We start from the raw sequence: 45,672 nt of genomic DNA, 5'->3' as shown, positions 1-45,672 counted from the left end.
CAGGACATCGAGGGCAACGAGTTCTGTCTCGACTGAGAGCCGCGAACGTGTCCTCCCAGATCAACTGAGACGGCACCGGGCAACCGTGCGTCCGGCGGCCGGGCCGCCGCCCCGCCGGGGCGGGTTCCACCAGCCGCCGACGTTGTAGGGGCCCTGCTCGCCCGTCGACACTACGTAACCCGCAGCCCTCCCCGAGGAGTTGAGGGCGTTGACGTACGAGCCCAGGCTCTCGTCGCCGAGCTCGGTCGTCCGCACCCGGCCGTCCCGGTCCGGCTCCCACATCACCGCGGTGAACGGGAACGCGCTCGAGCCGGGGACGGGGCGGATGCCCACGATCCGGCCGCGGTCGTTGACCTCGAAGGCTACCTGGCCGGGAAGTCCGACCGGAGCCGCGTCCGCGCTCGGCCAGTAGACGGCGGTGGGCGCTGTGCCGGGCGCGTTCATCCGCCAGCCGACGACCATCCCGTTCTCGTTGCGGTCGGTGGCGAACGTGTCGCTGCCGCCGCCGGAGGAGAGCGTGTGCGGGACCAGGGTGCCGGGCTCCCACACCGTCGCGGTGTGGTGCCACACCTGTTCGCCGGCCGGGGACACCAGGCCCCCGGCCACCCCGCCGCGCTCGTCGAGCGTGCGTGCGATCGGCACGGGGCCGGTGCCCGCGGGACCGGTCGACGGGAGGGCGGTGTACGTTCGCGCGGCCGGGTCCCACAGGAACGAGCCCACCGGGAGGCCCACGCCCGTGGAGTCCGTGCCGACGACGAGCACCGTGCCCGCGTCGTTGAGGTCCACGGCCTGGGCGCCGGCGGCGCCGGGCGGCAGCGGAAGGACCTCCAGCCCGGTGCGCGGCCGCCAGACGAAGGGCTCCGGCAGCCCGGCACCGGGTACGGAGCCGAGTGTGCCGGCCACCACGCCGAACCGGTTCACCACCTCGGCCCGGGTGCTGCGCCCGTCCGACGGCGTGAGGTCGGTGAGCCGGCCGCCGTCGGGGTCCATGAGGAAGGCGTGGGTCGTCCCCGTGCCCGGCACCGCGCTGGCGCCGACGATCACGCCGCGGTCGTTGATGTCGGTGGCCTCGCTCTGCGTGCCGGGCCCGGCGAGCGAGCCGACACCGTGGAACCGGACGCCGGTCCCGGTCCGCGTGCCGCCGGCCGCCGTGAAGCCGCCGTCGGAGGCCGTGAAGCCGACGGGCAGGACGCCCCCGATGCCGGGGGCGGCCGGGAGGGCTGTCCGGGTCGCCGGCGTGCCGACGAGCGATCCGACGCCGGGCACACAGCCCGTTGTCGCCAGTACCAGCAGCGCGGAGGCCGCCACAAGCCGTGATCTCGTCACCTCGTCACCTCACCGCGTCCGCGTGACCGCGGGCGAGGCGGCGCAGGTTGTAGTGGGCGACGTCGCGGCCGAGGTCGGCGCCGATCTCGTCGGAGAAGCGGAAGTGCACACCGGCCAGGACGCGGGCGTCGACGTTCTCCCGGGTGAGCGTCGTCCAGGCCGTCCCGCGCGGATAGTGCCGGATCACGTCCTTGCCATCGCCGCGGGTCCAGGTGCTGGTGAAGGCCACCGGGCTGTACGGTCCGACGAGCTCCGTGACAACATGCTCGGCGGCGCCGGCGGTGACGGCGTGACCGCTGGGGAACTCTGGATGCGGCGGCGTCGGCAGGTACGAGGACCACGTCGGGTCGGGGGTGGTGCGGGGGTCGCCGTCGGTGTCCGCGAACCGGATGGCCGTGACCGGACGCCAGTGCAGCCGCACGTACTTGGCGTCGAAGCAGGCGATGCTGGAGTCCACGATGGAGGCTCCGAGCGCCGCCAGCACCAGCACCTTGTTCCGGCGGGACCGGGTCCGCTGCCCGAGCAGCGCGCGGAGCGCGGGCACGTAGTGCGACAGGGGGTCCAGCCAGGCGAGGTCGGTCTGCTCCTCGGTCCGCTCGGAGACCTGCCCGCCGAGGCGGCGCACCTCGTCGAGGTCCCGCCGGTAACGGGCCGTGCCCAGCGCCGGCGGCGGTCCCGGCCGGAACCGGTTGCCCCGGCCGAGCAGGAACGGACGCGCCCGGCCGTACCCGGCGCCCACCAGCATCGTCGCCCCCGGCGTGAGCCGGTAGACCCCGGGTGCCTCCGGCGGCAGCTCGAACGGCGCGTTCACCGACGCCATGTCCAGGCCGTCACCGGTCCGCGCCGCGACCGTCGACGCCGCCGCCTCCCGGCCGGCGGCGACGCCCGCGTCCTTGGCCGCGCCGCCGGGCAGCCCGGCCAGCGAGCGGCTCAGTACGTCGTCGAGCCGGACCGCCTGGTCGGGGACCAGCGCCAGCAGCACGTCGTGTACCGCGGTCGCCACGGCGGCGTCCTCGAACACCGCGCGCCGCTGCGGCGCCCGTACCGACGCGGCCCGCCGGGAGCCGAGCGCCGCCCACGCCGCCATCCAGCCCATCGCCCACGTCCGCTCGGGCAGTCCGGCCATCGGCGACGCGGCGAACGCCGCCAGCATCTCGTCGAGCCAGGGGAGGACGAGGTCCGGTGCGGCGTCGGTCCCGGCCGGCGCGGGGGTGGCGGCCCGGGCGGTTGCGGGGAGGGCCATGAGGCCCGCCGTGCCCGCGGCGACGCCGGCGGCGGCGACCAGCAGACGGCGTCGCGAGGTGCCCGCGGTGAAGGGGGACACCGACGATCCAGGAATTCCTGTCGTCATCGTCATGCCTTTCCATCGATTGGTGGGAATGGGAGGACAGGGGCCGGGGAGGGGTGGCGGGGGTGGCCGCGCACCCCTCCCCGCGGGTCACAGCCGCCGCAGCAGAGCGGCCCGGTCGATCTTTCCCGTGCTGGTCAGGGGCAGTTCGTCGAGGGCGACGACGCGCGTGGGGATCATGTACGAGGGCAGGACCGCGCGCAGGGCACGGACGAGCTCGGCCTTCGGCAGCGGCTCGTCCGCCGGCACGTAGAAGGCCGCCAGCGTCCGCCCGCCCGGTCCCGCGGGCGCCACCACCGACGCGGCTTGGACGCCCGGGCACTGGAGGAAGGCGGCTTGCACCTCGCCGAGTTCGATCCGGTAGCCGCGCACCTTGACCTGGTCGTCGAGGCGGCCCAGGAACTCCAGGTCGCCGCTCGGCAGCCAGCGGGCGCGGTCACCCGTGCGGTACATCCGCCCGCCGGGGCGCGAGGCCCCCGGGTCGGGCAGGAACCCGGCGGCGGTGAGGCCGGCGGCCGCGGCGTAGCCCAGGGCCACGCACGTGCCGGCGATGTACAGGTCGCCCTCCTCGCCGAGGGCGCAGGGCCGCAGGTCGCCGTCGAGCACGTAGTAGCGGGCGTTCTGCATCGGGGTGCCGTAGGGGATGCTCGGCCACGCGGGGTCGACCTCGCCCACCCGGTAGTGGTTCGACCAGACGGTACACTCCGTGGCGCCGCCCAGCGCCACCACCTCGGCGTGCGGGAACGCGGACCGGATCTGGTCCGGGAGCGGCACCGGTATCCAGTCGCCGCTGAGGAGGACCAGGCGGAGCGTGTCGCGCCCGGCGCGCTCGCGGGCCTGGACGAAGGGCATGACCATGGCCAAGGCGGCGGGCGCCGAGTCCCAGATGGTGACGGGCTCCTGTTCGAGGAGGTCCACCAAGGCGTCCGGCTCGGCCAGTTCGGCCGCGGACGCGAGCCGTACCGTCGCGCCGGCGGCCAGCACGCCGAAGACGTCGTAGACCGAGAGGTCGAAGCTGAAGGCCGTGACGAACAGGATCCGGTCGGAGGGGCCGATGCCGTGGGTGCGGTTCATCCAGTCGATGAGGTTCACCGCCGACCGGTGGGTGACGACGACCCCCTTGGGGGCGCCGGTCGAGCCGGACGTGAAGATCGTGTAGCAGACGTCCTCGGCCGTCGGGCCGTCGGTGAGGGGGGCAGCTGGGCGGAGGCCGACGTGATGGCCGGTCCACAACGGTTCGCGGCCCCGCGCCGCCCGGTCGCGGCCGGGCGCGACGCGGACGACGGCGTCGTACCGCTCGGCCAGTTCGCCGGTGAACTCCTCGGCCCGGCGGCGGTGGACGTCCGCGCGGGCCACCCCGGGCAGCAGTTCGGGGAGGCGCTCGACGAAGCGGGGCGGCACCCGGAGACCGGAGAAGGCGCTGAGCCCGGGGGCGACGAGGTCGGCGAGGACGATGACGCCGTCCTCGGCGAGCAACCCCAGGAGCGAGTCGAGGACGCCGGTCAGGTGGTCCAGGTCCGGCAGGAACTGCACCGTACTGGCCAGCACGACGACGTCAAACGGGCCGCTCACCCGCTCGGCCGTCTCGTGGGCGAAGCACACCACGCCCTCGGCCTCGCCCCCGGCGTGGACCGCGGCCTCCTGGCTGCGGGCCACGGACACCGGCGAGGGGTCGACGGCGACGTACCGGGACGAGTGCGGCACCAGGGCCTCGACGATCAGGCCGGACCCGCACCCGATCTCCAGGACCGAGGGTCGCTCGGTGGACGCGGCGGCCCGGACGAGCCGCGCCACGTGGTCCTGGTAACCCCGGACGTCGTCCTCGTCGAAGGGCCGTTCCGAGCGGCGCAGGTTGAAGCCGGCGGCTTCGAGCGGATCGGGGGAGCCGACCACGTAGTCGAAGAAGTTCGCGACCCGTTCCCGCCGGAATCCGGCCGACCAGGAGAACTCCTCGGGGATGTCGGGGCACAGCACGTGGCGGAGCGACGGCACCCCCCACCGGAACTCCTGCACGGCGGGCAGGTGGGCGCGGTCGGTCAGCACGGCCGTCACGCCGAGCCGGTCGAGCAGCCCGGCCACCCGGCGGGCGGGCCACGCCGGGTCGAGCGGCACGTAGGAGGCGCCGCACTTGAGCACCGCGAGCAGTCCCACGAGGGCCGACGCACCGCGCTCGCCGTAGAGGCCCACGGCGGAGCCCCAGCCCACTCCCAGCTCGCGCAGCAGCCGGGCCAGCCGGTCGGAGCGGCGGTCCAGTTCGGCGTGGGTGACGACCTCTTTGTCGGAGGTCACGATCGCCGGGCGGTCCGGGTACCGCCGGGCGGCCTCGGCGATCAGCCCGGGGATGGTGACGTCGTCGCGGAAGGGCCGCGCGGTCTCGTTCCACCCGCTCCAGGGGGCGCCCGGGAAGGACGCCGGCGGGGCGCTCACCGGGCCGGCGACCGGAAGGCCCCGTGGGCCGCCAGGGCGCGGGTCAGTTCGTTCACCGTCGGGTGGTCGAAGAAGAGCCGGAGCGACAGGCGTGTGCCTGCCGCCGCCCCGAGTTCGGCCATGATGTCGGCGATCAGCAGGGAGTGCCCGCCGGCCTCGAAGAAGTCGTCGTCGTCACCGAAACGGTCGTGCTCCAGCGCGTCGGCCCACTGGGCCCGCACGTGGGCGCGCACCCGATCGAGTTCCTGGCCGTCGTGGCCGCCGTGGTCCGGGCTCGCCACCCCGGCCGATCCGAAGTCGTTCACCACTCGCTCCTGCGTCTCTCGCGGTGCTCTGCGTCTTCCCTGGCGTCCGCCACGGTCCGTCCCCGGCCACGGCGTGGCCGCCGGCCCCGGCCCCGCCGGGGCCGGAGGCTTCCGGAACGTCCCCGCGCCGCTCGGGTGGCGGAGTCTCGTCGTCTCGAACGGGGGTGCCAGTCTTGCCGCGGCGATCGGCGGTTGTCCGAGGATCTTTCAGAGGTCAGTCAGGGTTGCCGCCCGGGGGCCGCGGCGACTGGCCATCCTCACGGGCATGGGAACGAACACGAAAAGTCGCTGGTTCGTCGGTGCCTCTCGCGAGGGACTCAAGGAGTGCGCGCTGTACGCCTTCCCGCACGCGGGCGCCGGCGTCACCACGGTGCGTCAGCTGTGCGTCGAACTCGGGGACGCCTACGACGCGTTCGGGGTGCGCCTCCCGGGGCGGGAGTCCCGGCTGGAGGACCCGGTGGAGACCGTCATGTCCGAGCTCGCCGACAAGCTCGCCGGTGAACTGACCCGGCACGCCCAGGGACGGCCGGTGGTGCTGTTCGGGCACTGCGCCGGCTCGGCCGTCGCCTACGAGGTGGCACGGCGTCTGAACCCCGGGCGGGTGCGGGCGCTGGTCGTCTCCTCGCACCCGGCGCCCGGGAGCCTCCGCCGGGAGCAGACGTGGGGGCTGCCGCGGCCGGAGTTCCTCCGGCAGGTCGTGACGGACGGGTACCTCCCGTCGCAGCTCCTCGCCAACGAGGAGCTGCTCGACATCGTCGAGCCCGCCCTGCGCGCCGACTACCGGCTCGTCGAGGAGTACGAGCTGGCGCTGTACGAGGCGGGGCACGTCGATCCCGTCGAGGTGCCGACGGTGGCCGTGTTCGGCCGCGACGACCACACTGTCGAGCCCGGCCAGATCGACGCCTGGTCGGCGCTGACCACCGGGCCGTTCCGGGTCGTCTCGCTGCCGGGCGGCCACGACCTGCCGAGCAGCCGCCCGGCGGAACTGGCGGCGGCCGTCCGCGAGGCTCTGGCGGCCTCCTGAGCCCGTCCGCCGGCCCGTCGCGGGGCGAGCGTCCCGGGGCGCGGGCCGGCCGGGTGGCGGCCCGCGCCCCAGGACGCCGTCGCGCTGCTCAGGCCGTCTCCCGGCCCAGCACGTCCGCGACCAGTGCGGCGACGTCGGTGGACACGTGGAAGTGCCCGCCGGGCCGCACCCACAGCCTGAAAGCGCCCGAGGTGACGCCGGCCCACTCGGTGATCCGCTCCTCGTCCACCAGCGGGTCGCCGTCGCCGTGGTAGCAGCTCACCGGGCACGTCAGCGGCCTGGTCCCGGCGCGGGGCCGGTACCGCGCGTGGGCGCGCAGGTCGGAGCGGAGCGTCGGCGTGAACAGCTCGCGCATCTCCGAGTTCTCGGCGATCCCGGGGTCGATGCCCCCCAGCGCGCAGAGCGTCGCCCAGAACTCGTCGTCGGGCGCCAGATGGACGTCCCGGTTCTGCATGTCTCCCGGGGGGAGGCAGGCGGAGGCGCACAGCCGCCGCGGCTCTCCGCCCATGTCCCGCAGCAGCATGGCGGTCTCGTAGGCCACAAGGGCGCCCAGGCTGTGTCCGAACAGCACATGGTCGAGGGACGGCATCCTGAGCAGTTCCGCCACGACGCGGCCGGCCATCTCGGCCACGTCGTCCACGAGCTGCTCGCCGAACCGGTCGCCGCGACCGGGGTACTGGACGCCCACCAGCTCGACGTCGGGCGGCAGCACGGCGGCCCAGGCGTGGAAGGCGGTCGCCGAACCCCCGGAGTGCGGAAAGCACACCAGGCGGACGACCGGGTCCTCGACCGTGGTCAGCGTCCGTGTCCAGCCTCGTTCCCGCATTCGGCCCATCGGTCCGTCCCTCTCGGTAGCCCACCCTTCGAAACTGCATCATTTGTCCTCGCGGCGTCCGTCAGGATTTTCTCGAAAGAGTTCGGTAAGACATAGGCCATCCGATTATCCTTCCAATATTCGACGGGAAATCATATGTGCAGGTTCGTCTGCCCGTTCCGCCGATATCGCGAATGATTTGCCGTGTTGTCGCGGTGATAGGTTGAGCCTATGACTGCCGCCATCGAAGACGCCGCCCGCGCGGTCGACGCCGACAGCGTCATGGGGATGCTCCGGGCCCGGCCGCGGCTGCTCGCCCTGGGGGAGCCCACCCATGGCGAGGACGCTCTCCTGGAGGTACGGAACGACCTGTTCCGGCAGCTTGTCGAACAGGAGGGCTACCGGATCGTCGCGATCGAGAGCGATTGCATGGCGGGCCTGATCGTGGACGATTACGTCACCTCCGGTGCCGGCACCCTCGACGACGTCATGGAGCGCGGATTCAGCCACGGTTTCGGCGGGTCCGCGGCCAATCGCGAACTGGTCCGCTGGATGCGCGCGTACAACGACGGCCGGCCCGCGGCGGAACAGGTGCGATTCGCCGGTTTCGACGGCCCGCTGGAAATGAGTGGCGGCGAGAGTCCCCGCCATGCCCTCACCGCGCTCCACGCCCACCTCGCCGACCGGTGCGACGCCGCGATGCTGCCCTGCACCGCCGAGACGCTCGACCGTCTCCTCGGCGACGACGACCGCTGGACCGAACCCGCGGCGATGATGGACCCCTCCCGGTCCGTCGGCCGGACGCCCGACGCCGAGCGGTTGCGGCTGATCGCCGACGACCTGACCGCCCTGCTCGACGCGCAGGCCCCGGGCCCGGACCAGCCGTCGGCGCGGGACGACCGGGAGCGGGCCCGCCTGTACGCGCGGACCGCTACCGGGCTCCTGCGCTACCACTCCTGGACGGCCGACACCTCACCCGGCCGCCTGGGCTGGCTGCTGACCCTGCGGGACTCCATCATGGCCGCCAACCTGCTGGCCCTCGCCGAACGGGGCCTGGTTCTCGCGCACGGCCACAACGGGCACCTCCAGCGGGAGAGGAGCAGCATGCGGAGGGGTGACCACCGGATGGAGTGGTGGAGCGCCGGAGGGATCGTCAGCGCCCGGCTGGGCGAGGAGTACGCCTTCGTGGCCACGGCCCTCGGCACCATCCGCCACCGCGGCGTGCAGACCCCGCCGCCGGACACCGTCGAAGGATTCCTGTACGCGCTCCCCGAGGACCGGTACGTCGTCGACGTCCGCCGGCTGGCCGCCGCGCTCGGCGACGCGCCGCCCGCCCCCCGCGAGTCGCCCTGGTACGGCTACTCCCCGCTGGACCCGGCCCGCCTGGCGAGCAAGGACGCCCTCGTCTTCGTCAAGGACGCCCCGGAGGGGCCGATGTGGTGGCCCGCCGGCTGACCGCCGACCGGCCCTGACGGACCCGGGACCGCCCGGGTCGTCAGGGCGCGCGCCGCACACCCCCGCCGCTCGGCCGACACCGTACCGGCTCTGCGTCCTCACCCCGCCCCGCCCCAGCTCATGGGGCGGGGCTCTTCGTGTGCGCGCCTTCTCCCGCCCCTTGCCCGCGGGCCGCACCTTCGGGTCTGGCCGACATCTGTCAGACGGTCGGGTGACTCGGGAATCGGTTCCTAGGGTGGGCTCCCGAGCGACGGCGGGTTCCGCCGGCCATGACGGGGAAGCCGCGCACCGCACGACCGAGCAGCACTCCGTCGTGGGCCGGCGACGATCGAGGGCTACTTCTTCCGGGAGTCTGCATGCGTGCTAGCGGCGGTGTTTCTTCGGCGCAGGAAGCGATGTGGCTGGAACAGAATCTCGCACCCGAGGTACCGAACAGCACCACGACGATCTGGGACGTCCGGGGCGAGCTTGACCTGGGCGACCTCCGGGCCGCGCTACGGACGGCCATGGCCGAGGCGAGCGCGCTCCTGGTGAACTTCCGTCAGGACGACGGTGTCCTGCGGCTCGTCCCCCGGGACCCGGAAGCGTTCGAACCGTTCCACACCGACGTGAGCGACGCGGCCGAACCGGCCCACGCAGCCCGGGAGTTCCTCACCGACCAGGTCCGGCGCCCCTTCGACCTCGCCGCCGACGCGCTGTTCCGCGTCGGAACCGTCCGCCTCGGCGAGGAGCGGCACCTCGTGTGCCTGCTCTTCCACCACATCCTGACCGACGCCTTCGGCGTGTTCACCGTGCTGTCCCAGCGCGTCGCGGAGATCTACCGCGCCCTCCGCACCGGCGCCCCGCTGCCCGAACGGCGGGACACCCCACCCGGGCGCGCCGGCGAGAAGGAGGCGGCATACCGCTCGTCCGCACGCTTTGCCGACGCCGAGGAGTTCTGGCGGAGCTACGTCGCGGGTGACGCGACGGCCGCCCGCCTCCCGGCCGGCCTGCGCGCGCGGACCGCGGAGCGCGCCGATGACGCCGCGTTCTGGGACGGCCTCACCGCGCCGCTCGGCGTGTCCAGCCGCACCGCCCGCGTCCCGGCGGGCGAGGTCGCCGCCTGGCAGGCGGCCGCCGACGCCGTCGGCACGAGCGTCCCGGACCTGCTCACCGCCGCCGCGACCGCCTTCCTGCGGCGCCTGTGCGACACGCCAAAGCCCCTGCTGTCGTTCACCGTCAACTACCGCCGTGGCGACATCCGGCACGCGCTCGGCCTGTACTCCAACGCCCTGCCCCTGGCGGTCGAGGTGCCGCCCGCGGCCGACGTCGTCGGCCTCGCCGAGGCGGTGCGCCTGGAACGCCTGCGGGTGCTGCGGCACGCCGAGTACAACGTCGCCCTGATCAAGCGTTCGGCCGGGTACGCGGGCGACGCCCGCAGCCCGTTCGGCCCCGTGGTCAACGTCATTCCCTTCATGGAGGAGCTCGACCTCGCGGGCGCCGTCGGACGGTTCGCGGGCGGCACCTTCGGACTGCCGGACGAGGTCCGGATCTCCACCTACGGTGACGGCGGCGCCGACAGCGACCTGTACGTCCGGTTCGACGCGCCCGGGACGCTCTACACCCACGAGGACGTCGCCGGACTCGTCGAACGGTTCGTGGCCTTCGTCCGGGCCGCCCTCGCCGACCCCCGCGCCCGCGTCGGAGACCTCGCCGCCGTCGGCGACGAGGAACGCGCCGCGCTCCGCCGGCTCGGCACCGGCCCCGTCGCCGAACCCGACGGCGCGACGCTGCCCGCCCTGCTCGACCGGCAGGCCGCCGCCACCCCGGACGCGGTCGCCGTCGTCCACGAGGACACCCCCCTGACCTACCGCGACCTCGTCGCGCGCGCCGACCGCCTCGCCCGCACGCTCGTCAGCCACGGCGCGGGACCGGAACGCGTCGTGGCCGTCGCCGTCCCCCGCTCCGCCGAACGCGTGGTCGCGGTGTGCGCGGTCCTCAAGGCCGGCGCCGTCTGGCTGCCCGTCGACCCCGACTGCCCGTCCGACCGCATGCAGGCCATGCTCGGCGACGCGCGGCCGGTGCTGCTCCTGACGGTCGTCGGCGCCGACGGACTGGCCGTCACCCCGCTCGACGGCCCGCAGCCGCTGTGGGAGGCGAGCGTCGTCGAGCGTGCCGCCGGGCCGCGGGACGCCGCGCCGGCGCCGGACCCCGCGCCGCTCGCCGTCCCTTCCGGCGCGGACGCCGCGTACCTGCGCTACGGCCCGGGGACGTCCGGCCGGACCCGCGGCGTCGTCCTCACCCATGCCGCGCTCGCCGACGGGCTGCGCGGCATGCAGCAGCGCCACCGGCTGGACGCTTCCGACCGGGTGCTGCACAAGGCACCGGCGAGCCTCGGCGCCGCCGCCGTGTGGGAACTGCTCTGGCCGCTGACCACCGGTGCCGCCGTCGTCACGACGGCGCAGGACGTCCACCGGGACGCCGCCGCGCTCGCCGACGCGGTTCGCCGGACCGGCGCCACCACCCTGCACGTCGTCCCGTCCGTGCTCGCCGACCTCGTGCGCGACGAGACCGCCGTCACCGCCTGCAAGGGCCTGCGACGCGTCCTGTGCGGCGGGGAGGCGCTCCCGGCCGGCCTGGCGGCACGGTTCCGCGAACTCTGCGACGTACCGGTCAACCACGTGTACGGGCCGGCGGAAACCGCGTTGGACGTCACCGCGTGGGAACACCGGACCGGGGCGGCCACCGCGCCGATCGGCCGGCCGGTCCGGAACACCGGCGTCCACGTGCTGGACGGCGAACTCCACATGACGCCCGCCGGCGTCGTCGGCGAGGTGTACGTCTCGGGCGCGGCACTGGCCCGGGGCTATCTGCACCGCCCGGCCGAGACCGCGGACCGCTTCGTCCCCTGCCCCTTCGGCCCGCCCGGCACGCGCATGTACCGCACCGGCGACCTGGCTCGTTGGAACGCCGACGGCGAACTGGAGTACGCCGGCCGAGCCGACCGGCGGGTACGGATCCGCGGCCTCTGGGCCGAGCCCGGCGAGATCGAGGCCGTCCTCACCGCCCACCCCGGAGTGGCCCAGGCCGCCGTGACCGCCTGGTCCGACGGACCCGACCGCCCCGACCGGCTCGTCGCCCACGTCGTCCCCGCCACCCCCGGGCGCCTGGGCGCAGCCGGCCTGGACGTGGACTTCAGCGCCGGCCTGGACGTGGCCGAGCTGCGGCGCTTCGCCGGCGTCCGGCTCCCTGAGCACCTCGTACCCGCCGCCTTTGTCGTCCTGGACAGCGTGCCGCTCACGGTGAACGGCACGCTGGACCGCGCCGCCCTGCCCGAACCGCAGGTCGCGCGACGGCCCCACCGGGTGGCGCGGACCCTCGAGGAACGGCTCCTGGTGGACGCCTTCACCGAGGTGCTGGGCACCGCTCGCGTCGGCCTGGACGACGACTTCTTCACCCTGGGAGGCGACAGCATCTCCGCGATGCGGGTGGTGGCGCTCGCCCGCGCCGGCGGCCTCGGGCTCACCGCGCGGACCGTCTTCGAGTGCCGCACCGTCGCCGCGCTGGCGGCCGCGGCGACCCCCGCCGGCGAACCGGCCCCCGCCGACCCGGCCGCGACCGGCCCCGCCGGCCCGGTCCCGCTGCCGCCCATGGCCCGCCTGTTCGCCGAACGCGGACCGGGCCTGGACCGGCTGGCCCAGTGGCTGGTTTTGACCGTGCCGGCGGACATGACGCCCGGCCTGCTCACCGCGAGCATCGGGGCGGTCCTGGACCGGCACGACGTCCTGCGCTCCCGGCTGGCCGGCGACGAACTGCTGATCCAGCCGCCCGGCTCGGTGGACGCGGACCGGCTCGTCCGGCGCGTGCCCTGCCCCGACGACCTGAGCGGGCCGGCCTGGCGGACGCTCCTGGAGGACGAGGCCGCGCGGGCGGTCGGCCGGATCAGCGCCTCGGTCGGGGACATGCTCCGCTTCGTCTGGTTCGAACCGTCCGGCGGCCGGCCCGGCCGGCTGCTCGTCGCCGCCCACCACCTCGTCGTGGACGGCATGTCGTGGCGGGTGCTCGTCCCCGACCTCGCCGAGGCCGCGCAGCAGATCCGGTCCGGCCGGACCCCGGTCCTGCCTCCGGCGGGGACGTCGCTCCAGCGCTGGATGGACGAGCTCACGGACGAGGCGGCCCGGCCCGGGCGCGTGGCCGAACTCGACCTCTGGCGCGGGATCCTCGCCCCCACCGGGAAGCCGCTGGGAGCCCGCCCCCTCGACCCGGGCACCGACCTCACCTCCACCGCCCGGACGCACCGGGCCGAACTTCCCCCGGACCTCGGCAGGGCCCTGCTCACCTCGGTGCCGGCCGCGTTCCTCTGCGGCGTCGACGACGTGCTGCTCACCGCCCTCGTCCTAGCCCTGGCCTACCAGCGCCGCGCCGACACGGCCGACGCCGGGGCCGGCGACGCCGGGATGGTCGTACGGCTCGAAGGGCACGGACGCCAGGAGGAGCTCGTACCGGGCGCCGACCTGACTCGCACGGTCGGCTGGTTCACCACCGTCCACCCGGTCCGCTTCGACCTCACCGGCATCGACGTCGCCGACGCGCTCGTCGGCGGACCGGCCGCCGCGGACGCCCTCCGGCGGGTCAAGGAGAGCCGGCGCGTCCTGCCCGACCAGGGCATCGGCTACACCCTGCTGCGGTACCTCAACGAGACGACCGCCGCCGTCCTCCGGGACCACCCGGCCGACGAGGTGGGCTTCAACTACCTCGGCAGGTTCGCCTTCGACCGGCCCCGCACGGACGGCGAGGCGCCATGGACGCCCGCCCCCGAGTGCGCCGAACTCGTCGCGGCCCCCGACCCGAACATGCCGCTGATCTCCGCGCTCGAACTCAACTCGCTCGTCACCGGCACCGGCGACGCCGAGCGGCTGCACGCGCTGTTCGGCTTCGCCCCCGGGGTTCTCGACGACGACGAGGTCCGCCGCCTCGCCGACACCTGGCAGAAGGCCCTGCGCGGCCTGCACGCCCAGGCGGTCTCCGGCGCGAGCGGGCTGACCCCCTCCGACGTGCCGCTGGTCGACGTGCGGCAGGAGGATCTGGACGGCTGGCAGAGCCGCTACGGCCGCGTCGGCGACGTCTGGCCCCTGACCCCGCTCCAGCACGGCCTGATCTACCACAGCATGCTTGGGGACGGCGCCGCCGCGTCCTACCAGACCCAGTTCGTGTTCCGGATCAGCGGGCCGGTGGACCCCGAGCGACTGCGCACCGCGGCCCAGACCCTGCTCGACCGGTACCCCAACCTGCGGGTCGCCTTTGCGTCCAAGGCCACCGGCGAACCCGTCCAGGTGGTCGTGGACGGCGTCACGATGCCGTTCCGGCACGTCGACCTCGCCGGCCACCCGGAGCCCGGGAAACGTCTGGACCGGATCCTCGCGGACGAACGGGAGGAACTGTTCCAGCCGGACACCGCGCCCCTGCTGCGGTTCAGCCTCGTCACCCTCGCCCCGGACCGGTCCGAACTCGCCCTGACCGCGCACCACGTCCTGTTCGACGGCTGGTCGCTGCCGCTCATCGAGCAGGAGCTGATGCAGCTGTACGCCGACGGGGCCGACGCCCTCGCACCGGCCGCCCACGGCTACCGCGAGTTCCTCCGGTGGCAGACGCGACAGGACACGGACCGGGCCGTGGCGGCCTGGGCCGAAGAACTCTCCAGCGTCACCCAGCCCACCCTCCTGGCCGCCGGACTCACCCGCAACGAAGCGGCGGAGACCGCCACGGACGCTGCGGATCCCGCCGCCGACCGGCCCGGGACCGCCTCCGACGTCGGCCAGGTCGACGTCCCGCTCACCCGCCAGGAAGCGGCCCTCGTGGTCCGGCGGGCCGCCGAGAGCGGCATCACCCCCAACGTCCTCGTACAGGGCCTGTGGGCGGTCGTGCTCGCCCGGCTGACCGGGAGCACCGACGTCGCCCTCGGCAGCTCGGTCACCGTGCGCCCGCCCGAACTGCCCGGCGTGCACACCGCCGTCGGCATGTTCACCAACACCGTCCCGGTGCGGGTGCGGTGCGCCCCCGGCGACAGCCTCGAAAGCCTCCTCCGCTCCGTGCAGGACACCCAGGCCAGGACGCTGGAGCACTACCACGCCGGACTCGGCGACATCCAGCGGGCGACCGGACTCAGCGCGCTCTTCGACACCATCGTGGTCTTCGAGTCGTTCCCCGTGGACCGGGCGGCGCTCTCACGGGCCGGCGCGTCCGCGGAACTCACGGTCACCGGCATCCGGCCCTTCGCGCCGACGCATTACCCGGTGACCGTGCTTGCCGCGGCCGACCCGATGCTCGGCGTGAGCCTCCAGTTCCACCCGGACGTCCTCGACGCGGACACCGTCGAGGTGATCGCCGAACGCTTCGGCCGGGTGCTGCGGCAGTTCGCAGCCGACCCGGGCACCCGCACCGGCGCCGTCGACGTGCTGTCCGACACCGAGCGGCGGCTGGTGCTGCGCGACTGGAACGCCACCGCGCTGGACGTCCCCGCCACGAGCGGGCCGGAACAGTTCGCCCGGCAGGCGCGCACCACGCCGTACACCGTGGCCCTCGAAGCGGACGGCGAGCGCCTCACCTACGCCGAACTGGACGCACGTGCCAACCGGATGGCGCACTGGCTGGCCGCCGAGGGCATCGGGCCGGAGAGCCGCGTCGTGGTGCTGCTGCCCCGCTCCGCGGACCTGGTGGCGGCGCTGCTGGCGGTCTGGAAGGCCGGTGGCTGCTACGTACCCGTGGACCCCGACCACCCGGCCGCACGGATCCGGTCCGTGATCGAGGACTGCGAGGCGTCCCTGGTCCTGGACCGGGCCCTGCTCGACCGGACCGACCTCTCCGCCCACCCGGCCCACGACCCCGGGATCGCCACGCCCCCCGGCCGGGCCGCCTACACCATTTACACCTCCGGATCGACGGGCACGCCCAAGGGCGTGGTCGTCCCGCACGGAGCCCTGACCAACTTCCTGGCCGGCATGCGGCAGACCCTCCGTCTGACGGCCGCCGACCGGCTCGCCGCCGTCACCACGGTCGCCTTCGACATCGCGGCCCTGGAACTGTTCCTGCCGCTCACCACCGGCGCCCGCGTGGTGCTCGCCGGCCGCGACCACGTCGCCGCCCCGCAGGCCCTGCTCGACCTCGTCGAACGGTCCGGCGTCACCGTCATGCAGGCGACCCCGGCCCTGTGGCAGATGCTCGCGCTGCACGACGTGCGCCGCCTCGCCGGCCTCCGCGTCCTCACCGGCGGCGAGGCGCTGCCCCGGCCGCTCGCCGACCAGCTCACCGCCCACGCCGTACAGGTCGTCAACATGTACGGCCCCACCGAGACCACCATCTGGTCGACCCTCGCGGACGTCGCCACCAGCGCACCGCCGTCGATCGGCACGCCCATCGCCAACACCCGGATCCTCGTCCTCGACCCCGCGCTCCGGCCCGTTCCGCCGGGCGTCGCCGGAGACCTCTGGATCGCGGGGGACGGCCTCGCCCGCGGCTACCACCGGCGGCCCGGCATGACCGCCGCCCGGTTCACGGCCGACCCGTACGGCCCGCCCGGCTCGCGGATGTACCGCACCGGGGACCTGGCCCGCTGGTCGCCCACCGGGGAGATCGAGTACCTCGGCCGGGCGGACTTCCAGATCAAGCTCCGCGGCTTCCGCATCGAGCCGGGCGACGTTGAACACGCCCTGAACCGGCACCCGGCGGTCCGCGAGGCCGTCGTGGTCGTCCGCGAGGACCGGCCCGGCGACCGGCGCCTCGTCGGCTACGTGGTCGCCGAGGACGGGACCGAGGCGCCGCCGGCCCACGAACTTCAGCAACTCGTACGGGAGTTGCTGCCCGACTACATGGTCCCGTCGTCCGTGGTCGCCCTTCCCGCCGTCCCGTTGACCGCCAACGGGAAGCTGGACCGCCCCCGACTGCCCCGCCCCGAGGCGAGCGCCGCGCCCTACCGCGCGCCCGAGGACCCCCGCGAGATCGCGTTGTGCGCGCTCTTCGCCGAGATCCTCGGCGTGGCACGGGTCGGCGTCGACGACGACTTCTTCGCCCTCGGCGGACACTCGCTCCTGGCCACCCGGCTCACGGCCCGCGTCCGCTCCGACATGGGCGTCGAGATCCCGATCCGCACCCTCTTCGCCGCACCGACGGTCGCCGAACTCGCCCGGCGGTGGAGCGGCCTGTCGACCTCCGTCCGGAAACCCCTGCGCAGGATGACCGAAAGGTGACAGCAGGTCGGCCTCCGTCCGGAAACCCCTGCGCAGGATGACCGAAAGGTAACAGCAGCATGGTGTCCCTCTCGTACGCGCAACAGCGCATGTGGTTCATCAACCGGTTCGAGGGCCGGACCGCGACCTACAACATCCCGATCCTGATCCGGATGCGCGGGCGGATCGACCGGGACGCGCTGCGCGCCGCGTTCCTGGACGTGGTCACCCGCCACGAGATCCTCCGCACCGTCTACGACGAGCGGGACGGCCGGCCGCTGCCCCGGACCGTCGAACCGGACGCGCTCGACCTGCCCTGGACCGACTGGGGCTGGGTCTCCCCGGACCAGGTCGACGACATCGTCGCCGCGTCGGTCCGCGAGGGCTTCGACCTCGCCTCCGACCTGCCCGTACGCGCGTACCTGCTCAGCCTCGACCAGGACACCGCCCTGCTCGCCGTGGTGATCCACCACATTGCGGGCGACGGCGGCTCCCTCGGCCCGTTCACCCGCGACCTCTCCGCCGCCTACCGGGCCCGCATCGCCGGGGCCGCGCCGGACTGGGACGAACTGCCGGTGCAGTACCCCGACTACGCGCTCTGGCAGCGCGAACTGCTGGGCGACGAGTCCGACCCGGACAGCGTCTTCTCGACCCAGCTGCGCTACTGGCGCCAGGAACTGGACGGGGTGTCCCGGCCGATCGCCCTGCCCTTCGGCCGGCCGCGCCCCGCCCGGGCGGGCTACCGCGGCGACAATCACGGGTTCGAGATCTCCGCGGCCCTGCTGGAGAGGGCCGAGCGGCTCGCCCAGACGCACAACGTCACCGTGCCGATGGTGTTCCAGGCCGCGCTCGTCGTCCTGCTCCACCGGCTGGGCGGCGACCACGACATCACCCTCGGCTCCCCGATCGCCGGGCGGACCGACGAGGCCCTCGAGGACCTCGTGGGCTTCTTCGTCAACACCTGGGTGCTCCGCGTCGGCCTCACCGCCGGCGACTCGTTCACCCGCGTCCTGGAGGAGGTCCGCAGGAAGGCCCTCGCCGCCTATGACCACCAGGACCTGCCCTTCGAACGGCTGGTGGAACTGCTGCGGCCCGAGCGGTCGACCGCCCACCACCCCCTCTTCCAGGTCACCCTCGCCTGGCAGAACAGTGTCCGCCAGGAACTCGACCTACCCGGCGTCACGGCCACCATGGAACCGGTCCCCACCGGCACCGCGAAGTTCGACCTGTTCTTCAACCTCATGCCGCACCCCACGCGCGGGACGGTCACCGTCGACCTGGAGTACGCCACCGACCTGTTCGGCCCCGAGGCCGCGGCGGCCGTCGCCGAGCGGTACGTGGGCGTGCTGGAGCAGGTGACCGAGAACCCCGGCGTCGGCGTCGCCTACCTCGACGTACCGCCGCTGCCCGCCGCGGACGACACCCCGCAGGTGGACGCCGCCGAGCGCGAGAAGCTGCTGTACGGCTGGAACGACACCGACCGCGACTTCCCCTGTCCGGGCCCCATCCACCTGCCGTTCGAGCGGCAGGCCGCGGAACGGCCCGACGCGGTCGCCGTCCGCTGGGCCGGCGGCACCATGACCTACCGCGAGCTGAACCGGCAGGCGAACCGGATCGCCTGGACCCTCAAGCGCCGCGGCGTCGGACCCGAGACCGTCGTCGGCGTGGCCGTCCGGCGCGGCCCGCTCATGGTCGCGGCCGTCCTCGGCGTTCTCAAGGCCGGCGGGGCGTACCTGCCCGTCGGCGGGGCACTGCCGTCCGAGCGGGTCGCCGGGATGCTCGCCGACACCTCAGCGAAGCTGGTGCTCACCACCGAGGACGCCAACAGGTGGACGCCGCCGGCCGGTGTGGAACTTCTCGACGTCGGCAGCGTCGGCATGACCCTGTCGCTGGACGGCGAGATCGACCCCGAGCCCGTCGCGCACGCCGACAACACGGCCTACGTCATCTTCACCTCCGGGAGCACCGGGAAGCCCAAGGGCGTCACCGTCGCCCACCGGCCGGTGCACAACCTGCTCCACTGGTGCGAGCGGACGTTCGCATTCGGCCCCGACGACGTCAGCCTGTGCGTCACCGCCCTCGACTTCGACCTGTCCGCCTTCGACATCTTCGGCCTGCTGGCCGTGGGCGGCAGCGTCTACGTTGCGGACGCTGTCCAGCAGCGCGACCCCGAGATGCTGCTCGACGTCCTGCTGTCCGAGCCGATCACCTTCTGGGACTCGGTGCCCGGCACCCTGAACCAGATCGTCCCGCTGCTCCCGCAGACCGCCGGCCACCCCGGCGTCGAGACCCTGCGGCTCGTCTTCTTCTCCGGCGACTTCACCCCCCTGGCCCTGCCGGACCAGGTCCGCGCCGCCTTCCCGCGCGCCGAGATCGTCAGCCTCGGCGGGGCGACCGAGGCGACCGTCTGGTCGAACTCCTTCCGGATCGGCGCCATCGACCCCGAGTGGCGCAGCATCCCCTACGGGCGGCCCATCGACAACGCCCGCTACTACGTGCTCGACGAGAAGCTGGAGCCCTGCCCGGTCGGCGTCGAGGGTGATCTCTACATCGGCGGACCGGTCACCGCCCTCGGCTACGTCAACCGGCCCGACCTCACCGCCGAACGCTTCGTCGCCGACCCGTTCGGCGACGAGCCCGGCCGCCGCGTCTACCGCACCGGCGACCGCGCCTGCTTCTTCCCGGACGGCAACATCTGCTTCCTCGGCCGCGCCGACGGCCAGGTGAAGGTGCGTGGGTTCCGCATCGAACTCGGCGAGATCGAGCACGCCCTCGGCCGCCACCCCGCCGTCCGCCGGGCCGTCGCGATCACCCGCCGGGACTCCGCCGGCGACCTCCGGCTGGTGTCCTACGTGCTGCCCGACCCGAACACGGTGGAGAGCGTGGTCGCTGCCGACGAACAGGTCCGGGAGTGGCAGGAGATCTACGACCAGGGCTACCTGGAGGTCACGGACGAGGACCTCGGCGAGGACTTCAACCTCTGGGTGTCCAGCTACACCGGCGAACCCATCCCCGTCGACCAGATGCGCGCCTGGCAGGACGCCGCCGTCGACCGGATCCTCGGCTTCACCCCGCGGCGCGTCCTCGAACTCGGCGCCGGAACCGGCCTGCTGCTCGCCCGGATCGCGGGCAGCGTGGAGACGTACTGGGCCACCGACTTCTCGGAGCCCGTCGTGGAACGGCTCGGCCGGCAGGTCGCCGAGGCGGGCTGGGCCGAGCGGGTTCGGCTGCTGTGCCGTCGCGCGGACGACCTCGACGGCATCCCGCAGATCTTCGACACCGTCGTCCTCAACTCCGTCGCCCAGTACTTCCCGAACGAGCGCTACCTGGAGCAGGTCCTCGACGGCGCCTGGCGGCTGCTCGAACCCGGCGGCCGGCTCGTGCTCGGCGACATCCGCCGGGCCCGCTCGCTGCGCGCCTTCCAGGTTGCCGTCCAGCAGGCCAAGCACGGCGACGTCCCCGCGGCCCAGCTGCGCGGCGCTGTCGACCAGGCCCTGCTCCTGGAGAAGGAACTCGTCGTCGACCCCGACTGGTTCCACCGCTGGGCCGAACGCGCCGGCGGCGCCGGCGTCGACGTACGCCTCAAGGACGGCGCGTACGAGAACGAGCTCACGCGCCACCGGTACGAGGTCGTCGTGCACAAGCCGGGCGCGGACCCCGCCGACCGGCCCCGCGCCGTGGACGCCGTCCCGCGCCTGGAGTGGGACGGTGACCTGGACGGCTTGGCCGGCCGGGTCCGCGACCTGGCCGAGCCGGCGGTCCGGATCACCGGCATCCCCAACGCCCGCGTCCTCGACGAGGTGGCGGCCGCCCGCGCCCTCGGCCTGGAGAAGTCCGAGCCGCCGGCCACGGCCCCGCTCGCCCCCCACGAGCTGACGGCCTGGGCCGCACGGCAGGGCTGGCAGGCCGCGCTGACCTGGTCGGGCAGCGCCGTCGACCACTACGAGGCCGTCCTGATCATCGACCCCGAGGCGGGACGGCGGGCCCTGGCGGGCACCTACGTCCCGGTGGCCGGCGCCGGCATCTGGATCAACGACCCAGCCGCCGCCGCGGGCATCACCGCCCTCCCCGCTGTCCTGCGCGAATACCTCTCGAAGACCCTCGCCGAGTACATGGTGCCGTCGGCGATCGTGCCGATCGGCAGCGTGCCGCTGACCGCCAACGGCAAGCTCGACCGGGCCGCGCTGCCCGTGCCGGAGTACGCCGCCGCCCGCCGTGGCCGCCTCCCGTCCACGCCGGAGGAGGAGTCGCTCTGCGAGATCTTCGCCGCCGTCCTCGGCCTCGACCGCGTCGGCGTGAACGACAACTTCTTCACCATCGGCGGCCACTCCCTGCTCGCCACCCGCGTCGTGAGCCGCGTCCGCGCAGCGCACGGCGTCGAAATCCCGATCCGGACCATCTTCGAGGCCCCGACCGTCGCCGAACTGGTGACCCACCTGACCGACCGCGGCACCGTCCGCCCGCCGCTGCGGCCGCAGGCCCGCCCCGACCGGCTGCCCGTCTCCTTCGCCCAGCAGCGCCTGTGGTTCATCCACCGGTTCGAAGGGCCCGCGGCGACCTACATCATCCCGCTGTCCATGCGGCTGCGCGGCAAGCTGGACCCGCACGCCCTGCGCCGCGCCGTCCACGACGTCGTCGTCCGGCACGAGTCGCTGCGCACAGTCTTCGACGAGGTCGACGGGGTCCCGTACCAGCGGGTCCTCGATCGCGACCGGGTGACGGTCCCCTGGCAGGAGCACGAGGTCACCGAGGCCGAACTGGCCGGCGCCCTGCGAGAGGAGGCCCGCCGGCCGTTCGACCTGGCGCACGAGATACCGGTGCGCGCCGCGCTGTTCCGGATGAGCGAGCAGGACGCGGTGCTGCTCCTCCCGCTGCACCACATCGCGGCCGACGGCTGGTCGCTGGGCCCGCTGGCCGAGGACCTCACCGCCGCGTACACCGCCCGGTGCGACGGACAGCGCCCCCAGTGGGCCCCGCTCCCGGTCCAGTACCCCGACTACACCCTGTGGCAGCGCTCGCTCCTCGGCGCCGACGAGCCCGACAGCTTGTGCCGGCGCCAGCTGGACTACTGGACGGAACGCCTCGCCGGCCTGCCGGAGTCGCTTGAGCTCCCCGCGGACCGGGCCCGGCCGGCCGTCGCCTCCTTCGCGGGCGACGTGCTGCCCGTGGAACTCGGCGAGGAGCTGACCGAGGGCGTCCGGCGGCTGGCCCTGCGCACCGGGGCCACCGTCTCGATGGTGCTCCAGGCGGGGCTCGCGGGGCTGCTCAGCAGGCTCGGCGCCGGGAACGACATCCCGATCGGCTCGCCGATCGCCGGCCGCACCGACGAGGCGCTCAACCGGCTGGTGGGCTTCTTCGTCAACACATGGGTGGCCCGCGTGGACACCAGCGGGAACCCCGGCCTGACCGAGCTGGTCGACCGGGTCCGGGAGGTCGGTCTCGCCGCCTACGACCACCAGGACATCCCGTTCGAGCACCTGGTCGAGGCGCTTAATCCGGTGCGCTCGACCGCGCACCACCCGCTGTTCCAGGTCTGTCTGGCCCTCCAGAACAACGTGCAGCCGGACTTCGACCTGCCCGGCCTGACGGTCACCCACGAACCGGTCGACATGGGCGTCTCCCGCTTCGACCTGTTCCTGAACCTCACCGAGCGGACCGGCGCCGACGGGACGAACCGGATCGACGGCGTCGTCGAGTACGCCACCGAGCTGTTCGACCGCGCCACCGTCACCGGGCTCGTGGACCGCTGGCGGCACATGCTCCGCCAGTGGGTCGCCGCCCCGGACACCCCGATGGGCGAGGTGGAGATCCTCACCCCGGACGACCTGACCGCACTGAACCGCTGGTCGGGCCGCGACCGCGGCACCGAGCGCGCAACCGGGACGATCCCCGGGCGCTTTGCCGCCGTCGCCGCCGAACGGCCGGACGCCGTCGCGCTCGTCTCCGCCGACGGCGCCGACAGCTGGACGTACGGCGAGCTCGACCGCTGGGCCGACCGCATCGCCCAGCGCCTCCGCGCGCATGGCGCCGGCCCGGACCGCGCGGTGGCGCTGCTCATGGGCCGGTCCCCGCTGATGGTCGCGGCGGTCCTGGGCACGCTGAAGGCGGGCGCCTGCTACGTGCCGCTCGACCCCGCCGCTCCGCGCGCCCGGACCGACCTCCTGCTCGCCGGCCTCGACCCGGTCGTCGTCCTCGACGAACGGCTCGCCGAGGAGGACCTGGACGGCCACCCGGCGGTCCCGCCGGGCCTCGACGGTCTCGACGCCGACCACCTCGCCTACGTCATGTACACCTCCGGCACGACCGGGACGCCGAACGGCGTGGAGGTCAGCCACCGCAACATCCTCGCCCTCGTGGACGACCCGTGCTGGACCGACGGCGCCCACGAGCGGGTCCTCGCGCACTCTTCGCAGACCTTCGACGCGGCCGCGTACGAACTGTGGGTACCGCTGCTGCACGGTGGGACGGTCGTGGTGGCACCGCCCGGGAAGCTCGACGCGGCCCGGCTGGCGACGCTCGTCGCCGAACGGGACGTGACCGCACTGTGGCTCGGCTCCGCCATGTTCGACCTGATCACCCAGCACCACCCCAAGAGCCTCGCCGGGGTGTGCACGGTCTGGGCCGGCGGAGACGTGCTGTCGGCGGCCGCCGTACGCCGCCTGACGGACGGCGACGGCACCCCGACCATCGTAAACGGGTACGGTCCCACCGAGACCACCGTCTTCGCGGCCCGTCACGTCGTGGACGCGCCGGACCGCTGCAAGGACCCGCTGCCGATCGGCGAACCCATGGCGGGCAGCCGCCTGTTCGTCCTCGACGAGCGGCTGCGGCAGGTGCCGCAGGGCGTGGTGGGGGAGCTGTACATCGGCGGCGACGGCGTGGCCCGCGGCTACGCCCGGCGCCCCGGCGCGACGAGCGAGCGGTTCGTCGCCGACCCGTTCGGACGCCCGGGCGACCGGATGTACCGGACCGGCGACATGGTCCGGTGGAACCACGACGGACGGCTCGAGTTCCTGGGCCGCGCCGACGACCAGGTGAAGCTCCGCGGCCTGCGCGTCGAGCCCGCGGAGGTCGAGGCCGCGCTGCGGAAGCGGGGCGGCGTCGCGCAGGCGGCCGTGGTCGCCCGCGAGGACCGGCTCGACGAGCGGCGCCTGGTGGCGTACGTGGTCCCCGAGGTGCCGGACGCGCACGTGAGCGAGCACGTCGAGAAGTGGCGCGCGATCTACGACTCGATGTACGGCGACACCGCGCCGGACACCACCGGGATCGGCGACGACTTCACCGGCTGGAACAGCTCCTACACGCGCGCCCCCATCCCCCTGTCCGAGATGCGCCAGTGGCGCGCGGCCATGGTGGAGCGGATGCGCGGGCTCGGGGCGCGCCGGGTGCTGGAGATCGGCGCCGGCTCCGGCCTCCAGCTCGGGCCGCTGGCCCCGGAGACCGAGGAATACTGGGGCACCGACTTCTCGGAGCCGGTCATCGAGCGGCTCGGAGCCCAGGTCGCCGTGGATCCGCGGTTGAAGGACCGGGTGACGCTGCGATGTCAGCCCGCCGACGCCGCCGACGGCCTGCCGGCGGAGTACTTCGACACCGTCCTCCTCAACTCGGTCGTGCAGTACTTCCCGGACGCCGGCTACCTCTCGCGCGTCCTGGACATCGCCCTCGACCGGCTCGCCCCGGGCGGCCGGATCGTCGTCGGCGACGTGCGCAACCACGGCACCCTGCGGGAGTTCCTGACTGCCGTCCACCACGCCCAGCAGCCCGACAACGGTCCGTCCGCCGTGCGGGCGGCGGTCGAGCGCGCGTTGCTCGGCGAGACGGAACTCCTTCTGGACCCGGGCTACTTCACCGAGTGGGCGTCCGCCCGCCCCGACGTGGTGGCCGTGGACGTCCGGCTCAAGCCGGGCGCGTACGCGAACGAACTCACCCGGCACCGCTACGAAGTCGTCCTGCACAAGCGGGGGAGCCGCCCGACGCGCCTCGCGGACGTCCACATGGTCGTCTGGGGCGCGGACGTGCACCGGCTGTCCGACCTGGAGGCCGAGCTGGCCCGGCACGGCGGCCGCCTCCGGCTGACTCGGATCCCGAACGCCCGGCTCGTGGACGAGGCGGCCGAGTGCGGGGTCCCCACCGCGGCGGAAGGGGCGCCGCTCGACCCGCACGCGTTGCAGACCTGGGGCGAGGAGCACGGCCGTACCGTCCTGTGCACCTGGTCGGCCGAGGCACCGGGGTGGTTCGAGGCAGTCGTCGTCCCCGCGGGCGGCACGCAGTGCTACGACGGCGTTTACCGGCCCCTGGACACCCGCGCCCGGCAGCTCGCCAACGCGCCCACCGTCTCCCGCCGGGCGTCGCGGCTGCCGACCGCGCTCCGGCAGGAACTGGCGGCCGAACTGCCCGACCACATGGTGCCGGCCGACATCGTGGTCATCGCCCGCATGCCGGTGACGGCTCGCGGCAAGGTCGACCGCACCGCGCTCCCCGCGCCGGAGCCGACCGGCGGCGACGAGGGCGCGCCCCGCACGCCCATGGAGGCGGAGCTGGCCACCCTGTTCGCCGAGGTCCTGGGCCTGGACCGGATCGGGGTCGACGACGACTTCTTCGACTGCGGCGGCAGCTCCCTCCAGGTCATCCGGCTCATCTGGCGGATCCGCGCCGAGCTGGGCTTCGAGGTCCCCATTCGGGCCGTCTTCCAGCACCCGACCGTGGCCGGTGCCGTGGAGCTGCTGGTGGCCGACCGGGACGACGTCGAGTTCGACGACCCCCTCTCGGTGGTGCTGCCGATCCGGACCGGCGGCGACAAGGCACCGCTGTGGTGGGTGCCGCCGGGCGGCGGACTGGCCTGGGCATACCTCGGCTTCGCCCAGCACCTGGACCCCGCGCGGCCGATCTACGGCCTCCAGGCCCGCGGCTTCGCCGGAGAGGCGCGCGCGACCTCGATCGAGGGCATGGTGGACGACTGGGTCGACCAGATGCTGCGCGTCCAGCCGGAGGGTCCGTACAACGTCCTGGGCTGGTCCCTCGGCGGGCCCATGGCCCAGGCGGTGGCCGCCGAACTCCAGCGCCGGGGACGGGAGGTGGACTTCCTCGGGGTGCTCGACTCGGGCCCCTCGACGTACTTCGCCGACTTCCGGACTCCCGACGAGAAGATGGTGCGCCGGTACCTCGCCCACTACATGGGGCACCTGGCGGGCATGGACGAGTTCGAGTCGCTCGTCGAGACGTCCACCAACCTCTTCATCGAGCACACGGAGCTGATGACCCGGTTCACGTCGCCGGTGTTCCGCGGGGACCTGGTCTTCGTCAGCGCCGTCATCGACCAGGGAACCCGGGAACGACGGGTGCTGGAGGTGGAACTCGACGTCCAGTGGCGGGAGTTCACCGACGGGGGCGTGCGCCGCTTCGAGATCGAGTGCGCGCACAACGAAATGATGTGGCCCGAGAACGCGGCCGCGATCAGCCGCATCGTCGACGAGATCACACAATCGGCACGCTGACCCGGTTCCCGACGCGGAACCGGACGTGAACGCAATGGAGGAGACATGACCGTGAACCCGTTCGACGACGAGAACGGCGAGTTCTACGTGGTGGTCAACGACGAGGACCAGCACTCGCTGTGGCCCACCTTCGCCGACGTGCCCGCCGGCTGGCGGGTCGTGTCCGGCCCGGCTGGGCGGGCGGAGAGCATCGCGTACGTCGAGGAGAACTGGTCCGACATCCGGCCCCGCAGCCTGCGCGAGGCCACGTCGGCGTCCTGAGGAAGGACCGGGCCCGCGGGCGGACGCAACCGCCCGCGGGTCCAGCCCGTTTTAAACTTTTACCCCGGTCAGACCGTCAAACACGCACCGAAGTCCCCACCGTTTAGGCAGATATACAGTGAGGGCACCTTCGAACACCTCTGGAGACGCCATGACCAGCGCGACCACCGGACCCAGGCACGAGGACTCCCCGCCCACCGGCGGCCCCCACGACTTCATCCGGATGTACGGGGCACGGGAGAACAACCTCCGCGACGTCGACGTACAGATCCCCAAACGCCTGCTGACCGTCTTCACCGGCGTGTCCGGCTCCGGGAAGAGCTCCTTGGTCTTCGACACGATCGCCGCGGAGTCGCAGCGCCTGATCAACGAGACCTACAGCGCGTTCGTCCAGGGTTTCATGCCAACCCTCTCGCGCCCGGACGTCGACGTGCTCGACGGCCTCACCACGGCGATCATCGTGAGCCAGGAGCGCATCGGCAACAACCCGCGCTCCACCGTCGGCACCGTCACCGACGCCAACGCCATGCTGCGCATCCTCTTCAGCCGGCTCGGCCAACCCCGGTTGAGCTCCCCCCGGGCGTACTCCTTCAACATCCCCTCGATGACCGGTGCGACCGCGGTCACCATCGAACAGGGCGGCAGGAAGGTCGAGGAACAGCGCGTCTTCGATGTCGCCGGCGGCATGTGCCCCCGCTGCGAGGGCATCGGCTCGGTCACCGACGTCGCCCTCGACCAGCTCTTCGACGCCGCCAAGTCCCTCGACGACGGCGCCATCACCGTCCCCGGCTACCACGTCGGCGGCTGGAACTGGCGGGTCTTCGCCGAGTCCGGGCTCCTCGACCCCGGCAAGCCGATCAACGAGTACACGGAGCGGGAACGCGAGGACTTCCTCTGCCGTGAGCCGACCCGGCTGAAGGTCAACGGCCTCAACACGACCTACGAGGGGCTCGTCGGCCGGGTGCGCAAGTCGCTGCTCGCCAAGGACGTCGAGTCGCTCCAGTCGCACGTGCGCGCCTTCGTCGAGCGGGCCGTCGCCTTCACGGCGTGCCCCGACTGCGACGGCACCCGGCTCAACGAGAAGGCCCGCGGCTCCAGGATCGACGGCGTCAGCATCGCCGACGCCTCCCGCATGCAGATCAGCGACCTCGCCGAGTGGGTCCGCGGCCTCGACGAGCCGTCCGTCGCACCGCTGCTCGCGTCGCTCCGGCACACCCTCGACTCGTTCGTGACCATCGGCCTCGGCTACCTCTCTCTCGACCGCGCCTCGGGCACTCTGTCCGGCGGCGAGGCGCAGCGCGTCAAGATGATCCGCCACCTCGGCTCGCCGCTCACCGACGTCACCTACGTCTTCGACGAGCCCACCATCGGCCTCCACCCGCACGACATCCAGCGGATGAACGGCCTGCTGCTCCGGCTCCGCGACAAGGGCAACACCGTGCTCGTGGTGGAGCACAAGCCCGAGACCATCGCCATCGCCGACCACGTGGTCGACCTGGGCCCCGGCGCCGGCACCGAGGGCGGCACCGTCTGCTTCGAGGGCACCGTCGAGGGCCTGCGGGCCGGCGGCTCGCTGACCGGCCGCCACCTCGACGACCGGGCCTCGCTCAAGGCCGAGGTGCGCACCCCTTCGGGCTCGCTCCCGGTGCGGGGAGCCGGCAAGCACAACCTGCGGAACGTCGACGTCGACATCCCGCTCGGCGTGCTCACGGTCGTCACCGGCGTCGCCGGTTCCGGCAAGAGCTCCCTGATCGAAGGGTCGGTCGCCGGGCGCGACGGCGTGATCAGGATCGACCAGGGACCGATCAAAGGCTCACGGCGCAGCAATCCCGCCACCTACACCGGCCTCCTCGACCCGATCCGCAAGGCATTCGCCAAGGCCAACGGGGTGAAGCCGGGGCTGTTCAGCTCGAACTCCGAGGGTGCCTGTCCCGCCTGCAACGGCGCGGGCGTTATCTACACCGACCTGGCGATCATGGCGGGCGTCGCGACCACCTGCGAGGTCTGTGAGGGCAAGCGATTCCAGCCCTCGGTCCTGGAGTACCGGCTCGGCGGCCGGGACATCAGCGAGGTGCTCGCCATGCCGGTGACCGAGGCGCGGGAGTTCTTCGCCTCCGGGGAGGCGCGCACCCCGGCCGCCGTCACGATCCTCGGCCGGCTCGCCGACGTCGGGCTCGGCTACCTGTCGCTGGGCCAGCCGCTGCCCACCCTCTCGGGGGGCGAGCGACAGAGGTTGAAGCTGGCCACGCACATGGTGGAGAAGGGCGGGATCTACGTGCTCGACGAGCCGACCACCGGCCTCCACCTCGCCGACGTCCAGCGTCTGCTCGGAATGCTCGACCGGCTCGTCGACTCCGGCCGGTCGGTGATCGTCATCGAGCACCACCAGGCGGTCATGGCCCACGCCGACTGGATCATCGACCTCGGCCCCGGCGCGGGCCACGACGGCGGCCGCGTCGTCTTCGAGGGCGCTCCCGCCGACCTCGTCGCCGCCCGGTCGACGCTCACGGGAGAGCATCTCGCGCAGTACGTCGGCGCCTGACGGCGGCACCGGGCCGGCCGGCGCCGGCCCGGCGCAGACCAATGCCGCGAGCGCTTCGGCCAATGTCCGATCGTTTCTGGCGAGGATCTTTCACGCCTGTGGTGAGGCCGCAAGATCCAACCAACTATGGGATGAGGTCGACGGAAACCGAGTCCGAGGGGGAGGCAGTGATGGGGGTGACCTGCGTCACGACCATGCAGGAGACCGAGGGGCGGTCGAGGCCCCGATGTCGTGAGAACCGCCCAAGGGTCCGATGTCGTACAAACCGTTCGCAGGGCCGATGCCGCGAGAACCTGTCGTGGCCCCGATGTCGCGGGAATCTGTCAGGGCCCCGATGTCGTAGGAACCGTTCCACCCCGAGCACCGCCGGGACGACCCGATGAGCCGTCCCGCTCACCCGCACGACGACGGGCCCCGACCCGCCCGTCCGGTCGGTGACCCCGCGCCCCGCCGGCACCGCCGCACCGTCGTCCCCGGATGTACGGGCGACGACCTCCGAAGCCCCGTTCGCCACCGGGGCGGGCCCCGGGCCCACCGACCGGCCGCGCGAGCGGACGACCGCGCGTTCGCCGAGGCGGACCCGACGGGCACGTGTCCCCGGACCCTGTGGGGTGACATGGACGCATAGCCGAAGGAAAGCCCGCCAGGAACCACGCGCTCTTGTTGCCGCTGAGGACACCGTGCCGCGTCCGTACCGACGGGGCGGCGTGCCTTCGTGGGATGTCTAGGGAGGATGTGCTCGTGGGCGTTCGGAACTCCGACGTCGTCTTCGTTCGATGGCCTGCACAGGCGGATCTGCGGACCCGCTACCGCAAAGAGGGGGTGCCGCGATTACTCGTCGTCGAGGCGGGCGCACAGCCCCCGATCAGCAACGACCCGGTCGAGGACTGGGTACGCCCCCCGGTGCCCAGAGATGACCTGGAGGCCCGGGTCAGAACCTTGCAGAACCGTTTCGACAGTTGCCGGGTGCCGACGATCGACTCGACCGGAACCCTGAGCTACGGCCCCGACTCCATCACCATCTCCACCACGCAGACCGAGCTGATGCGGCTGCTCATCGACCGCTTCGGCGAGGTCGTCTACCGCACCGAGTTCGTCCAGTGCCTCGCCACGCGGACACCGACGTTGAACCGGAACTCGCTCGACCTGCACATCATGCGGCTCCGCCGCCGACTCCTGCCGATCGACCTGTCCATACGGACCGTGTGGGGGCGGGGCTACATGCTGGAGAACGCGTCCTCCGCCGAGGCCGTCCCGGTGACGAACGCCGGCGGGATCTGACCGGCACGGTCGCTCCCGCGGAGGGGACGACCGCCGGGTACGACGAAGAGCCGGGCCCCCCGCCGCGGAACTCCTCGGCGGCGACCCGGCGGACGCCCGGCCCCTACGTTCGGGCGGACCACCGCCCCGGTACACCCGGGCGGACCTCCGCCGGCGCGCGGTCACCCCGCGACGACGACCGGGTGCCGCGCGCGGGGCGGAATCCCGTCCCTCAGCCGCCGGCGCCGTCCCGGCCGTCCGACAGCACCTTCTCGTGGACCTGCGCCCGCAACTGCCGCAGCTCCGGGAAAGGCAGGGTGACGCGGCGGGCCAGGTAGTCGACGCCCGTGCTGCCGCCGGTGCCCTTGCGGTTGCCCACCATCTTCGACACCAGCGCCAGGTGGGTCATCTTCCACCGCCAGTAGCCGTTGGCCACGTCGAGCAGACTGTCGGCGATCCGGTTGAGCACCCCGGCACCGGGCCCCCGCACGCAGACCTCGGCGACGCTGATACCCCGGTGCTGCGCCAGCTGCTCGAACGCCCGGTACAGGCGACCCTGCTGCCGGTCGCCGCCCAACAGCTGCGCCAGCAGCCGGAACTGCGCCGACTGCGCGCCGCTGGCCCCGTCGAGGTACGGACGGAACTCGGCGAAATGGCGCAGCGGCAGCTTCTCCAGCGCGATCACCTGACCGTGCAGCACCCGGAGCAGCTCGACCGTGCGGTCGAGGAACTCCAGCGCCAGCTCCTCGTCCTGCGGCCCGTACGGCGGCGCCATCGCCTCCGCGGCCGCGTCCAGGTCGATGGTGACCTGTTTGAGCCACAGCTCGCAGGACTGGTGGGTGACGATGAAGAAGTGCTCCGCCTGGATCACGGACCGGCTCGCGCTGTCTGGGGTCCGGGTCTCCTGGAGGCCCAGCAGGGCGTCGACGTTCAGGTAGTCCGCGTAGGTCAGGGCCGCCATCAGCCGGCTCCGCCGCATCCGCGGGCGAAGTCCAGCAGTTCGCGCACCCCGTCCCGCAGCATCTCCGGCTCCCCGCACATGGCGATCCGGATCAGATGGCGCGACCACGGTGCCGGCTCGGCCGACGCGACCCGCCCCTTTACGTCCAGCCGCGGCATCAGCGCGAAGCCGCTGCCCGGCACCACCGCCACGTTCCGCGCCTCCAGCAGACGGGTGGAGAACTCCTCGGCGGTCAGGCCGGTCGGTGCCACGTCCAGCACCGCGTACCAGCCGCCGGCGGGCAGTTCCGCCATGAGACCGGCATCGCGCAGGGCGGGCAGCGCGGCGTCGCGGTTGGCGAGCACCATCGCCCGGTTCTCCCGCACCACGTGCCCCAGCCGCAGCGCCTCCAGGCCCGCGTACTGCACCGGTGTCGACATAGCGATGAGGTTGGCCTCCTGCACGATCCGCACGGCCTGCGCGGTGCGCTCGTCGGCGGTGCTGAGGTACCCCAGCCGGTAGCCGGTCATCGCCAGGCTCTTCGAGAAGGTCTGTACGGTGTGGACGATCCGCTCCGCGACCGGCACGTCCCGCTCCAGCGACGCCGTCGAGACGTGCTCGCCGTCGAAGACGAAGTGCTCGTACGCCTCGTCGCTGATGATCTGCCAGCCGCCCCCGCGCGCCATGTCGAGAAGCGAGGACAGCGTCGTCCGGTCGAGGACCGCCCCGGTGGGGTTGGCGGGGGAGTTGATCAGCAGCACCCGCGTGTTCGGCGTCGCGGCCGCCAGCAACGACTCGGGGTCCGGCCGATAGTCGGGCCCCAGCGGGTAGAACACCGGCCGCAGGCCCGCGAGCAGTGCCTGCTGGAGGTGGATCGGCCAGTGCAGCTCCGGCAGCAGAATCTCCGTGCCCGGCTCGGCCACGGCCTGCATCAGAGCGGCCAGGCCCTGGCAGGAACCGGGCGTGACGAACACCCGGGACACGTCGGTGTCCACGCCGTTCTCGGCGGCGAGCTTCTCCACCAGGCGCTCGCGGAGTTCCACCAGACCCTCGACCGCGGTGTACGTGGTGTGCCCCTGCGCCGCCGCCCGCGCCAGCGCCTGCGCGACCTCGGGCGGCGGGGTGAAGTACGGCTCGCCGACGTGCAGCTTGGTCACCGGCGTACCCGTGACGCGCTCGCGCTCGTTCGCGTCGCGGAAGACGCGGTGCAGTTCCGAGGACGGGATCGTCGACGCGACCGCGGCGCCGTCCAGCAGCTGGGGAGAGGGGCTTGGCAGGGGCATCAAAACTCCGTTTCGATCGTGGCGGCGCCCGGGCACGTCAGGAAGTGCGGCCGCCGTCGACGGGAATCAGCGCTCCGGTGATCCAGCCGGAGAAGTGCGGGTCGAGCAGGCCGCACACCCACCCGGCGACCTCGCCGGGCCGGCCGAAGCGGCCCAGCGGCGTCGCCGCGAGCAGCCCCGAACGCAGCGCGTCGGACCCCTCGGCGTCCAGGCCCATGTCGTCCCACATCGGGGTGTCCACCGGTCCGGGCAGGACGGCGTTGACCCGGACCTCCGGGGCGAGTTCCCGGGCCAGCGAGCGGGTGAGGCTGTTGAGCGCGGCCTTGCCGGCGCCGTAGAAGGACCGGCCCGGCATGGCCAGCACCCCGCCGACGGACGACACGTTCACCACGGCGCCCTGCTCCCGGCGGAGGTGCGGCAGCGCCGCGCGGATCAGCGCGGCGGGGGCGCGGACGTTGGTGGCCAGCAGCCGCTCGAAGTCGTCGTCGGAGGCCGCCTCCAGCGGCGCGAAGCGGGCCAGCCCGGCGTTGTTGACCAGGCCGTGCACCGTGCCGAAACGGGCGGTCGCGGCGGCGACGACGTCCTCGGCCGCCCCCGGCCGGGTGATGTCGGCGGCGATCACCTCGACGCGCTCGCCCCAGGCACCCGCGGCCAGTTCGCGCAGCGCTGCCTCGCGCCGACCGACGGCGGCCACGTGCGCGCCGCGCGCCAGCAGCAACTCGCTCACCGCGCGCCCCATGCCCGTACCGGCGCCGGTGACGATCACCGTACGACCGGCCAGGCCGTCGCCCTCCTCCGTCACCATGACCTCCGCCTCGGCCGGACTGTTCGTGTCGGGGCCAATCTCCCGTCTGTCCCGGGGTCCGGCACCCCGTTCCGACAGAACTGCGCCAGATGCGCCCGTGCCCGCCGCCGCCGTTGTGACGATGCGGGCACCGGTACGAGTCGCCGCTCTGCCGCATCCCCGGTCCCCGCACGGAAGGTTTCGCCGATGAGCCCGCCCACGGCCGGCACCGCCGCCTTCGACCTCACCGACCCGACGACGTTCGTGCGCAACGACCCGCACGCCTTCTGGGCCGCGATGCGCGACCACGACCCCGTCCACTGGCACGCGGGCCGGGGCGGCCTGCCCGGCTTCTGGGCGGTCTCCCGGTACGCCGACGTGGTCGCCGCCTACGCCGATGCCGCGCGGCTCGGCTCGGCGCGCGGCACCGTCCTCGACGTCCTGCTCCACGGCGATGACTCCGCGGGCGGCCGGATGCTCGCGGTCACCGACCGGCCGCGCCACCGCGGCCTGCGCACCGTCATGCTGCGCGCGTTCTCCCCCCGGGTGCTCGGCCCCGTCGTCGAGCGGGTCGAGCGCCGCGCCGCCGAACTGGTCCGGGAGGTCACCGGGGCCGGGGGCTTCGACTTCGCCGCCGAGGTCGCCGAGCACATCCCGATGGGCACCATCTGCGACCTGCTGTCGATCCCCGGGGCGGACCGGCCGGATCTGCTGCGGTGGAACAAGAACGCCTTGTCCTCCGACGTCGCCGACGCCGACCCGTACGCCGCGCTGGAGGCCCGCAACGAGATCCTGCTGTACTTCATGGACCTGGTCGAGCGGCGCCGGGCCGAGCCCGGCGACGACGTGGTCAGCATGATCGCCACCGCAGCCCCGGACGGCGAGCCGCTCTCCGTCGAGGACGTCGCCCTCAACTGCTACAGCCTGATCCTCGGCGGCGACGAGTCCTCGCGGGTGTCGGCGATCTGCGCGGTCAAGGCGTTCGCGGACTTCCCCGACCAGTGGCGGGCCGTGCGCGACGGCGAGGTCCCGGTCGGCACCGCCGTCGAGGAGGTGCTGCGCTGGGCCACGCCCGCCATGCACTTCGCCCGGACCGCCACCACGGACCTGGAACTCGGCGGCCGACGGATCCGCGCCGGGGACATCGTCACGCTGTGGAACAGCTCCGCCAACTTCGACGAGCGGCAGTTCGACCGGCCCGGCCGCTTCGAGGTCGCCCGCACCCCCAACAAGCACGTGTCGTTCGGCCACGGGCCGCACTTCTGCCTCGGCGCCCACCTGGGCCGCGCCGAACTGAGGGGCCCTGCTCACCGCGCTGGCCGGCACCGTGTCCCGGATCGAAGCGGCCGGGACGCCCCAGCGCGTCTACTCCACCTTCCTCAACGGCTACAGCAGCCTGCCCGTCGCCTTCACGGGCCGCTGACCGGCCCATGAAGGCGACGGGCCGCCCCCGTATCCGTCGGTGCTCGCGTCCTCAGACCGAAGCGCGCAGCGCCACCTTGTCGACCTTGCCGACCGGGGTGCGGGGGAACTCCGCGACGGCCACCACCCGGTCCGGGATCTTGTACGTAGCCAGCCCCCGCTCCCGCAGGTAGGACTTGACCGCAGCCGGCGCCACCGGCTCCTCGCGGAAGACGACGAAGGCGACGCACCGCTCGCCCAGCACCGGGTCGGCCACGCCGACCACCGCCGCGTCCCGGACCGCGGCATGGGTGAGCAGGTGCTCCTCGACCTCCTCGGCGGGAACCTTCTCACCGGCGCGGTTCACGATGTCCTTGATGCGCCCCACCACGACGATGTTTCCGTCGGACCGCCGGCGCACCATGTCCCCGGTGCGGAAATGCCCTTCTGGGGTGAAAGCGTGCCGGTTCTGCTCCCCGGCCCGGTAGTAGCCGCGGATCGTGTACGGGCCGCGCACCTGGAGTTCGCCCTCCGCGCCGTCGGGCACGGGCCGGCCCTCCGCGTCGACGACGAGAATCTCGTCGTGCTCGGCCAGCGGCCGTCCCTCCGTGCCGACGGCGACCTCCTCCGGGTCGTCCAGCCGCGTGTACGTGAGCAGCCCTTCCCCCACGCCGAACCACTGCGTCAGCCCCGCGCCGAGGCCGGGGCCGACATCCGCGGCCCGTCCCGTGTCGAACTTCGAACTCCCCACCTGGAGCAGCAGGTCCGGGAAGCGCGCCGCTGACTTGCGGGCGGCGTCGATCCAGAGCCGCACCACGGGCGGCACCAGCGTCGTCAGCGTCACCCGCTCCCGCTCCAGCAGCGCGAACACGTCGTCCGGCCGGACGCTGGAGGTGAGCACCGCGGTGCCGCCGACGAGCAGCGCGCCCAGCACACCCGGGCAGCCCAGCGCCGAATTGTGGCCGACCGGGTTGACGGCCAGGTACACGCCGTTCTCGTCGAACCGCAGCGCCTCGGCCGTGGCCCGCATGTTGTACGCGTAGTCGTCGTGGGTCCGGGGGATCAGCTTCGGCAGGCCGGTCGTCCCGCCGGACAGCAGGAAGAGCGCCGGCTCGCTCGGATCGACCTCCGGCAGGTCGCGCCCCGGCAGGTACAGGTCCGTCAGCGCGGTGAACTCCTCGGCCTCGCCCACGACCACCACGTGCTTCAGCGCGGGCACCTTGGCCAGCACCTCACGGGCCAGCGCCCGGTGGTCGAACCCCTTCACCTCGTCGGCCACCACCAGACCGACCGCCCCCGAGTGCGCGCACAGGTGGGTGAGCTCGACCTTGCGGTGCCCCGGCAGTGCCATGACGGGGATCGCCCCGATCCGCAGCAACGCGAAGACCACCACGACGAACTCCGGCACGTTGGGCAGTTGGACGACGACACGGTCCAGCCGCCCGATGCCGCGGTCCAGCAGACCGCCCGCGACCGCCGACGACTGCTCGGACAGCTCGGCGAACGGCATCCGCCGCTCGCCGCACACGAGCGCGGTCTTGGCGGCGTACCGGGCGCACGCCTCGTCAAGCAGGTCGCCCAGGGGCCGCCCCTGCCAGTACCCCTCGCGGCGGTAGAGCGCTGCCAGTTCCTCGGGCCAGGGCACACAACCTTCGAGCATGGCTTCCCTCCAACGGGGATCGACGGACCGGACGACACGGCGCTTTCACGCCATCGCCCCAGGGTGACCGAGCCCCTGAGGGCGCGAGAGAACGGCGACAGGGACACGAAAGGACCAGGCGCGGGGCGCCGGAAGGACCACGCAGAGGGCCGGCGCGGGCGGTCGGTGGGACGCCCGGGAAGGGCCCGCGCGGGGCTCGCGCAGGGTGTCGGCGGGGCACCGCGAAAGGCCCCGCACGGGGTCCCGCACGGGCGGGTCGGCGGAGCACCGCGAAGCGCCCGAGCCGCCACGCCCTCCGTACGCCCTGTCGCACTCCTTTCGCGCCGCCCGCCGGGGCGCCGACGAGCGGCTAGCTTCGGTGGCCGGCCCAGTGCCCTCGTACCGCAGTACCGAGAGGACGGAGTCAGCGAGTGCCCACCGTTCCGGAGTTGTTCGAGTCCGTCGTGGCACGCGCGGGTGAGAACCCCGCGGTGGTGTCCGGCGACCGCGTCGTGTCCTACGCCGAGCTGAACGCCCGCGCCAACCGTCTCGCGCGGACCCTGGTCGGGCGCGGGGTCGGCCCCGACACCACCGTGGCGGTCGCGATGCCGAAGGGCGACGAGCTGGTGGTCGTCCTGCTGGCCGTCCTCAAGGCCGGCGGTGCCTACCTCCCGCTGGACCCGCAGTACCCCGCCCAGCGGCTCGCGCACATGGTCGCCGACGCCCGGCCCGTGCTGCTGGTCCGGCCCGAGCACGGCCGGCCCGACCTCGGCGTGCCGGTGCCCGAACTCGTGGTGGACGCCCCCGATGTTGTGCGCGAGACCGCGGCGCGGCCCGGCCACGACCTGACCGACCGGTGCCGCAACGCCCCCCTCGACCCGCGGCACCTGATGTACGTCATCTACACCTCGGGCTCGACGGGGATGCCCAAGGGCGTCTCCGTGACGCACGCCGGCGTCGCCGACCTCGTGGCCGCCCAGGCCGCGTCCCTCGCGCCCCGGCCCGGCGACCGCGTGCTCCAGTGGGCGTCCATCAGCTTTGACGCCGCCTTCTGGGACTGGTCGGCGGCCCTGCTCTCCGGTGCCACGCTCGTCATGGCCCCGGCCGAGGAACTGCTGCCCGGCCCGCCGCTGCACGCCACGCTCCGCCGCCACGCCGTCACCCACGCCACGCTGCCGCCGGTCGCGCTGAGCGTGACCGACGCCGAGGGCGTGCTCGTCGACGGCACGGTGATGTCCACCGGCGACGCGTGCACCCGCGCCCTGGCGGCTAAGTGGTCGCAGGGGCGCCGCATGTTTAACGGCTACGGGCCGACCGAGACCACCGTCGGCTCCACCCTCGCCGGCCCCGTCGACCCCGCCGACGAGATCACCATCGGCGAGCCGTGGTCCGGCAACGGCGTGTACGTCCTCGACGAGCACCTCCGCCCGGTCCCGGACGGCGTCGACGGCGAGCTGTACCTCGCCGGCAACGGCCTCGCTCGCGGCTACCTGAACCGGCCCGGGCTGACCGCGACCCGCTTCGTACCCGACCCCCTCGGCCCGCCGGGCAGCCGCGTGTACCGCTCCGGCGACCGCGGCCGCCGCCGCGCGGACGGGCAGCTGGTGTTCTCCAGCCGCGGCGACGACCAGGTGAAGATCCGCGGCTTCCGCGTCGAACTCGGCGAGGTCGAGGCCCGGCTGGCGGCCCACCCGGTGGTGGACGTGGCCGCGGTGACGGTGGTCGGCGACCTCGCGGGCGCCCGCCTCGCCGCCTGGGTCAGCACCGTCGACGGCGTCGAGGTGTCCGGCGCCGAGCTGCGCGCCCACGCGGCGGAGACCCTGCCCGAGCACATGGTGCCGTCGTCGGTCCACCGGTTCCCGCGGCTCCCGGTCACCGTCAACGGCAAGATCGACCGCGCGGCGCTGCGGCAGCTCGCCGAGTCGACGGCGCGGTCCGACGGCGAGCAGGCCGCGGCCGACCCCGGCGACGACTCCGTGGAGAACACGGTGTGCCGGCTGGCCCGGGAGATCCTGGGCGTGCCCGACGTCGTGCCGGGCGACAACTTCTTCAAGCTCGGCGGGCATTCGGTGCTGGCGACCCGGCTCGCCGGCCGGCTCCGCGACGAACTGGGGGTCACTGTGCCGATGCGGGCGGTCTTCGAGTCGGGCACGCTGTCCGACCTCGCCGCCGCCGTACGGACGACGGGCGCGTCCGCCCCCCGCCGACGCCGCTGATCCGGCGCGAGACCCATGCCACGGCCACCCCACCCCACCCCACCCCACCCCGCCCGCTGCCCGCAGCCCGAAGGAGACGTCGTGTACGACCCGGCCCGCGGATTCCCCCAGGTGGTCGTCGAACTCGCCTACGTCGACCCCGACCACGCTGTCGACTGGCTCGTCCACGCCTTCGGGTTCCGGCTGCTCCTCAAGCAGCCGGCGTCGGGGGGCATCCACCACGCCGACCTCGACACGGGCGGCGGGGTCGTGATGGTCCGGCGCACCGGGGAACGCCACACCGGCGCCTGCGCCGGCGACCACACCTGCAAGCAGGTCATCGTGTGGGTGCCCGACGTGGACGCCCACTTCACGCACGCCGAGGCGGCGGGCGCCCACATCGTGCAGCCCCCGACGGACCGACCGTGGGGACTGCGCCAGTACCTGGTCCGGGACCCCGAAGGCCACCTGTGGGAGTTCACCCGGCACCTGCGGGACGTACCACCGGGGGAGTGGGGCGCGGTGGCCACGGCCTGCCTCCTCCCAGCACGGCACACGACTCCCGAGCTGGAAGAAGCACAGTGACCATGGACCCCGCCCTGACGACCCGCCCGGGGCTCGTCGTGCGCACGCCCCACACCGCGCCCGCCCTCGCCTCGGCGCGCCCCAGGGCCGCCGGCCCGCGGCCTGCGACGGCGGCGGGACCGCCCTCGCCGTCGCAGGACACCCTGGACCGCGGGTTCGTCCGGGTGGCACAGCGCCACCCGGACGCCGTCGCCGTCCAGGAGGTGCGCGGCGAACTGAGCTTCGGCAAAGCAGAGTTGTGGTCCACTCGGCTGGCGTCGATGCTGATGCACGCCGATCTCCAGCTCGGCGATCCGGTGATTGTCCACTGCGACGACCACCGGCAGGCGCTGCTGGCCCAGCTGGCCGTCCTGAAGGCGGGAGGCGTGTGCGTGCCGGCCGCGTACGGCCTCGGCCTCCCGGAACTCCGCGCGATCGGTGCGGTCAGCGCTGCCTCGACCGTCCTGTGCAGCAGCTCCACGCGCGAGACGTGGGCGCGCCGGCACACCACGCTGGCCCTGGACCACCCGGAGACCTGGCGGCGCATCACCACGCACCGCCTGGAACCGGCGCTCCCGCTCTCGCACCCCGCGGAAGCCGCCTACCTGCTGGTCGCCCACGGCGGGCCCGGCGGCCCGACCGGGCACCTGGTCGACCACCGCGCCTGGCGGCTCGCCGTCGCCGAGCGGATCCGGACGGCGGGCCCCGCCCCCCGCCGGGTCTTCGTGGCGGGCCCCCCGGCGAGCCCGGCCGCTCTGTCCGCGATGTGGTGGGCCTTCGCCGGCGGGGCGTCGCTGCGCGTGATGCCGACCGCCGGAGCACCGGCGGAAGGCCACGGCACGCTGTCCGCCGCCGTCTGCAGTCCCGAGGAGTACGAGGCCCTCGTGGACGCCCTCCCCATCCGCCCGCGCCTCGTCCAGCTCGTCGGCGGCCCCGTACCCGCCGGCCTCGTCAACCGGCACTTCACGGCCCTGCCGGGAACCCGGCTGCGCGCCGACCTCGCCCCCTCGGACGGAGTCCTGCCCTGGATCACCCGCGAGTTCACCCCCACGGGGAAGGAACCGTCCCCGCGCTCGCTCGGCACCCCGGTGTCCAAGGTCCAGGTGCGCGTCCTGGACGACCGGGGCGGACCGCAGACGGCCGAACAGCCCGGCGAACTGTGCGCCACCGGCCCCGCCCTCCCCTTCAGCACAGTCCGCCTCCCCGGCCACACGACCCCCGCCTGGGAAGACGCCCCCCTCCTGCGCTCCGGCCTCTCCGCCCGCCGATACCCCGACGGCACCCTCGAACTGGCGGATCCACCGGCACCGACGGCCTGACCCTCCCTGAGTGAGGCCCTGCAACTCGTCCAGCGACTTCGGCAGGCGCCGCCGTAACTATTCCCGGTACAGCGCGAGGTCCTCGGCGTCCGCTCCCGAGAGGTCCCAGGGCGCGGGTGGGGGGGCTGTGGGCTGGAGGGCATGACTCCATTAGGGCGGCCGGAGAATTGGTGCGGGTCATGGTGTGCGAGCCGGTGTCCGGAGTGAGCGTAGGCGGGCTCGTGCAGGGGAGCTGGTCGTGGCAGCCTGTTCCGCCCCGAAGAGGAGGGATGGACTCCCCTGGCGAACCCCTCTGGCCCGAACGCTTCGACGCCGCCCACGACGCCAAGACCAGGAAGCGCATCGGCGAGCGCGTATTGCCGCCATGTACCAGCAGAAGCCCCGGCCGCCGGAGGGCGGAGTCTGGATCGACACCAACCGCGCCAGCGTCGTCGCGGTCGGCGGCCTCGACATGGCCCGCATCGTTGTTGTCGTCGACCCCGCCGGCGGAGACTCCACCGTGTCCGACGAGACCGGCATAGTCGGCGCAGCCCGCGGCTACGGCGGCCACCTCTACGTCCTCGACGACCGCTCGGGCTCCCTGGGCGCGAACGACTGGGGCCTCGCCGCCTGCCGCCTCGCCGTCGAACTCCGCGCGGACGCCATCGTCGTCAAGTCCAACTACGGCGGAGACATGGCCAGGCAGATCGTCCGCCAGGCCTGGGAACGGCTCCAGCGACGAACAGAGCCTCGTCCACCACGTCGGCATGCACCCCAAGTTGGAAGGCCAGATGGTCACCTGGGTCGCCAGGATGGACAGCCCATACCGGATGGACGCCGGAGTGCACGCGTTGACCGAGCTTGCGGACCCAGCCCAGCTCGAGACCGGGATCAGCACCCTCAACGACAAACGGTTCGACAGGAGGCGGTGGGCGCAGGTTGCGGCCCCAGTAGGCATACGGCCCACCACATTGCCGAACCGGCATTGCCGAACCGAGATTCGTGAAGCGGTATTCGTGAAGTGGTTTACCGAACCTTCTTTGTCGCGCCACGGGGCCATGAGACATTGGGTTAGCTTGGGTGCACACACCCGGAGTGTGTGCGCCTTGTGCGTGACGAAGCGTCACGCTACGTGTTCAAGGTCCAAGTGTCAGGGGAGCGCCGACCCAACGCGGCCAGCAGAGAGGCCGACGCCACCCGAGGGGCCTCGGTCGCTAGAAGTGGTTCCAGACTGCGATCCCTAGTTGGATCAGCAGGAGCCAGACCTTCTTCCAGCGGCCGGGGTTTTTCCTTTTCCAGCCCTTGCCGGGCCGGGCGTGCTGACTCATATCGAGCCTCCAATCGTCCCCCACCGGACATCCGGCACCCGAGTAGGTGCGGTGGTGGCCGATGCAGAGGGACCGGAGGCCCGAGAGCTGCACGTACACGGCGACATTACGCAGTGCGGCGACTTCTGCACCGGCTGTTCCCAAGATTGGGGCGGTGCAGCTTCGTTCATGGGGGTGACCTGCTGCTACGCTCCGCCGCCATGCGGAGACAGGGGATATGGGCCATCGGTGTGGGGATGCTGGTGCTGGCCCTCACTGGGGGAGTCATCGCGTTCGCGGCCGGGAGCGGTGAACCGGAGCCGACCGCCCTGGAGCAGGCTGAAGCACGCGCCGAGACGAAGTCGCCGCCGATTTCGGCGTGTGCGGTGTTCGAAAGCTGTGTGACCGCGAGTTCCTCGGTCACCCCGTGGCTCGTCCGCTGGGAGACGGAGATGGGCCCGGTCGCCCGCCGTCACCTGACTGACAGTCCCGGCTGGTGGCGGGAGGAGTTGACGTCTGATGACTCGCCTTTCACGTGGTGGGGCCACCGAGGCCGAGGAGCAGGCCGCCTGGCATGAAGTGAAGCGGTGGCTGGCCGGTCAGGCGCGGGCAACGTGATGCCAGCAGTGTTGTGGCTGACCGGCAGCCGTGAACGCCGACGCGCTCGGATTCAGGCGACGTTTGCCCTGGTCACGACCTGACGGAGGCCCTGGTCGGCGGCGTGGTTGTTCCGCCAGATGATGTAGCGGCGGATCATGCTGCCCTCTTCCTTGTGGCTGCCGTGATAGGTGCCATCGAGGGCGAAGTAGCGCAGTGCGGTGAACTGAGCTTCGATCCGGCTCAGCCAGGAGGAGTTGGTCGGGGTGCAGGCGATCTCGACGTTGTTCGCCTCAGCCCAGGTCCCCACCCGCTGGCACTTCTTCGTCGTCAGGTGTGGGGAGTAGTTGTCACAGACGATCGCGATGCGGACGTTCACCGGGTGCAGTGAACGCAGGTAGCGGCAGAACTCCAGGAACTTCGACCGGTTCTTGGTCTTCTTGACGTGGCGGTAGAGCTGGTCCTAGGCGAGGTCGTAGGCGGCGAAGAGGTGCCGGACCCCGTGCGGTCGGGTGTAGGTCGCCCGTCGACGGGGTCTGGGCTCCCTGTCGGGGTCCTTGCTTCTGCCGCCGCGTGCGGCCCACTGCTTGCCGGGGTGGGGCTGGAGGTTGAGTGGCCCGAACTCGCCCATGCAGAAGATGACTTCGGGCTCGCCTTCCTCAGTATGACCTCGCCGTCGGCGATCGCGTAAAGGTGCTCGACGCGGGCCTTCTTGGCGGCGTAGTCGGGGTCACGGGAGGCCTTCCAGGTCTTCACGCATTGAAAGGAGACGCCCTCCTCGCGGAGCAGGACCCGCGGGCCCTCGTAGCTGATGTCGTCGACCACCCCCTCGGCGACCAGGAAGTCGGCCAGCTTGGCCAGGCTCCACGTCGCGAACGGCAGGCCTTGCTCGACCGGCTTGGACTTGGCGACCTTCTTGATCTCATGGCGTTCAGGCAGCGTGAAGGTCCTCGGACGGCCGTCCCGGTACTTCGGGTAGAGCGAGTCCAAACCGTCGTCGTTGAAGTTGTGGAGCACATCCCGGACCCGGTCAGCGCTGGTGAACGTCACCTCGGCGATCTTCGCCACGGACATACGCTGCGCGGACAGTCCTCCGTGATTCGTCGGTCGGCCGGGGACGCGTCTCAGGTTGGTGATCACTGATGTGATGCAGGCCGGACCGGGTCGCTCCGGACCGGACCGCTCCGAACTGGCCGCGCGGGACTCTCTGCCCTGGCCTCTGGCTACCCGTCGCCCAACTTCGGTTGAGGTACTAACGCTTCCGCTTTTGCTTCGGTCTCGGAGTGCTCCTCGTATCGCGCGGCGGCCGTTTGGCGTTCGGATGGAGCGCGCGCTGAAGATCCGAAGCGAGCCGCAAGGTCCTCAGGGTGGCCGTCAGTGTGGTGTCGAGCGGCCCAATGTGTCCGTCGTAGAAGGCCTCGACGAGATCGCGGGTCGGTTCGTCGTACAGGAAGACGACGCCTCGCGGGAGGCCGAGCTGGTGCTTCTTCGCACGCAGGTAGTCGCGCTTGTTCTTTTCTGCATCGGCCGAGTCCTCTCCGGCCGGGCGAGTGACCCAGACAAACAGCCAGCCTTCGGCCGGGTCGACGCTAGCCGCGATAGGCACGGTGAGGCTGCGGCCTGGGCCATTCGAAAACGGGTTGTCAAGGAGTTCGTCACCGTGGCGCGCGAACTTGTGCTGGACGCTCGTCGCCCCGGACAGCAGTGTCGCGCCGATACTGAGCCATCCGGTAACATTCCGTGACTGCAGTTCATCGACGAGAGGCGCGACCGGGGACGGCACCATCGCCGGCTTCGGCGCGGATTCGGAATCTGCGCCAGCGCGTTCCTTGGTGGGAAACCACTTGTCGAGCGCGTCCGTACGACTGCTCAGGAAGACCGGCTTCTGTGAGCGGTAGCGGCGCAGCTCAGCTGTCGTCGGCTCAGGTATGAACGGGAACGCGGCACGTATCTGTGCCGGGTCGGGTTCGACCCAAAGGCCCGCCTCGAAGAAGTACACGAAAAGATCCAGTTCGTCCGGCGCGTTGAACATGACGGTGACGTCAGGGTTGCGACGCCGGCGAAGGTAGAGGAGGAACTCAGCCGGGCGCGCGACGAGTTCGGTGATCAGCTCGAGGTCGTGAAGCGACACAGTCCAGGGGATGTTGTCGAGCCTGAGCACGCCAGCTCTCACCAGCTCCGCGGTGGCCGGCAGGACGGTCGAGAGGTCGTCGAGGCTGACTGCGATGGTGTGAATCTCGCGGATGTGACTGAGGTCGACCCAGCCCTCGTCTTTGATGCGCAGGCCTCCGTCCCGCTCGATTCCGTCTCGCATCCGGCCGGCCTGCTCGGCCGCCTTCGTGATGATGCCGGTCAGATCAGTACGAATCCGTGTCGTCTTCCCGCCGCGGGAGAGGGCGCTCAACGCGACGGCTTTGTCCTCAACGATGATTGCGACGTCGTCGAGGAGGACAAGGTGGTCGCCCTCGACGCGCTTGGTGTACTTCGCCGGACCGGCGGTCGCCCGTTCGGTTTCGTTGGCGGGCACGTAGTACTCGAATGCGTCCCGGTAGTGGGCGCCGGGGAGTACGCGGCCCAGCGCGGCGCGGGTGCGGGACTCGAGAAGGTCGCCGCGGTGCTTCGCGTACCTGCTCCACAGGGCCGACGTCCTGAGGTGCTCTTCGAGGTTCTCCCGGACGGCGAACACGTTCAGCGCCGGGTGCGGCAGCATGATGCGTCCGTTGTTGCCGACGATGAGCGGCCGGACACGCAGCGGATTCTTGCCGGTGGTGAACGCGTCGACGACCTCCGTTGGTGTGGCTGTCCTGAGGTCGAGGCGGAACTGTTCGACGACGGCTCTGACACGATCCTCGGCAATGCCCGTGTGCCCGACGACATCCTCCATCGTGACCGTGGCCTCGTTGGCGTCGGGCTCGAACATCGTCATGAGACTGGACCGGGCGAATTTCATCAACGCCTCGTCGGCCTTGCTGGCCTGCGTGGACGCCATCGCCTCCAACATCGTTCTACGCATCGCATCAATGCGGTCGTTCATGTTGACCTGCTGCAGGTCGTGGCATGCGTCGAGAACCGCTAGTGTCCTGCGTCGTAGATTCGTTGAGTAAGTAGACTGTCTTCATGGCGAAGATGGGGCGGCCGATGGCCGAGCTGGCGTTGACCGATGACGAGCGCGAGACGCTGGTGCGCTGGTCGCGGCGGGCGACCTCG

At 72.8% G+C, this 45,672-nt stretch carries 21 protein-coding genes and 1 pseudogene; 11 read left to right on the top strand and 11 right to left on the bottom strand.

Annotated elements, in window-relative coordinates; translation table 11 throughout:
* Positions 1-60: 60 nt before the first annotated feature.
* From ABZV38_RS27945 to ABZV38_RS27930, 4 genes are all read right to left on the bottom strand, one after another.
* On the bottom strand, positions 61-1,326 hold the full coding sequence (locus ABZV38_RS27945) for a hypothetical protein (protein WP_356331200.1): 1,266 nt from the start codon (positions 1,324-1,326) through the stop codon (positions 61-63).
* 4 nt (positions 1,327-1,330) lie between these two features.
* On the bottom strand, positions 1,331-2,683 hold the full coding sequence (locus tag ABZV38_RS27940; RefSeq protein ID WP_356331199.1) for a vanadium-dependent haloperoxidase: 1,353 nt from the start codon (positions 2,681-2,683) through the stop codon (positions 1,331-1,333).
* 81 nt (positions 2,684-2,764) lie between these two features.
* A complete protein-coding gene (locus ABZV38_RS27935; protein ID WP_356331198.1) occupies positions 2,765-5,101 on the bottom strand; it encodes an amino acid adenylation domain-containing protein in 2,337 nt (778 codons plus the stop codon).
* Entirely contained in the window at positions 5,098-5,406 is a 309-nt protein-coding gene (locus ABZV38_RS27930; protein ID WP_356331197.1) for an acyl carrier protein, read from the bottom strand. Before ABZV38_RS27930 ends, ABZV38_RS27935 begins: the two co-directional genes overlap by 4 nt.
* 265 nt (positions 5,407-5,671) lie before the next feature.
* Here ABZV38_RS27930 and ABZV38_RS27925 point away from each other — a divergent pair, with 265 nt between their 5' ends.
* Complete coding sequence (locus ABZV38_RS27925) at positions 5,672-6,430, top strand: alpha/beta fold hydrolase (RefSeq protein WP_356331196.1); 759 nt, start codon at positions 5,672-5,674, stop codon at positions 6,428-6,430.
* A gap of 88 nt (positions 6,431-6,518) precedes the next feature.
* On the opposite strand, the gene ABZV38_RS27920 is transcribed toward ABZV38_RS27925, so the two are convergent.
* Positions 6,519-7,265, bottom strand: coding sequence for an alpha/beta fold hydrolase (locus ABZV38_RS27920; protein ID WP_356331195.1), 747 nt, complete (start codon positions 7,263-7,265; stop codon positions 6,519-6,521).
* A 210-nt stretch (positions 7,266-7,475) separates the two neighbouring features.
* Between ABZV38_RS27920 and ABZV38_RS27915 the strand changes: the two genes are divergently transcribed.
* From ABZV38_RS27915 to ABZV38_RS27890, 6 genes are all read left to right on the top strand, one after another.
* Positions 7,476-8,699 carry an erythromycin esterase family protein gene (locus tag ABZV38_RS27915; protein ID WP_356331194.1) on the top strand — a complete coding sequence of 408 codons (1,224 nt, stop codon included), beginning with the start codon at positions 7,476-7,478 and terminating at the stop codon, positions 8,697-8,699.
* A 356-nt stretch (positions 8,700-9,055) separates the two neighbouring features.
* Entirely contained in the window at positions 9,056-16,921 is a 7,866-nt protein-coding gene (locus ABZV38_RS27910) for an amino acid adenylation domain-containing protein (protein WP_356331193.1), read from the top strand.
* A 59-nt stretch (positions 16,922-16,980) separates the two neighbouring features.
* Positions 16,981-26,394 carry an amino acid adenylation domain-containing protein gene (locus ABZV38_RS27905; RefSeq protein WP_356331192.1) on the top strand — a complete coding sequence of 3,138 codons (9,414 nt, stop codon included), beginning with the start codon at positions 16,981-16,983 and terminating at the stop codon, positions 26,392-26,394.
* Positions 26,395-26,439: 45 nt separating this feature from the next.
* A complete protein-coding gene (locus tag ABZV38_RS27900; RefSeq protein ID WP_356331191.1) occupies positions 26,440-26,655 on the top strand; it encodes an MbtH family protein in 216 nt (71 codons plus the stop codon).
* 151 nt (positions 26,656-26,806) lie between these two features.
* On the top strand, positions 26,807-29,197 hold the full coding sequence (locus tag ABZV38_RS27895; protein ID WP_356331190.1) for an excinuclease ABC subunit UvrA: 2,391 nt from the start codon (positions 26,807-26,809) through the stop codon (positions 29,195-29,197).
* A 741-nt stretch (positions 29,198-29,938) separates the two neighbouring features.
* Positions 29,939-30,478 carry a winged helix-turn-helix domain-containing protein gene (locus ABZV38_RS27890; protein ID WP_356331189.1) on the top strand — a complete coding sequence of 180 codons (540 nt, stop codon included), beginning with the start codon at positions 29,939-29,941 and terminating at the stop codon, positions 30,476-30,478.
* A gap of 211 nt (positions 30,479-30,689) precedes the next feature.
* On the opposite strand, the gene ABZV38_RS27885 is transcribed toward ABZV38_RS27890, so the two are convergent.
* From ABZV38_RS27885 to ABZV38_RS27875, 3 genes are read right to left on the bottom strand one after another with little or no spacing between them, the layout of a single operon-like run.
* Entirely contained in the window at positions 30,690-31,418 is a 729-nt protein-coding gene (locus ABZV38_RS27885; protein ID WP_356331188.1) for a tryptophan 2,3-dioxygenase family protein, read from the bottom strand.
* A complete protein-coding gene (locus tag ABZV38_RS27880; protein WP_356331187.1) occupies positions 31,418-32,680 on the bottom strand; it encodes a pyridoxal phosphate-dependent aminotransferase in 1,263 nt (420 codons plus the stop codon). The genes ABZV38_RS27885 and ABZV38_RS27880 overlap by 1 nt, the downstream gene beginning before the upstream one ends.
* Positions 32,681-32,717: 37 nt before the next feature.
* The gene (locus ABZV38_RS27875) at positions 32,718-33,485 is read right to left on the bottom strand and encodes an SDR family oxidoreductase (protein WP_356331186.1); all 768 of its coding nucleotides are present in this window, start codon (positions 33,483-33,485) and stop codon (positions 32,718-32,720) included.
* A 186-nt stretch (positions 33,486-33,671) separates the two neighbouring features.
* On the opposite strand from ABZV38_RS27875, the gene ABZV38_RS27870 reads away from it, so the two are divergent.
* Positions 33,672-34,898: a cytochrome P450 gene (locus ABZV38_RS27870; protein WP_356331185.1), complete on the top strand. Its 1,227-nt coding sequence runs from the start codon at positions 33,672-33,674 to the stop codon at positions 34,896-34,898.
* Between the two features lie 40 nt (positions 34,899-34,938).
* Here ABZV38_RS27870 and ABZV38_RS27865 read toward each other — a convergent pair whose 3' ends face one another.
* Complete coding sequence (locus tag ABZV38_RS27865) at positions 34,939-36,525, bottom strand: AMP-binding protein (protein WP_356331184.1); 1,587 nt, start codon at positions 36,523-36,525, stop codon at positions 34,939-34,941.
* Positions 36,526-36,935: 410 nt separating this feature from the next.
* Here ABZV38_RS27865 and ABZV38_RS27860 point away from each other — a divergent pair, with 410 nt between their 5' ends.
* The 3 genes from ABZV38_RS27860 (at position 36,936) to ABZV38_RS27850 (ending at position 40,582) form a co-directional block, all read left to right on the top strand.
* Entirely contained in the window at positions 36,936-38,720 is a 1,785-nt protein-coding gene (locus ABZV38_RS27860; RefSeq protein WP_356331183.1) for a non-ribosomal peptide synthetase, read from the top strand.
* Positions 38,721-38,801: 81 nt separating this feature from the next.
* Positions 38,802-39,284 (top strand): VOC family protein, encoded by a 483-nt coding sequence (locus tag ABZV38_RS27855; protein WP_356331182.1) that lies wholly within the window; start codon positions 38,802-38,804, stop codon positions 39,282-39,284.
* 2 nt (positions 39,285-39,286) lie between these two features.
* Positions 39,287-40,582, top strand: a complete 1,296-nt coding sequence (locus tag ABZV38_RS27850; protein ID WP_356331181.1) for an AMP-binding protein — start codon at positions 39,287-39,289, stop codon at positions 40,580-40,582.
* A 1,956-nt stretch (positions 40,583-42,538) separates the two neighbouring features.
* On the opposite strand, the pseudogene ABZV38_RS27845 reads toward ABZV38_RS27850, so the two are convergent.
* Positions 42,539-43,554: pseudogene (locus ABZV38_RS27845) on the bottom strand (IS630 family transposase); the annotation flags it as partial.
* A gap of 163 nt (positions 43,555-43,717) precedes the next feature.
* Entirely contained in the window at positions 43,718-45,499 is a 1,782-nt protein-coding gene (locus ABZV38_RS27840) for a preprotein translocase subunit SecA (protein ID WP_356331180.1), read from the bottom strand.
* Between the last annotated feature and the right edge of the window lie 173 nt (positions 45,500-45,672).

Origin of the sequence: Streptomyces sp. NPDC005181, assembly GCF_040608395.1 — a bacterium.
Lineage (GTDB): Bacteria > Actinomycetota > Actinomycetes > Streptomycetales > Streptomycetaceae > Streptomyces.
Note: the sequence above shows the minus strand (reverse complement) of the source record. Positions and strands in the feature narration are given on the sequence as shown.

Bases quoted from the DNA above. Each gene is read 5' to 3' on its own strand.
- ABZV38_RS27880 (WP_356331187.1), bottom strand. From the start codon at position 32,680: ATGCCCCTGCCAAGCCCCTCTCCCCAGCTGCTGGACGGCGCCGCGGTC.
- ABZV38_RS27885 (WP_356331188.1), bottom strand. From the start codon at position 31,418: ATGGCGGCCCTGACCTACGCGGACTACCTGAACGTCGACGCCCTGCTG.
- ABZV38_RS27850 (WP_356331181.1), top strand. From the start codon at position 39,287: ATGGACCCCGCCCTGACGACCCGCCCGGGGCTCGTCGTGCGCACGCCC.
- ABZV38_RS27915 (WP_356331194.1), top strand. From the start codon at position 7,476: ATGACTGCCGCCATCGAAGACGCCGCCCGCGCGGTCGACGCCGACAGC.
- ABZV38_RS27875 (WP_356331186.1), bottom strand. From the start codon at position 33,485: ATGGTGACGGAGGAGGGCGACGGCCTGGCCGGTCGTACGGTGATCGTC.
- ABZV38_RS27900 (WP_356331191.1), top strand. From the start codon at position 26,440: ATGACCGTGAACCCGTTCGACGACGAGAACGGCGAGTTCTACGTGGTG.
- ABZV38_RS27910 (WP_356331193.1), top strand. From the start codon at position 9,056: ATGCGTGCTAGCGGCGGTGTTTCTTCGGCGCAGGAAGCGATGTGGCTG.
- ABZV38_RS27895 (WP_356331190.1), top strand. From the start codon at position 26,807: ATGACCAGCGCGACCACCGGACCCAGGCACGAGGACTCCCCGCCCACC.
- ABZV38_RS27840 (WP_356331180.1), bottom strand. From the start codon at position 45,499: ATGAACGACCGCATTGATGCGATGCGTAGAACGATGTTGGAGGCGATG.
- ABZV38_RS27940 (WP_356331199.1), bottom strand. From the start codon at position 2,683: ATGACGATGACGACAGGAATTCCTGGATCGTCGGTGTCCCCCTTCACC.
- ABZV38_RS27920 (WP_356331195.1), bottom strand. From the start codon at position 7,265: ATGGGCCGAATGCGGGAACGAGGCTGGACACGGACGCTGACCACGGTC.
- ABZV38_RS27925 (WP_356331196.1), top strand. From the start codon at position 5,672: ATGGGAACGAACACGAAAAGTCGCTGGTTCGTCGGTGCCTCTCGCGAG.
- ABZV38_RS27870 (WP_356331185.1), top strand. From the start codon at position 33,672: ATGAGCCCGCCCACGGCCGGCACCGCCGCCTTCGACCTCACCGACCCG.
- ABZV38_RS27865 (WP_356331184.1), bottom strand. From the start codon at position 36,525: ATGCTCGAAGGTTGTGTGCCCTGGCCCGAGGAACTGGCAGCGCTCTAC.
- ABZV38_RS27905 (WP_356331192.1), top strand. From the start codon at position 16,981: ATGGTGTCCCTCTCGTACGCGCAACAGCGCATGTGGTTCATCAACCGG.